General features: G+C 68.2%; 49 protein-coding genes (1 of these 49 running past the window's edge). 17 read left to right on the plus strand and 32 right to left on the minus strand.

Features of this window, described 5'->3' with window-relative positions:
• Together KOF26_RS02775 and KOF26_RS02780 are read left to right on the plus strand one after the other, a co-directional pair.
• Positions 1–2044, plus strand: partial view of an O-linked N-acetylglucosamine transferase, SPINDLY family protein gene (locus tag KOF26_RS02775; RefSeq protein WP_216319558.1) — the 3' portion only. Its footprint begins 290 nt before the window's first position; the window shows 2044 of its 2334 coding nt (coding positions 291–2334); its start codon lies beyond the left edge, outside the window; the stop codon is at positions 2042–2044.
• An 8-nt stretch (positions 2045–2052) separates the two neighbouring features.
• Positions 2053–2634 carry a hypothetical protein gene (locus KOF26_RS02780; RefSeq protein ID WP_216319561.1) on the plus strand — a complete coding sequence of 194 codons (582 nt, stop codon included), beginning with the start codon at positions 2053–2055 and terminating at the stop codon, positions 2632–2634.
• On the opposite strand, the gene KOF26_RS02785 is transcribed toward KOF26_RS02780, so the two are convergent.
• The 8 genes from KOF26_RS02785 to KOF26_RS02820 form a co-directional block, all read right to left on the minus strand.
• Positions 2556–2963, minus strand: a complete 408-nt coding sequence (locus tag KOF26_RS02785) for a ribosomal maturation YjgA family protein (RefSeq protein WP_216319564.1) — start codon at positions 2961–2963, stop codon at positions 2556–2558. The genes KOF26_RS02780 and KOF26_RS02785 overlap by 79 nt on opposite strands.
• Positions 2960–5038: a hypothetical protein gene (locus tag KOF26_RS02790; protein ID WP_216319567.1), complete on the minus strand. Its 2079-nt coding sequence runs from the start codon at positions 5036–5038 to the stop codon at positions 2960–2962. The genes KOF26_RS02785 and KOF26_RS02790 overlap by 4 nt, the downstream gene beginning before the upstream one ends.
• A 109-nt stretch (positions 5039–5147) precedes the next feature.
• Complete coding sequence (locus KOF26_RS02795; protein ID WP_216319570.1) at positions 5148–6272, minus strand: alkaline phosphatase; 1125 nt, start codon at positions 6270–6272, stop codon at positions 5148–5150.
• Positions 6273–6354: 82 nt separating this feature from the next.
• Positions 6355–6777 (minus strand): c-type cytochrome, encoded by a 423-nt coding sequence (locus KOF26_RS02800; RefSeq protein WP_216319573.1) that lies wholly within the window; start codon positions 6775–6777, stop codon positions 6355–6357.
• Positions 6778–6783: 6 nt separating this feature from the next.
• Positions 6784–8385, minus strand: a complete 1602-nt coding sequence (locus KOF26_RS02805; protein WP_216319576.1) for a flavin monoamine oxidase family protein — start codon at positions 8383–8385, stop codon at positions 6784–6786.
• 17 nt (positions 8386–8402) lie between these two features.
• Positions 8403–9419, minus strand: coding sequence for a peptidyl-alpha-hydroxyglycine alpha-amidating lyase family protein (locus tag KOF26_RS02810; RefSeq protein ID WP_216319579.1), 1017 nt, complete (start codon positions 9417–9419; stop codon positions 8403–8405).
• Between the two features lie 20 nt (positions 9420–9439).
• Entirely contained in the window at positions 9440–11497 is a 2058-nt protein-coding gene (locus KOF26_RS02815) for an outer membrane protein assembly factor BamB family protein (protein ID WP_216319582.1), read from the minus strand.
• A gap of 38 nt (positions 11498–11535) precedes the next feature.
• Positions 11536–14217 carry a TonB-dependent receptor plug domain-containing protein gene (locus KOF26_RS02820; protein ID WP_216319584.1) on the minus strand — a complete coding sequence of 894 codons (2682 nt, stop codon included), beginning with the start codon at positions 14215–14217 and terminating at the stop codon, positions 11536–11538.
• A 293-nt stretch (positions 14218–14510) separates the two neighbouring features.
• Here KOF26_RS02820 and KOF26_RS02825 point away from each other — a divergent pair, with 293 nt between their 5' ends.
• A complete protein-coding gene (locus tag KOF26_RS02825; RefSeq protein WP_216319587.1) occupies positions 14511–14912 on the plus strand; it encodes a hypothetical protein in 402 nt (133 codons plus the stop codon).
• On the opposite strand, the gene KOF26_RS02830 is transcribed toward KOF26_RS02825, so the two are convergent.
• From KOF26_RS02830 to KOF26_RS02845, 4 genes are all read right to left on the minus strand, one after another.
• On the minus strand, positions 14913–15341 hold the full coding sequence (locus KOF26_RS02830; protein WP_216319590.1) for a type II toxin-antitoxin system HicB family antitoxin: 429 nt from the start codon (positions 15339–15341) through the stop codon (positions 14913–14915).
• A gap of 150 nt (positions 15342–15491) precedes the next feature.
• On the minus strand, positions 15492–16490 hold the full coding sequence (locus KOF26_RS02835; RefSeq protein WP_216319592.1) for a dihydrodipicolinate synthase family protein: 999 nt from the start codon (positions 16488–16490) through the stop codon (positions 15492–15494).
• 39 nt (positions 16491–16529) lie between these two features.
• Positions 16530–18164, minus strand: coding sequence for a GMC family oxidoreductase (locus tag KOF26_RS02840; protein ID WP_216319595.1), 1635 nt, complete (start codon positions 18162–18164; stop codon positions 16530–16532).
• Between the two features lie 115 nt (positions 18165–18279).
• A complete protein-coding gene (locus KOF26_RS02845; protein ID WP_216319598.1) occupies positions 18280–19800 on the minus strand; it encodes a CoA-acylating methylmalonate-semialdehyde dehydrogenase in 1521 nt (506 codons plus the stop codon).
• Positions 19801–19977: 177 nt separating this feature from the next.
• Here KOF26_RS02845 and KOF26_RS02850 point away from each other — a divergent pair, with 177 nt between their 5' ends.
• Positions 19978–20898: a LysR family transcriptional regulator gene (locus KOF26_RS02850; protein WP_216319612.1), complete on the plus strand. Its 921-nt coding sequence runs from the start codon at positions 19978–19980 to the stop codon at positions 20896–20898.
• A 219-nt stretch (positions 20899–21117) separates the two neighbouring features.
• Here the strand turns inward: KOF26_RS02850 and KOF26_RS02855 are convergent, their stop codons facing one another.
• Together KOF26_RS02855 and KOF26_RS02860 are read right to left on the minus strand one after the other, a co-directional pair.
• Positions 21118–21861 (minus strand): class I SAM-dependent methyltransferase, encoded by a 744-nt coding sequence (locus KOF26_RS02855; RefSeq protein ID WP_216319614.1) that lies wholly within the window; start codon positions 21859–21861, stop codon positions 21118–21120.
• A 60-nt stretch (positions 21862–21921) separates the two neighbouring features.
• Positions 21922–22110: a hypothetical protein gene (locus KOF26_RS02860; protein WP_216319982.1), complete on the minus strand. Its 189-nt coding sequence runs from the start codon at positions 22108–22110 to the stop codon at positions 21922–21924.
• Positions 22111–22150: 40 nt separating this feature from the next.
• Here KOF26_RS02860 and KOF26_RS02865 point away from each other — a divergent pair, with 40 nt between their 5' ends.
• The gene (locus tag KOF26_RS02865) at positions 22151–22747 is read left to right on the plus strand and encodes a PRC-barrel domain containing protein (protein WP_253200968.1); all 597 of its coding nucleotides are present in this window, start codon (positions 22151–22153) and stop codon (positions 22745–22747) included.
• A gap of 18 nt (positions 22748–22765) precedes the next feature.
• Here KOF26_RS02865 and KOF26_RS02870 read toward each other — a convergent pair whose 3' ends face one another.
• Entirely contained in the window at positions 22766–23380 is a 615-nt protein-coding gene (locus KOF26_RS02870) for a cell wall hydrolase (RefSeq protein ID WP_363181663.1), read from the minus strand.
• Positions 23381–23558: 178 nt separating this feature from the next.
• On the opposite strand from KOF26_RS02870, the gene KOF26_RS02875 reads away from it, so the two are divergent.
• Complete coding sequence (locus tag KOF26_RS02875; protein WP_216319621.1) at positions 23559–24287, plus strand: HPP family protein; 729 nt, start codon at positions 23559–23561, stop codon at positions 24285–24287.
• Positions 24288–24535: 248 nt separating this feature from the next.
• Positions 24536–25354 carry a class I SAM-dependent methyltransferase gene (locus KOF26_RS02880; protein WP_216319623.1) on the plus strand — a complete coding sequence of 273 codons (819 nt, stop codon included), beginning with the start codon at positions 24536–24538 and terminating at the stop codon, positions 25352–25354.
• 164 nt (positions 25355–25518) lie between these two features.
• On the opposite strand, the gene KOF26_RS02885 is transcribed toward KOF26_RS02880, so the two are convergent.
• Positions 25519–27261: a DEAD/DEAH box helicase gene (locus KOF26_RS02885; RefSeq protein WP_216319626.1), complete on the minus strand. Its 1743-nt coding sequence runs from the start codon at positions 27259–27261 to the stop codon at positions 25519–25521.
• A 157-nt stretch (positions 27262–27418) separates the two neighbouring features.
• Here KOF26_RS02885 and KOF26_RS02890 point away from each other — a divergent pair, with 157 nt between their 5' ends.
• Positions 27419–28105: a response regulator transcription factor gene (locus KOF26_RS02890; protein ID WP_216319629.1), complete on the plus strand. Its 687-nt coding sequence runs from the start codon at positions 27419–27421 to the stop codon at positions 28103–28105.
• A complete protein-coding gene (locus tag KOF26_RS02895; protein WP_216319635.1) occupies positions 28102–29466 on the plus strand; it encodes a sensor histidine kinase in 1365 nt (454 codons plus the stop codon). The genes KOF26_RS02890 and KOF26_RS02895 overlap by 4 nt, the downstream gene beginning before the upstream one ends.
• Positions 29467–29517: 51 nt before the next feature.
• Here KOF26_RS02895 and KOF26_RS02900 read toward each other — a convergent pair whose 3' ends face one another.
• The 6 genes from KOF26_RS02900 to KOF26_RS02925 all read right to left on the minus strand — a co-directional run bounded on the left by KOF26_RS02900 (position 29518) and on the right by KOF26_RS02925 (position 39971).
• On the minus strand, positions 29518–31911 hold the full coding sequence (locus tag KOF26_RS02900; RefSeq protein ID WP_216319638.1) for a TonB-dependent receptor: 2394 nt from the start codon (positions 31909–31911) through the stop codon (positions 29518–29520).
• A gap of 180 nt (positions 31912–32091) precedes the next feature.
• Entirely contained in the window at positions 32092–33879 is a 1788-nt protein-coding gene (locus tag KOF26_RS02905; protein ID WP_216319641.1) for a chloride channel protein, read from the minus strand.
• A gap of 373 nt (positions 33880–34252) precedes the next feature.
• On the minus strand, positions 34253–35470 hold the full coding sequence (locus tag KOF26_RS02910) for a TolC family protein (RefSeq protein ID WP_216319644.1): 1218 nt from the start codon (positions 35468–35470) through the stop codon (positions 34253–34255).
• Complete coding sequence (locus KOF26_RS02915) at positions 35467–35775, minus strand: DUF3240 family protein (RefSeq protein WP_216319648.1); 309 nt, start codon at positions 35773–35775, stop codon at positions 35467–35469. Before KOF26_RS02915 ends, KOF26_RS02910 begins: the two co-directional genes overlap by 4 nt.
• The gene (locus KOF26_RS02920) at positions 35772–38843 is read right to left on the minus strand and encodes an efflux RND transporter permease subunit (protein WP_216319651.1); all 3072 of its coding nucleotides are present in this window, start codon (positions 38841–38843) and stop codon (positions 35772–35774) included. Before KOF26_RS02920 ends, KOF26_RS02915 begins: the two co-directional genes overlap by 4 nt.
• A gap of 12 nt (positions 38844–38855) precedes the next feature.
• Positions 38856–39971 carry an efflux RND transporter periplasmic adaptor subunit gene (locus tag KOF26_RS02925; protein WP_363181669.1) on the minus strand — a complete coding sequence of 372 codons (1116 nt, stop codon included), beginning with the start codon at positions 39969–39971 and terminating at the stop codon, positions 38856–38858.
• Between the two features lie 88 nt (positions 39972–40059).
• On the opposite strand from KOF26_RS02925, the gene KOF26_RS02930 reads away from it, so the two are divergent.
• Positions 40060–40713 carry a response regulator transcription factor gene (locus KOF26_RS02930; RefSeq protein ID WP_216319654.1) on the plus strand — a complete coding sequence of 218 codons (654 nt, stop codon included), beginning with the start codon at positions 40060–40062 and terminating at the stop codon, positions 40711–40713.
• Positions 40710–42053 carry a sensor histidine kinase gene (locus KOF26_RS02935; RefSeq protein WP_216319659.1) on the plus strand — a complete coding sequence of 448 codons (1344 nt, stop codon included), beginning with the start codon at positions 40710–40712 and terminating at the stop codon, positions 42051–42053. Before KOF26_RS02930 ends, KOF26_RS02935 begins: the two co-directional genes overlap by 4 nt.
• On the opposite strand, the gene KOF26_RS02940 is transcribed toward KOF26_RS02935, so the two are convergent.
• Positions 42050–43885, minus strand: a complete 1836-nt coding sequence (locus KOF26_RS02940; protein ID WP_216319662.1) for a phosphoenolpyruvate carboxykinase (GTP) — start codon at positions 43883–43885, stop codon at positions 42050–42052. The two genes, KOF26_RS02935 and KOF26_RS02940, sit on opposite strands and share 4 nt — an antisense overlap.
• A gap of 110 nt (positions 43886–43995) precedes the next feature.
• Between KOF26_RS02940 and KOF26_RS02945 the strand changes: the two genes are divergently transcribed.
• Together KOF26_RS02945 and KOF26_RS02950 are read left to right on the plus strand one after the other, a co-directional pair.
• On the plus strand, positions 43996–45195 hold the full coding sequence (locus tag KOF26_RS02945) for a LysR family transcriptional regulator (protein ID WP_216319666.1): 1200 nt from the start codon (positions 43996–43998) through the stop codon (positions 45193–45195).
• A 47-nt stretch (positions 45196–45242) separates the two neighbouring features.
• Positions 45243–46403 (plus strand): aminotransferase class I/II-fold pyridoxal phosphate-dependent enzyme, encoded by a 1161-nt coding sequence (locus KOF26_RS02950; protein WP_216319668.1) that lies wholly within the window; start codon positions 45243–45245, stop codon positions 46401–46403.
• Here KOF26_RS02950 and KOF26_RS02955 read toward each other — a convergent pair.
• Both KOF26_RS02955 and KOF26_RS02960 read right to left on the minus strand, forming a co-directional pair.
• The gene (locus KOF26_RS02955) at positions 46345–46788 is read right to left on the minus strand and encodes a YbaN family protein (RefSeq protein WP_216319672.1); all 444 of its coding nucleotides are present in this window, start codon (positions 46786–46788) and stop codon (positions 46345–46347) included. The two genes, KOF26_RS02950 and KOF26_RS02955, sit on opposite strands and share 59 nt — an antisense overlap.
• A 47-nt stretch (positions 46789–46835) precedes the next feature.
• On the minus strand, positions 46836–47303 hold the full coding sequence (locus KOF26_RS02960) for a hypothetical protein (RefSeq protein WP_216319676.1): 468 nt from the start codon (positions 47301–47303) through the stop codon (positions 46836–46838).
• Positions 47304–47431: 128 nt separating this feature from the next.
• Here KOF26_RS02960 and KOF26_RS02965 point away from each other — a divergent pair, with 128 nt between their 5' ends.
• Positions 47432–48100 carry a Crp/Fnr family transcriptional regulator gene (locus KOF26_RS02965; RefSeq protein WP_216319679.1) on the plus strand — a complete coding sequence of 223 codons (669 nt, stop codon included), beginning with the start codon at positions 47432–47434 and terminating at the stop codon, positions 48098–48100.
• Positions 48101–48129: 29 nt separating this feature from the next.
• On the opposite strand, the gene KOF26_RS02970 is transcribed toward KOF26_RS02965, so the two are convergent.
• From KOF26_RS02970 to KOF26_RS02990, 5 genes are all read right to left on the minus strand, one after another.
• Entirely contained in the window at positions 48130–48606 is a 477-nt protein-coding gene (locus tag KOF26_RS02970; RefSeq protein ID WP_216319681.1) for a VOC family protein, read from the minus strand.
• A gap of 61 nt (positions 48607–48667) precedes the next feature.
• Entirely contained in the window at positions 48668–49246 is a 579-nt protein-coding gene (locus tag KOF26_RS02975; protein ID WP_216319684.1) for a GNAT family N-acetyltransferase, read from the minus strand.
• 70 nt (positions 49247–49316) lie between these two features.
• Entirely contained in the window at positions 49317–51443 is a 2127-nt protein-coding gene (locus KOF26_RS02980; protein WP_216319688.1) for a methyl-accepting chemotaxis protein, read from the minus strand.
• 258 nt (positions 51444–51701) lie between these two features.
• The gene (locus KOF26_RS02985) at positions 51702–52307 is read right to left on the minus strand and encodes an alpha-ketoglutarate-dependent dioxygenase AlkB (protein ID WP_216319691.1); all 606 of its coding nucleotides are present in this window, start codon (positions 52305–52307) and stop codon (positions 51702–51704) included.
• Positions 52304–53530: a DUF763 domain-containing protein gene (locus tag KOF26_RS02990; protein ID WP_216319694.1), complete on the minus strand. Its 1227-nt coding sequence runs from the start codon at positions 53528–53530 to the stop codon at positions 52304–52306. The genes KOF26_RS02985 and KOF26_RS02990 overlap by 4 nt, the downstream gene beginning before the upstream one ends.
• A 193-nt stretch (positions 53531–53723) precedes the next feature.
• Here KOF26_RS02990 and KOF26_RS02995 point away from each other — a divergent pair, with 193 nt between their 5' ends.
• From KOF26_RS02995 to KOF26_RS03005, 3 genes are read left to right on the plus strand one after another with little or no spacing between them, the layout of a single operon-like run.
• The gene (locus tag KOF26_RS02995) at positions 53724–54140 is read left to right on the plus strand and encodes a VOC family protein (RefSeq protein ID WP_216319697.1); all 417 of its coding nucleotides are present in this window, start codon (positions 53724–53726) and stop codon (positions 54138–54140) included.
• Between the two features lie 28 nt (positions 54141–54168).
• Positions 54169–54597, plus strand: coding sequence for a VOC family protein (locus KOF26_RS03000; RefSeq protein ID WP_216319700.1), 429 nt, complete (start codon positions 54169–54171; stop codon positions 54595–54597).
• Between the two features lie 27 nt (positions 54598–54624).
• Positions 54625–54957 carry a YciI family protein gene (locus tag KOF26_RS03005; protein WP_216319703.1) on the plus strand — a complete coding sequence of 111 codons (333 nt, stop codon included), beginning with the start codon at positions 54625–54627 and terminating at the stop codon, positions 54955–54957.
• Between the two features lie 39 nt (positions 54958–54996).
• Here the strand turns inward: KOF26_RS03005 and KOF26_RS03010 are convergent, their stop codons facing one another.
• Both KOF26_RS03010 and KOF26_RS03015 read right to left on the minus strand, forming a co-directional pair.
• Positions 54997–56418: a UdgX family uracil-DNA binding protein gene (locus tag KOF26_RS03010; RefSeq protein WP_216319713.1), complete on the minus strand. Its 1422-nt coding sequence runs from the start codon at positions 56416–56418 to the stop codon at positions 54997–54999.
• Positions 56415–57647: a putative DNA modification/repair radical SAM protein gene (locus tag KOF26_RS03015; RefSeq protein WP_216319715.1), complete on the minus strand. Its 1233-nt coding sequence runs from the start codon at positions 57645–57647 to the stop codon at positions 56415–56417. The genes KOF26_RS03010 and KOF26_RS03015 overlap by 4 nt, the downstream gene beginning before the upstream one ends.
• Between the last annotated feature and the right edge of the window lie 24 nt (positions 57648–57671).

Below are 57671 nucleotides of genomic sequence, written 5' to 3' on the forward strand. Positions count from 1 at the left end.
CGGGTTGCGCCACCTGCCCGAGGCGGAGGCATTGTTCCGCCGGGTGACGGCGCTTCGGCCGGACCATGTCCAGTTCCACTATCTGCTCGGCAATGTCTATCGCGAGCAGGGCAAGCTCGATGAAGCCGTCGCCGCGTATCGCCGCGCCATCGCGCTCGCCCCGGAGCTTGCCGAGGCCCATCTCAATCTGGGTGCCACGCTCCGCCGGGCTGGCCGGCTGGACGAGGCGATCGCCGCCTGCCGCCGCGCCATCGCGCTCCGCCCCGACTCCGCCGAGGCCCGGCTCAACCTCGGCACCGCGCTTCAGCAGGCCGGCCAGCTGGACGAGGCGGCCGACGCATATCGCGCCGCGATCGCGATCAAGCCCGGATTGATCATGGCCCACGCCAATCTCGGCGCCGCGCTCAGGGCGCAAGGCCGGCCAGCCGAGGCGATCGCGATCTATCGGCGCGCGTTGGCGCTGAAGCCGGACGCCGAGGACCTGCTGTTCAATCTCGCCAATGCCTATGGCGAGCGCGGGCAGACCGCGAATGCCATCGCCACCCACCAGCACCTTCTCTCCCTGGATCCTGTCCATCACGGCGCGCTCGTCAATCTCGCCAACCTTCTCCTCGGTGCCGGCCAGTACGACCGCGCCGACGAGCTGTTCGGCCGCGCCCTGGCCGTCTGCGCGGACGACGCGGCGGCGATCGTCGGCAGGCTCCATGCCCGCGCTCATATGTGCCGCTGGGACGACGCCGGCCAATCCGCCGCACCCGGTCTGCGCGATCGCGCCTCGCCCTTCTTCATGATCGCCGTCGAGGATGATCCCGCGCACCAGTTGCGGCGCGCGAGGCTGTGGGCCGCGCAGTTTGCCGCCGGCGACGGGCCACCTCCTGCCCCCGCACCGGACCGTCGCATCCGGCTGGGCTATTTCTCTGCCGATTTCCACGAGCACGCCGCGCTCCACCTCATGGCGGGCCTGCTTCGCGAGCATGACCGCGAGCGCTTCGAGATCAGCGCCTACAGCTATGGCCCCGACAGCGACGGCCCGGCCCGCGCAGCGATGCAGCGCCATGTCGATCGCTTCGTCGACATTCGCGACATGGCCGATCAGGCAGTCGTCGACCTCGCCCGCGGCCACGGCCTCGACATCGCCGTCGACCTCAAGGGCTATACCGATCAGGGCCGGTCGCGGCTGTTCGCCTGGCGGCTGGCGCCTGTGCAGGTCAACTATCTCGGCTATCCGGGGTCGATGGGCGCGGAGTTCATGGACTATCTCGTCGCCGATCCCGCCCTCATTCCGGAGGGAGAGCGCAGCCATTACAGCGAGCGGCTGATCCTGCTGCCGCACAGCTACCAGCCGAACGACGATCGCCGCCCGATCGCGCCTCGCGCCCCGCAACGTGCCGAGCTGGGGCTGCCCGAGACCGGCTTCGTATTCTGCAGCTTCAACAACAGCTACAAGATCACGCCGCGCGAATTCGACATCTGGATGCGCCTGCTGGCGAGGGTGCACGGCAGCGTGTTGTGGCTGTTCAGGGCCAATGGATGGGCGGAGGCCAATCTGCGCCGCGAGGCGGCTGCGCGCGGGGTCGATCCCGCCCGGCTGGTCTTCGCCGGACGCCTCGCCCAGCCCGAGCACCTCGCCCGGCAGCATTGCGCGGATCTGTTCCTCGACAGCTTCGCCTGCAACGCCCACACCACGGCGAGCGATGCGCTATGGGGCGGCCTGCCGGTGCTGACCCTCGCCGGCCGCCAGTTCGCGGCGCGGGTCGGGGCGAGCCTGCTCGCCGCCATCGGCCTGCCTGAGCTGGTCACCACCAGCGAGGCCGAATATGAGGCGCTCGCCGTGGCGCTGGCGACCGATCCGTCGCGTCTGGCGGCATTGCGGGCCCGCCTCGGCGAGGCCCGCCCCACCGCTCCCTTGTTCGATTCCCGACGCTATGCCCGCGACCTCGAAGCCGGCTTCGCCATCGCCCACCAGCGCCACCGCGATGGCCAGCCGCCGGCCGATATCCGCATCGGCGATGCCGCGAGACAATCGACGATTTTGGGATCATAGCAGGGGCCATGATCGCATCGGTCCGGCCCGGCGGGGCCTTCGCCACGCTGCTGCGCGGCACCGCCTTTCTCGGCAGGCATCCGGCGGCGATCGGCACGGAAACGCCGGTCGCGGCACGGCGGCTGCGCGCCAAGGTGCTCGGCAATTGCCTTCGTGAGCTGGATCGCTTCCTCAACCTGCTCATCGACGAGGTCGCCGCCGAGGCCTGCCCCGGTCGGATCGAGCCGATCGGCTTCGCCGGCCAGCGCAACACCGCCAACAAGCTGCGCACCCTCTACGCCATACTCGGCGCCGCCAGTCCGGATCATCACCGGCTGCGCGCGCTCGGCCGCTCGCGCGATTGCCTGTTCCACTGCGGCGGCGTCGCGCGGCGCGGGGATCGTCACGGCGGCACGCGCATGACCGCCGGCTGGCCGCCCAGCGCCGGCCTCAGCGACGCGCCGCTGATGTCGGTGGCGCTCGGCGACACGCTGGTCGTCACCCCGGTCGATCTCCGCCGGGTCTGCGATTTCTACGAGGAGATCGCCGCCGGCCTCGTCGCCCTCAACCCGCGATCGGCCGAAGCGCCGGCCGCCATCGCGACGGCATAGGCGACCAGGTCCCACAGCGAGAACACCCGGCCGAGCAGCAGCTTGCCGGCCATGGTCAGCCGGAACCCGTCCAGCCCCGGCGCGTGATGGAGCTTGAACAGCTCGACCGCGAACGCCACCGCGCCGGCGACGATCGCGCTCCGCATCGGCGACCAGCGCGGCCGCACGGTCGACACGATCCAATAGACCATCAGCGCCCACAGCATCGAGCCGCCATATTTGACGATGACGAAGGGCAGGCCGAGCGGCACCAGCCTGATCGCCAGCCCGGCCGCGATCGTCGCCGCGATCAACAGTGCCGAGACCGGAAGCGCCCTCGCGCCGATCACGCCGCCAGCCAGTTGGCCACGTCCGGCGCGTCGAGCAGGCGGATGTAAAGCCGCCCGTCCGCCGGCTGCGGCACGTCGAGCGTCGTGCCCGGATAGCCGAGCGGCACGTCGAGCTTGGTCTCGAAGCCGGGCGTCGTCGACACGCTCTGGATCAGGTAAAGCCCGTCGCCGGTCAGCCGGCAGCCGCTCTGCGGCGGCGTCGCGCACTCGAACCGGCTCAGCGACGGCAGGCGCACCAGCGTGCCGAGCGGCAGCCAGTCGCTGACCGTGTCCGGGCCGACGACCCGCGCGCGCAGGCCGCCAAAGGCCGATCCGCCCGCCCAATTGCCCGGCTGGAGCAGCGCCACCGCGACATGATCGCCGAGGATGGTCAGCCCCTTGCCGGGGGCCAGTGTAACCGGCGCGCCGCCATGCTCGGCGGTCACCTCGACGCGCTCCTTGCCGGTCCAGTTGGCCGTGCCCTCCAGTCGCAGCGAGAAGGTCAGCGTCGCCGAGGTCGGGATCTGGCTGTCATTGGCAAGGCTGATCGCCACGGGCGCGGCCGCCACCGCCTGCACGTGCCGGGCGATGATCGTCGCGCCCAGCCGCGCCGGCGTCCTGCCGCCGAGCGCGATCTGCTGCCGGCTGCCGTCGAGCCCGGCCAGCGTCAGCGTCAGTGGCCGCTCGGCGGGCAGCGGCACCTTCACCGCATCGGCCGCCGTCCGGCTCCATTTCAGCGCGGCGGGCGCGGCGCCGTCGGTCTGTGCCGTCACCGTGCCGAGACACGCCGCATCGCCACCGGTCAGCACCAGCTCCCCACCCGCCGGCTCGCCCGGTGCCGCCTGCCAGCGCCGGCCGGTCCCCGCCTGGAGGGTGACGGAGGGCCCCTCGAACGGCTCGAAGCCCCACTCGCCGTGCAGCTTCGCCTCCACCGAGCCGCTGAACCGTGCCGGGATCGAGGCGGTGTCGATGACCAGCCCGCCCTGCTCGACATCGGGCGTCGCCGGCAGATCGACGGCGCTGCCATCGGGCAGCTGTGCATGCAGGGTCATCCCGTGCGCGAAGCGGGTCGCGTAGATCAGCGGCGCGCCGGCCATCGGCAGTACCGGGCGGCTCGCCCTCGCGCACAGCCCCGGCGTCGCTTCCGGGATCGCCAGCGGCGGCACGTGCGTCGGCGCGATGATCGGCAGGCCGGTGACCAGCACCGACTTGGGATTGTGGAACGAGGGCGCCGCGTTCAGCACCAGGTTCATCTTGTCGCCGTCGAGCGTGGCGAGCGCGGGGATATATTGATATTTGGCGGTGCCGAACGTGCTCAATATGCCAATCACGTCCCGGATCGCGGCGATATAGGGGCTATATTGGCCGAGCCCGCCCTGCGGCGTCGCGCTGAGCTGGAGGGCGAGGTCGGCGCCCGGCCCCGCCACCGCGTCGGTGATCGCATTGCTGTGCCCGTCGTTCAGCACCAGCGATTCCTGGTTCTGCAACAGACATGCCGCCTGCAACGACGGCATCTTCGTCAGGCAATCGCCGTCCACCTTGATCTGCAGGCTGCGCGCGAGCAGCGGCGTGATCCGGGCGAGCCGCTCCGGATCGTCGGGCGCGGTCTTGCGGATGGCGGCAAGATAGGCGTCCAGCCGGCTGCGATCGAGCGACGCCTGCGCCAGTTCCTGGGCCGCACGCACGAAGGCGCCCGGCCGCCCCTGCACGGCGTTGCGCAGCGTCGAAAAGTCGCCGCCCGTTTCCGGTGCGAGGAACAGGATGATCTGTTGCGCCCCCTCCGGCACGGTCAGGTCCAGCCCGTCCCGCCCGCGCTTGGTCCACGGCTCGGACTTGAAGAACCATTTGTCGGGCGGCGGATTGGTCGATCCGCGCAGGAAGCCGGCGACCAGCAGATAATGCTGGGATTGATCGGCCGGCAGGTCGACACGCACCTTGATGCGGTCGCCCGTCGCCATTTGCGGCACCTGCGCGATCGGCAACGTCTTGCCGTCGCGCGTCACCGCGACACGCAGCGTCGGGCCGGTGAGGTCGAACGGGGCCGTCTCCGCCGCGGCGCATGCGGCACCGGACACTCCCGCCAGGACCAGGATCATTCGAACGAGACGCCGCATAATCACCCTTGAAGGAGCCGAACCCATCCCCCTTGTCACGGCCAGTCATGACCCAGGATGAACGGCGCCTGCACGGATTATATCCTCGGCCTCAGCGATCCGCCTTCCAGCCCAGCGCATCCATCATGATCCGGAACAGCCGGGTGTTCGGAAAGAAGCCCCGAACCTGCTCGGCGCCCGGTCCCGATGCGGCGGCGATCACCTCCTCGCCGGTGTGGCTGTCCTCCACCCCGATCACCGCGTTCGTCTCGCGCGTGGCGCCGGGCTGCCTTGCCGCGGCGGCATATTGATCGGCGAGCGGCGTGGCGCGCACGCCACCGTGCAGCCTCAGGCCAAAGCTGTGGTCGGCGACGAACAGGATCAGCGTGTCCTTGCCGGCGATGGCGCTCACCCGGCGGATCATGTCGTCCATCTCGACGACGTGGCGCAGCCCCTTGTCGGGATCATCGGTGTGCATGTCCCACTCGACCATGAGCATATAGCCCTTCCGGTTGCGGCTGAGGCTCGAAATGGCCGCCTCCACGGTCGGCAGCGCGGCGAAATCCTCGTCCCGCAGGATCGCGGCGCGCCTGGTCTCACGGGTCAGCGCCCCCGGATCGTCGCTGAAGCGATAACCGGCGCCGGTGAAGGCCCGCTCGGCGGTAAGGCCCTGCCGGGCGAAGGATTGGTCGGCATCCTTGCGCCCCTTGCCGACGAGGATATCGACGCCCTTGCCGTAGCGCGGGGCCAGCATCTGCCGGAAGATCATGTCCTTGTCGGAGCGCGCCGGGACATGGGCGAAACAGGCCGCCGGCGTCGCATCCCAGATCGGCATGTTGGTGACGACGCCGGTGGAGAGGCCCCTCTCCCCGGCATATTCGAAGATCGTCTTGACCGGCGCCGGAGCGTTGCCGCCAGCCGTCGGCACCACCGAGAGCCACCCGTTATTGGTCTTGTTGCCGGTGACGATCGCCGTCATCCCCGCCGCCGAATCCGTCACCCAGCGATCGAGCGAGGAGGTATCGGACAGGCCGATATTGGGCATGGACTGGATGAACAGCGATTGCGGGCGATTGTGCGCAAGGATGCCGCCGGCGTTCAGGGTCGGCAGGCCGCCGGCATCGCCGAGGAAGATGATGACGTTGCGCGCCTGCCGGGCATCGGCCTGCGCGGTTGCGCCGATCGCCAGCACCAGGGCGGCCACAGCGATGCGCAGCCGAAGAGACACAGATGTCATTCGAAGCGCCTTTTCCGTTCGGGTTCGCGCGGGCCATAATCGCGATGCGCGACAAAGCTGTGGCACTCCGACGCGATGAAGATCAGCCCGGCCGCTGGTCGTTCTTGCCGACCGCCCGCGCGCGCAGCCCCTTCACCTGATCGACGGTGATCTGCCCGGCGAAGCTGTTGCCGAAATGGCTGCGGATATAATTGGCGACGTCGGCCACCTGCTGGTCGGTGAGGTCGGAGAAGGGCGGCATCGCCTTCTGCCCGCGCAGCACGATCAGCACGGGATAGAGCGGCGTCTGGAGTTTGCGGTTGCCGGTCAGCGCCGGATAGGCGCCGGCGCCGGTGGCGCCCCTGGCATCCGGCATGTGGCATCCCTGGCAAAGCCGCTGGTAGGTCTCCTCGCCGCTGCGATAGGGGTAGCCGCGCTCATATTGAGCCGCCGCGGCGCCGGCCAGGGTCACCACGCCGAGCCCCGCGCAGAGCAGCAGGCCGATCTTGTGGGGCGTCATGGTCATGATGGCTCAACCTTGCATGATGCGCTGGTGAAGGCGGGTGATGGCGTTGATCGAGGACAGCACCGCCCCCTCCTGCCATGCCGGGATCATCGAGACATGCTCGCCGGCCATCACGATCCGCCCGTCGATCTGGCAGAGATTGTCGTAATGCTGCGCGCGGCGTTCCTCCGTCCAGCCGCCGAAACAGCCGAGCGTCCATGGCACCCGATGCCAGGCGACGCTGGCGCCGGTATCGAACTCGGTGCGATATTGCGGGTGGATGTTGGCGCCGAGCTCGACCGCTAGCTTGACGCGATCCTCCGGCGCCAGCGCGGTGAACTCCTCGCCGGGCCGCCCGAATGTGTAGGCGCCGAGCAGCACCCCCTTGCCGGAGCTGAAATAATCGGTCGCCGGATAGGCGATCATCGCGTTCGCCTGATCCGTATAGGTGATGCCGCCATAGATATCCTCGTCCTGCTCCCAGAAGCGGCGCTTCATCTGGAGGCCGACCTTGCACGATGCGGCGTAAGGAATGGCGTTGATCGCCGCCTGCATCGGTGCCGAGACGCTGATCGGGATCTGGCTCAGGATCGAGGCCGGAATGGTGCACACGCACCAGTCCGCCTGCGCGGTCTGCGGCGCGCCGCCCTTCTTTGCGTCGACGAAGCTGACGGTGACGCCGCTTTCGTTCTGGTCGATGCGGGTGACCTTGGCGTCGTAGCGGATCACCTCCTTGAGCAGTTCGCCGAACTTGCGCCCGATCATGCCCATGCCACCGACCGGCTGGAACAGGGTCTGCTGCTCCTCATGCTCGTTGGACTGGGCGAGCGCGCGCCACAGCTGGGACTTGAGGATGTCGGACAGGCCGACCGGATCGCTCGGGGTCGGCCGGGCGTCGAGCCCCCCGCCGGGCGGATGGTCGAAGCCGCGCCGGCTGCTCGCTTCGAGGCTTTTGCCGTACCGGAAATTCTCGTCGAGCGCGCCGAAGCCGCGCAGCGATTCCAGCAATATCTCCTGATCTTCCTTGGTCACCGATTGATCGAGGCGGCTCTGCTGCACGGTCTTGGCGAGCAGTTCGGCGACATGGCCCTCATAATCGGCCTTGATCGAACGATAGCGCTGCGGCTTCCCGCCGAAGGCACGGGTGGAATGGAGATAGGCGGCATAGTTGATCTGGATGAACGGCTGCAGCGTCGCGCCGACCAGCGCGGCATAATGGAGGATGCCGCGATGATGATGCGGAATGCGCCACGGCCCGGGATTGAGGTACAGCCCCTTGTCGAAGCCGACATGCTGGGTGAAGCCGCCCAGCTCGGTATAGACGTCGCCGCCATAGAGCGACCAGTTCCGCCCGCCGGAGCGATTGTTATATTCGAGGATCTGTACCTTGTAGCCGGCCTTGCGCAGCTCATAGGCGGCGACCATCCCGGCCAGCCCCGCGCCGAGGATCAGCACCGACGCGCCCCTCGGCGCGCCCTGCAGGCCGAAGCGCGGATCGAACGTCGATTCCGCGGCGAAGGCGAGCGAGCTCATCGCCTGATACATGGCGGCCGTTCCCGCCACCCTGCCGATCAGCGTGAACAGCTCCCGCCGGTTCATCGGCGACGAAGGCTCCGCATCCTGTTCCATTCCACCCCTGACCTTCCCTATCGGGCGTGACGCACCACCCGCTTTTGCCGCACCTCGGCACCGTAGACGACGCCCTCGCGATCCGCCCAGACCCCTTCTGGCCCGCTGGTGTCGCGGGCATCGGGATCAGGCTCGTCGTCGGGGATGAACGCCGTCACCGCGCCGCTGCGCGCGCTGCCGACGCGGATGCCGCGCTTCCAGCCGGGATGATGGCCATAGCCTTGAGGCGTGCGGGATTCGGAATCGGCGACATAGATCATGTCGCGCGCGTCGATATAGACGCCGCTCGGCCGGCTGAACTGCTTCCAGCTGTCGAGCAGCTTGCCGTCCTGGTCGTAGATCTGGATGCGATCATTGTCGCGATCGCCGACGAACAGCCGGCCCTTGCTGTCCAGGGCCAGCGCGTGCGGCATGTTGAGCTGGCCGGGGCCGCGCCCGAGCGCGCCCCATTGCTTGATCAGCTTGCCCGCGGCGTCGAACTTCATCACCCGCGCGGTGGTGTCGGGATCATGGCCGTCGGTGACGAAGACGGTGCCGGCCGGCGTCACCAGCACCGCGGTCGGCTCCAGAAAGGTGTCGGGGCCGACGGCGCTGACCCCGGTCTTGCCGAGCACCAGCAGCACCTCGCCGGCCGGGCTCATCTTGGTGACGGTGCCGCCCTTGCCGTGGCGCACATAGGTGTCGGTCAGCCACAGATTGTCCCGGGCATCGATGAACAGGCCGTGCGGAAAGGCGAAGCGGCCGCCGCCGAACGCCTTGATGAAATTGCCCCGCGCGTCGAACTCCATGATCGGATCGAGCCCGCTCTGGGAACAATCATTGGCGCCACAGCGGTCGGCGATCCAGATATGGCCCTTGCTGTCCACCGCCACCGCGCTGGACGACCCCATCGTCCGCCCCGGCGGCAGCTTGAAGAAACCCGCATCGGCCTTGTACGGATTGGCATAGCCGTTCGGATCGGTGGCCGGCGCCGACGCCGTGTCGAGCGCCGCGAAGGCCGCCAGCGCCAGCCCGATGACTGCGATACGCGCCATGGTGAGCTCCCGTTCGGCCGCTATTTCCGCGACGGCAATGTATAGGCGACATATTCGCCTGAATAGATCCCGCCGGAAATGGCGACGATGATAAATTGCCGGCCGTTGACCATATAGGTCATCGGCGAGCCGGATTGCGGCGCGTTCATGAATACGGCGCCGACCTCCTTGCCGTTGGTCTTGTCATAGGCGCGCAGCATGGCGCCGCGCGGATGCTCGGACGTGCTCGTCACCTGGCCATCGCCGGCGATGACCAGCGACTTCGTCACCAGCGTGCCGATCTGGTACGTCGACTGGCCGGTGCGAGGTATGTTCAAGCCCTTCAGCGCAGAATGATTGCGGATGAAGTCGGGCGTCTCGCCATGCGGAATCCGCCATTTGATCGTGCCGTTGTTGACGTCGATCGCCGAGATCACCGAATAGGGCGGCTTGACCAGCGGCATCCCCTCGACGTCGAGCGATACGAAGCCGTCCGTGTCGCCCGGCTTGGGCGGGGGCGGCGGCGGCACGTCGGCGCCGGCGATCTCGCCCGGGCTCTTGATGATCGTCACGGGACGCCCGGCGACGCCGACCAGATAGTCGAGGTCGGTGACGTCCTTCGGCCCCGGCACCAGCCCGATCGATTCCGTGCAGGACGTGCAGGCGAAGACATAGGCGATGCCCGTCTCGGGATCGAACGAGCCGCCCGGCCAGTTGGTGCCGCCCGACGCCGTCACCATCACCACGCCGAGTTGCTGCGGCGTGCTCACCACCGGCGGGGTGAAGATCGGGCCGAGCTTGTAGTTCTTCGTCAGCTCCAGCGCCTTCTGGCGCAGTTCGGGCGTGAAATCGATGAGGTCGTCCTTCTGCACGCTGTTGCGCGCATAGGCCGGCGGCCTCGACGGGATCGGCTGGGTCGGGGAATACCATTCGCCCGGCACATTGCCCTTCTCGACCTTGGTCTCGTTGATCGGCCAGATCGGCTTGCCGGTCTCGCGGTCGAACACATAGAGGAAATTCTGCTTGCTGGGCAGCGCCACCACCTTGCGCGGCGTGCCATCCACCGTCACGTTCATCAGCAGCGGCGCCGACGAATTGTCGAAATCCCAGATTTCGTGATGGATCAGCTGGTAATGCCATTTGCGCTGGCCGGTATTGAGGTCGACCGCGACAAGGCTATTGCCGAACAGGCCATTGCCCGGCCGATGCCCGCCGTAGAAATCGCTGGTCGCCGATTCCACCGCGAGATAGGCGAGATTGAGCTCCGGGTCGATCGACACCTGTGTCCACAGGCCGGCATTGCCGTTGATCTCGGCCGAGCCTTTCAGCCATGTATCATAGCCGAACTCGCCCTTTTGCGGAATGGTGTGGAAAATCCACATCCGCTTGCCGGTGCGCACGTCGAAGCCGCGCACATAGCCCTTGGTGTTGGCATGGGTCTTGGCGGTATAGCCCTCGCGGAAGGCGGCCCCGATGATGATGGTGTTGCCTGAAATCGCCGGCGCCGAATGCAGGCCGACCTCGCCGGTTTCCAGCCCGCCCTTCAGCTCCTGGTCGAAATCCTCCTTCAGGTCGACGATGCCGTCCTTGCCGAAGCCCGTCACCGGCTGGCCGTTCCGCGCGTCGAGCGCCACCAGCCGATAGCCGGGCGTCACATAGAGGATGCGCTTCTCCTTGCCATCCGTCCAATAGCTCAGCCCGCGCCCGGACAAGGCGCGCGGCGAGGCGGCGCCGCGCGGCCCCTCGCGCTCGCTGTGCATCCACAGCATCTCCCCGGTGACCCCGTCGAGGGCGACGACGCCGCGCCGCGTGCCGGCCGTCATATAGACCACGCCGTCGACGGCGAGCGGGGTCCCCTCCAGCTTGAACTCCGGGCGGGTGCCGATGCGGTCGGTCTTGAACCGCCACGCGACCTCCAGCTCGTTGAAGTTGGCGGCGTTGATCTGGTCGAGGGGGCGATAGCGGCTGCCCGCGAGATCCGCATTATAGGTCGGCCAGTCCATATTCTGGCCCGACGCCGGCGCCTGCGCCGCAGCGACGTGCGCTGCGAGAAGCAGCGTTGCCGTGCCGGACACCAGCCGATGAAATGCGCGAGACATCGCTATCCTCCCCCCTTGCTTTCATTGCATTCGTTCGATCAGAACCGCACGCCGATGCGGGCATAATAATAGCCGCCATTATAGCCATAGGCGGAAGAGGTGTTGACGTTGGTCGCATAGCTCGGCGAACCGGACAGAAGCCTCGGCTGTCGGATTTCCTTGAAGGGGGGCTTGGTCGGATATTTGTTGAACAGATTGTTCGCGCCGATCGAAATCTTGATCGGCTCGGCGATCTGATAGCCGAGTTCAAGATTGGTGATGAACGCCGCCTTCGCCCGGGTCTTCACGTCCTCGCCCTCGATCGGGCTGCCCGAAGGCGCCGTGCCGAGCGTGTAGAGCGAGGAGTAGAAATTCTCCTGAAGGCTGGCGGTGAGCTTGCCGAGCGTGACGAACGCGCTCGCCGTCGCGCGGAAACGGGGCGTGCTGTGCTCCATCTCGGCAACCGAGTAGCGATCCTGGAGCACGGTGAGGTCCGGCGTCGTCGTCGAGGTGTAGAGCTGCGCCGGCAGCGGGTAGATCTTGCGCACCTTGTTGGCGTTGTAATTGCCGGACAGCGACCAGTCGACGCGCGCGCCGCCGAAGTTGCTGGAATAGCTCATTACCGCGTCGACGCCCTGGGTGCGCATCGTCACGCCATTGACGAAGGTCTGCATGAACACCGAGCCTTCGGCGCTGCGGCCCAGCGCCGGATCGCCGTTGACGTAAAGCGTCGCCGGCGGAATCTGCCCGCCGAGCGCGGCGGCCATCGCATCATAGACCGCCTGCTGATTGTGGATCTTGTAGAGATTCTCGTCGAACGTCGCCAGGCAGCTGGACTGGGTCGGATTGGCGCCGCTGGCGTCGTAGAGGCTGCGCGGGCAATAAGGCCCGTCGAAGCCGTTGAAATTGCTCGACATGACGATCCGGTTGCGCAGGTCGATGCGATAGGCGTCGATGGTGATCGTGAGCCGCTCGACCGGATGCAGCACCAGGCCGAGGCTGTAATTGGTCGATTTTTCGGGCTTGAGGTTGCCGAAACCGAGCCCGGCCGCCGCCGCGCTGTTCGGCGCGAACACGCCGCCGACATAATCGGAGCTGACATTGATGCCGTTGTAGAATTCCTCGGCCAGCGTCGGCGCGCGGAACCCGGTCGACACCGTGCCGCGAATGGCGATGGCATCGGAGAAGTCATAGCGGCTGGTCAGCTTGAACACGGTGGTGTTGCCGAAGTCGCTATAATGTTCATGGCGGACAGCACCGTCGATCAGCCACTTGTCGGTCGGCTTGATGGTAACGTCGAGATATTGCGAGAAGTTGTTGCGCGAATTGCGGCTGGCATCGTTCGGACCCCAGCCGAAGAAGGATTGCGCGCCGCTGCCGTAACGCGAGGCCGGATCGCCCTCTCCGAGGCGATAGGTCTCGTGGCGATATTCGAGGCCGGCGGCGACCGTAATCGGCTCGGCGAAACCGACGTCGAACTGGTGCGTCAGGTCGAGCGTGTTGCTCCACTGGCTCGCCGTCAGATTGCCGATATAGAAGGTGTTCGGGCTGAACCCGGTGTCGCTGTACAGCGAGGCGTTGGCCGAATGCTGGACATAGACGTCATAGCGATCGCGCCCATAGGTCGAGGCAAGGTCGAACGTGGTCTCGCCGACATTGCCCTTGAACCCGCCCGTGAACGAATAGTCCGTCTCGGAAAAGCGCTGCTGCGGCTCAAACCCGGACGGATAGAGCAGCTTCAACGTGCCATCGGCGTTGGTCGCGTCATTGGCGCCGACCGTGCAGCCCACCGCCCCGACTTCGCAGGTCACCGCGCTCGGGTTGCGATAAATCTCGTTGGCGGTGGCCTTCTTGTGGCCATAGCTGCCGAAACTGTAGAGCTCGAAATCGCCGAACTCATAGCCGGCATTGTACATGACCGACGTCTGATCAAGTTCAGGATCGCCGGTATAGCGGTTGGTATAGGGATAATAGGGGTTTTTCGGCAGCAACGGGAAGTTGGCGAGGTTACGGATCGCCGTCGGGTTGTTGCCAAATACCGAGGCATCGGCATTGCCGCGGAAGCTGAACCCCTTGTGCGTCTTGCCGGCGGTGATGTTCAGATAGGCGCCCTCGAATGGCGCCAGCCCGATATTGCCGTTGACCGTATAGCTCTTGCCGCCCTGGTCGTAATAGCGGCCGCCCGTCAGATTGATCGTGCCGCCATGATCGGCTTTTTTCTGGATGAAGTTGATCACGCCGGCGATGGCGTCCGTGCCATATTGCGCGGCGGCACCGTCCTGCAGCACTTCGACATGGTCGACCGATTCCGAAAGGATGAAGCTGACGTCAGGCGCGGCGCTGCCGCCGAACGGGCCGCCGGCCACCGAGACATTGGCCGTGCCGTGACGTCGCTTGCCGTTGACCAGGATCAGCGTGTGGTTCGGGCTCAGGCCACGCAGCTTCATCTGCAAATTGACCTGCTGCAGGTCGGTGCCGAAGGCCTGGGCCTGCACGGACGGCAGGTTTTGCGACAGGCTCGATACCAGGTCCGGCTGGCCTGTGCGTTGCAGCATGTCGCTGCCCAGCAGCTGGATCGGCGCCGGGCTGTCTGCCGCCCTCATGCCGGTGGTGCGGGTGCCGGTGACGATGATGTCCGCCTGCGGCTCGGCGTTGGCGACCTGCTGGGCGCCAGCGGCGCCAGCGGCGGTCAGCATGGCGACAGCGATCGCCAGGCGCGAAGAATGCGCGAAAGATGACATGATTATCCTCCCACCAAAAGACGAGGCGTGCCAGGTCGCGCGCTGTCGCGGGTCGCCTGGAATTATTTCCTGTGTATCGCCTGTGACTTTCCCGCCGCATCCGGATCCCCATCCGGCCAGAGACGAGCGACCGCCCCTTCCACCCGGCTCCGCAAAAGCCCAAGTGAAACGAACGTTTCATTATAAATAAATCTAAGAGATTTATTGCAGCATTACACCAGCTGCCGGCGTCCCCCTCCCTTTATATGCCACTGTTGCGGCTATTATCTTGGCGGGATTGTGTTTCGATTCGCGTGGCAGAAGCAATCGGCAATAATGCGCTTTCGTTGTGCAACTATGCACTCATTGCATGCGGCGGATCGGGAGGGCGCCGGGCGCCCTCCTGGCCCGCTTCAGATCATCGCCTTGGCGCGCTCAATGTCCCCCTGATCCTGCTGGTGGCGCTGCTGCTCGCCGGCTGCGCCACGACGCCGCCGGCGGTCGAGATCCGCACCGTTCATGTCGACCGGCCGATCGCGGTGCCGTGCATCGCCGGCCCGCTGCCCGACAAGCCGGCCTCCGGGCTGGACCGCGTGACCGGCCTCCCCACCCATGATCTCGACATCGTTGGCGCCGCCTATCTGCGCATCGATGCCCATGCCGACGAGCTGCGCGCGCTGGCGGCGGCCTGCACGACAACGAAGGCGGCGGATTGATCATGCGGCGACGGCGGCCGTCTCCATCACCACCCGGCGGCCGCACAGGCGCAGCGCCTGGTCGAGCTGGGCGACGGTCGAGGCATGCCGCAGGTCGAGCAGTCGATCGATCTGGCGCGGATTGAGCGCCATCGCGCGGGCGAGATCGGCCTTGCGCCAATCGCGCTCCCTCATCGCCGCATAAACGGCCAGTTTCAGGGTGCTAAGCAGGTCCGGCATGACCGTTGGTCGACCATTCGCCGCACTGGCGGGCGGCAGGGGGCGCCAGTCAGCCATATAGCCCATCAGCGCCGTCTCCAGCGCGTCGACCGCCCGCGCCAGCGCGTCGGCCTCGGTCTCCCCGAACGTCACCGCCTCCGGCACGTCGGGGAAGGTGACCAGATAGGAGCCGTCGTCATCGCGCGCGATTTCCACCGGATATTCGAACATCATCGCGTTCCTTCCGTGCTCGGGTCAGTCGATCCCGAGGTCTTTCTTGATCTTGCGCATCAGCCCCGTGCCGAATTGTTTCGCCCCGCCATGCTGGGGCAGGGGCCGACATCCGGTTGCCCCGGCGGGCGATCACCCTCCCCGCCCCCTTCAGATCATCGCCTTGGCACGCTGATAGGCCGTCTTCAGCGACGCCTTCTTGGCATCGCTGAGCGGCGGATAAGGGAGGCGCGGATACCAGTCGCCGCCGCCCATATCGAGGCTGAGCAGGTATTTCATGTGCGGATAGGAATAGATCGCGTCCCCGCCCTCGGTCTTCATCACCGAACCGATCACCGCGTTCAGCTTCTGCGCGGCGGGCTTCCAGTCGCCCTTGGCGCGATAGGTGTGGAACACGTTGGCGCAGAGCTTGCTGAACGAATTGCCCTCAGCGAGGATCGCGCCCATGCCATTGTCCAGCGCCGTCTCCAGCAGGTCGGCGCCGCCGGTGCGCATGTTGAGGTCCGGGAAATTGCGGATGAACTCGGCATAGCCCGGCGCATTGCCGCTCGAATCCTTGATGCCGGCAAGATGCGGATAATGATGCAACGCCTTCAACAGCTCGATGCTGATCGGCACCTCGCTGGTGCCGGGGATGTGATAGAGGTTGATCGGCGTGCTGACGGCATCGAACAGCATCGAATAATAGTTGGTCAGTCCCGCAACCGGCGGCGCGTTGAAATAGAAGGGCGGGATGACGAGGAACCCGTCGACGCCCAATCCCTCGGCATGCCTGGCAAGGTCGATCGTCTCGGCGATGTTGGACGTGCCGGGGTTGACGATGATGTTCATGCCGTTGCGATGCTTCATCGCCGTCTCGAGGATCGCCTTGCGTTCTGCCACGGAGAAGGACGGAAATTCGCCCGATGTCCCGAGCACGGTCACGCCGTCGGCGCCACACTCCTTGTGCCACTGCATGATCGCGGCCATCGCCCCGGGATCGAATTGCAGGTTGCGGTTGCACGGCGTGATCGTCGCCACCCAGTAAAAGGCCTTGGTCGGGCTACCCAGCCGGCGGCCTTGCGCGAGGGCGGGCGTCGCCCCGCCCAGCATCGCCGCCGCCCCCAATCCGCCCAGCGCCGCGAGCGTCGTCCTGCGATCCAGATCCATATTCACCTCTCCAATCGGGCGAAGCGCCCGGCCCTTGGTTCATGTGCCATTCCTGGCATCTTCTATGACGAAGCCACTTCCTCGTTCCGCGATCATGATCGTCGGCGTGTTGGTGTTACCCGAGGTGATCGTCGGCATCACCGATGCGTCGATCACGCGCAACCTGTCGACGCCGCGCACGCGCAGCCGCTCGTCGACCACCGCGCCCGCATCGCCGGCCCGGCCCATCCTTGCGGTGCCGACAGGATGGAAGATCGTCGTGCCGATATCGCCGGCCGCGCGCACCAGTTCATCCGTGTCGTCCCCTATGCCGGCGCCCGGCACATGTTCCGCAGGCGAATAGCGCGCCAGCGCCGGCTGCTGCATCAGCCGCCGCGTCACCCGGATCGCATCGGCAGCGATACGCCGGTCCTCCTCGGTGGCGAGATAATTGGGCTTGATGGACGGCTTGTCGTGCAGGTCCGCCGAGCGGATGCGGACATGTCCGCGCGAGGTCGGCCGGAGGTTGCAGGCGCTGACGGTGATCGCCGGAAAGCGATGGAGTGGCTCGCCGAAACTGTCGAGCGACAGCGGCTGGACGTGGAATTGCAGGTTCGGCCGCTCCTGCGCTGCATCCGAGCGGGTGAAGATGCCGAGCTGGGACGGCGCCATGGTCAGCGGTCCGCGCCGGAACAGGGCGTAGCCCAGCCCCATCAGCGCCCGGCGGGGCAACGAATGATAGGTCTCGTTGAGCGTCTTCACCCCGCGCACGGTGTAGATCATCCGCTGCTGGAGGTGATCCTGCAGATTCTCGCCGACCCCCGCATGCGCCGCCGCCACCGGGACGCCGAGCGACCTCAGCAGATCGGCCGGCCCGACGCCGGAGCGCTGCAATATCTCGATGGAGCCGATCGCCCCGCTCGACAGGATCACCTCGCCCTCGGCCGTCGCCTCGAACCACCGTCCGCCGCGGCGAAAGCGGACGCCCTTCGCCAGCAGTCCGTCGAACACCAGCCGATCGACCTGGGCCTCGGTGACGAGCCGGAGATTGGGCCGCTTCAGCACCGGCTTCAGGAATCCCCGCGCCGAAGACCAGCGCAGGCCGCGCTTCTGGTTGACATGGAAATAGCCGACGCCCTCATTATTGCCGGTGTTGAAATCCTGCGACGCCGGAATGCCCATCTCGATTGCCGCCGCGCGCACCGTATCCAGCACATCCCAGCGCAGCCGCGGCGCCTCCACCCGCCACTCGCCCCCGCTGCCATGATGCTCGGTGTCGCCAAGGAAATGATCGTCGAGCCGGCGGAACAGCGGGAACACGTCTTCTGCCGACCAGCCCGGCAGGCCGAGCTGGCGCCAATGGTCGTAATCCTCGCGCTGCCCGCGCATCGAGATCATCGCGTTGATCGCCGATGATCCCCCGATCACCTTGCCGCGCGGATAGGCGAGCGAGCGGCCGTTCAACCCCTCCTCCGCCTCGGTCCGGAACATCCAGTCGCTGCGCGGATTGCCGATCGCGAACAGATAGCCGACCGGCACGTGCAGCCAGATCCAGTCGTCCCGCCCCCCGGCCTCGATGATCAGCACCCGCTTCGACGGGTCCGCCGACAGCCGGTTGGCGACGACGCAGCCGGCCGAGCCCGCGCCGACGACGATATAGTCATAACGGCCGTCCAGCCGTTCCGCCCCGGCCATGTCCGCTCAGCGATACCGGACGATGCGCGCCGCCCCGGCCGTCATCCCGGCCACTGCCCGGGCGATATCGTCGTCCACTCCCGCTCCCTTCTTTTCCCTTTCCGACGATCGCCGGTCAGCGATGAGTCGGCATCTGGAACTCGGCACCTTTGGCGATGCTATCAGGCCAGCGCTGCATGATCGACTTCTGCCGCGTGTAAAATCGTACCCCCTCCTCGCCATAGACATGCATGTCGCCGAACAGGCTGCGCTTCCAGCCGCCGAAGCCATGCCAGGACATCGGCACCGGGATCGGCACGTTGATGCCGACCATGCCGGCCTCGACATGGCGCCCGAACTCGCGCGCGACATGGCCGTCGCTGGTAAAGCAACTGACGCCATTGCCGAACTCGTGAGCGTTGATCAGCGCCAGCGCCTCGCTCAGCGTATCCACCCGCACGCAGGCCAGCACCGGGCCGAATATTTCCTCCCGGTAGATCGTCATATCGGGCGTGACCTGATCGAACAGCGTCGCTCCGAGGAAGAAGCCCCGCGCTGCCCCCTTGACGCTATGGCCGCGCCCGTCGACGAGCAGGATAGCGCCCTCCGCGACGCCCTTGTCGATATAGCCGGTGACACGCCCCCTCGCCGCCTCGGTGACGATCGGCCCCATCTCGATCCCGTCGGCCAGCCCGTCGCCGATGCGCAGCTGCCGGGCGCGCTCGACCAGCATCGGCATGATGGCGTCGGCGGCCCTGCCCACCAGGATCGCCACCGAAATCGCCATGCAACGCTCGCCGGCCGAGCCATAGGCGGCGCCGATCAGCGCATCGACCACCTTTTCCGGATCGGCATCCGGCATGGCGACGAGGTGGTTCTTGGCCCCGCCCAGCGCCTGCACCCGCTTGCCTCTGGCGGCGCCGCGCTCGTAGATCGCATTGGCGATCGGCGTCGATCCGACGAAGGAGACCGCCTTGACGTCGGGATGGTCGATCAGCGCGTCGACCGCCTCCTTGTCCCCCTGGATGACGTTGAACACGCCATCGGGGAGCCCGGCCTCGCGGAGCAGCCCGGCCATCATCAGCGACGGTGTCGGGTCGATCGGGCTGGGCTTAAGGATGAAGCAGTTGCCCGCCGCCAGCGCGATCGGGAACATCCATGCCGGCACCATCACCGGGAAATTGAACGGCGTGATGCCGGCGACGACGCCGAGCGGTTGCCGGAACGTCCAGTTATCGATGTTGGTGGAAACCTGATCGGTGAAATCGCCTTTCAGCAGCTGCGGGATTCCGCAGGCGAATTCGACGATGTCGATGCCGCGCTCGACTTCGCCCTGCGCGTCGGAAAAGACCTTGCCATGTTCGGCGGTGATCGCGCGGGCGAGATCGTCCCGGTGCTCGCGCATCAGCGCCAGGAAGCGGTTGAGGATGCGCGCACGACGCAGCGGCGGGGTGTCCGCCCAGGCCGGGAAGGCCTGCTTGGCGACGGCCACCGCCTCCGCGACATCGGTCGCCGACGAGAGCACGACGCGCGCCGCCACCTCGCCGCGCGCCGGGTTGAACACGTCCTGCTCCCGTCCGCTCGCAGAGGCGAGCGTCCTGCCGCCGATGAAATTGCCGATGATGCCGGCTTTCAGGGATGCGCCAAGGTCAGCCATAATACCTTCGATCTGGTTGGAATTGTCTTTGCCGTCCGCGATCGCGCAGGGGAAGCCGTCGGCAGGCGTCGCCGCCCCCGGCTGTTCCCGTCACGAGATTGTTGACGTGTCCATGTTTTCGTGATGCATTTTTGCACAGCTCCCCGGGGTGACAAGCAGCAATAATGCGGCTTCGATGTGCAAAAGGTAGCATCGATGGATTGGGACAAGGTTCGCATCTTCCTCGCCGTCGCCCGCAGCGGGCAGCTTCTCGCCGCGGCCCGCAATCTGGGGCTGAACCATGCCACGGTCGGCCGACAATTGACCGCGCTGGAGGAAGAGCTTCGGGTCAAGCTGATCGAACGCCACGTCAATGGCTGTTCGCTGACCTTGGCGGGCGAGGCGATGCTGGCCACCGCCGAGAAAGTGGAATCCGAATTCCTGCAATTCGAATCCGGCCTGTCCGGGGCAATTCGCGGTGTCGTCCGCATCGGCGCGCCGGATGGCCTCGGCAATTACTTCCTCGCCACGCGCCTCGCCGAACTGTCGATGAAGCACAGCGATCTGCTGATCCAGCTGCTGCCGTTGCCGCGCAGCTTCTCATTGTCGCGGCGCGAGGCCGATCTGGTCATCACCCTGGACAGGCCGGCACAGGGCAATCTGATCATCCAGAAACTCACCGACTATACGCTCAGCCTCTATGCCTCCGAAGAATATCTCGAGCGATCCCCGCCGATTCGCCATGTCGATGATCTCGCCCAACACCTGTTCATCACCTTTGTCGACGACGCGATGTACACGCCGTCACTGGATTATGGGCGCGAACTGGCGTCCGGAATGCCGCACCGGTTCGAATGCGGCAGCGTCGTCGGGCAGATGGAGGCCGTGAAGGCCAGTCGCGGCGTCGCCATCCTCCATGATTATGCCGCCAAGGACGTGCCGTCGCTGCGGCGCGTGCTGCCCGACCTGCGCTTCGTGCGCAGCTATTGGCTGACCTCCCATCCCGACACGCATCGCTCGCACCGGGTCACCGAAGTCCGCCGCCACATCGCCGAGGCGATCGGCCTCGCCCGGGAGAGCTTCTGCCCCTGGGGCATCCCCGACCGGCTCGCCGCCTGACCTTGTACCAGGCCGTGAACCGATAAACGGCCGCGTTGGGCGCCGGCCACGAACGGAAGCTAAGGGGGCCGGACAGAACGAGGTCGATGTCTCGATCGTTGTCGGTGCCAAGCCGGACCATTCCGGCGTCAGCTTCGAGACGCGCTAAGACTGCGAACGAACGGGGAAGACGGCGCGATAGCGGAGGCCGCTTTCTATCAGTCTAGGGCCTCGTCCGCATTACCGAGCCGGGCATGTCAACGTCGCCAGACAGGCTGCGCAGCATCGGCCGCCCAGCCGCGATCGACCCTCCGCCTCAGCCGTCCTTCTTCCGGCCAATGAACAGGCGCCGTGATGGCCGCCATGGTCGAGATGCTGGACGGTGAACCGTTCGATCCCGTTGGTGTATAGCAGCGCCATGACCTGGTTTAGGTCATAATCATACATCATCATCATGCCGGAGCCGGGCGGGGTTTCGATGAGGGTCCGCAGCCCGTCGCCGTCCCACGACACGAAATCCATGCCCACACCACCCATTGTCATGGCACCGCGCGCCTTGAACGCCCCGACATGCAGGGTAAGCGCGCCGCCGGGCGCGAGCGCTTGCAACAGCCTCGCCAGCAAAGGCACCCCGTTGGCCGGGTGGATATGCTGGAAGACGATCAGCGAATTGATCCAGTCCACTTGCACGTCGGGAATTTCCGCGACGATCTCCACATGCGCAGGCACGTTGCGCCGGGCCTCCTCGCGCATCCCGGATGCGACATCGACACCATAGACCCGCTCCGTCGCGATATCCGCAATCGGGCAGGTCAGCCGCCCGACGCCGCACCCGAAATCGATCGCGGTGCGTGGATGGAAAGGCCCGTAATGCCGCCGCAACAGGTCAACCTGCCAGCCGATGTCCGCCCGGCCGCTCGCGAAGAAACGCTCCCGCCTCTCCGGCGTCATCCGCTCCCGGAAATGGTCGGGGTCGATCAGCACGCCATAATAGGGCTCGCCCGAAATGCCCTCCCAGTCGGCATTGGTGTCGCGTACCATTGCTCATCCTGTCTCGTCCGCCGAAAACTCATGGACCACCATCGGGCGCGGCGCCAGCTTTCCGTCCGGATAATCAGCCTGTCCGCCGGTTGCGTTCCCGGATGCGCAGCCGGACAGAACGAGGTCGATGTCTCGATCGTTGTCGGTGCCGAGCCGGACCCGTCGCCATGTCCGGCGCATCACCATGCTCACGCTGCGGCGGCGTGACGACCGGAAAGGACGAGGATCGCTGATGGAGCAGATTGCCGGCTGGGTCGCCCCTATCGCCACGATGCTCGCCGCGATGATGACCGCCGCCAATCTCGGCGCGCGCATCACCGGCTGGGGCTTCGTCGTATTCACCGTGGGCTCGATCGCCTGGTCAGTGGTGGCGATCGTTACCGGGCAGGCCAATCTGCTGTGGACGAACGGCTTCCTCACTTTCGTCAATCTCGTCGGCATCTGGCGCTGGCTCGGCCGGCAGGCCCGCTATGACGATGGCGGCGAGGCCGCCGCCGCCCGCAGCGCCGCTGCGCGCACGCCCAGCCTGTTCCCGATCGGCGCCCTCGCCGGCGCCCGGCTGGTCGGCCGCGACGGCGCGCCGATCGCCACGGTGATCGAAGGGATGATGCGCTGCTCCGATGCCAGCCTCGCCTATCTGGTGGTCAGCGAGGGCGGCGTCGCCGGGGTCGGCGAGCGCCTCCACGCCCTTCCCCTCGACGAGCTGAGCCTCGCCGAAGGCACCATCGCCTGCCGTCTGACTGCGCAGGAGCTGGAGGCGCGCCCCGTCCTCGACACCGAAGCCTGGCCCGCCTCAGCGGGAGAAGTCCGGCAGCACCCGCTCCCCTGACTGCGACTGCCGCCCGTGTCATCCGCGATGCGGGCGGTAGAAGATGTGGCTGCGGATCTGGGCGATCTTGTCCAGCGTCGGCATCCAATAGGGCACCGTCCAGTCGGTGTGATAATGGGTCGCCCGCCCCACCGGCGCGAATACATAGCCGTTGAGCGCGCGCCGCGCCGCCGCGCGGGCCGCCGTCCAGCCCTTGTGTTCCGGCCGGCGGGTCAGCGAGCCATCGCAGGTGAAGGAGAATTGGCAGCCGGTGCTGCGCGACGACCCCTGATAGACCACGCCGCATACCGTCTTGGGATATTGCGGCCGCGCCACCCGGTTCAGCACCACCTGGATCACCGCCTTCTGGCCATCGGCGTCGCTGCCCGCCTCGTAGAGCGCGGCGGTGGCGAGGCATTGCACCGCCTGTTCCCGCGCCGCCGGCGTACCACGGAAATGATAGGGCCGGGCGGCCGCCAGCCCCCCGGCGATGATCGGCACGGAGGCGTTGAGCGCGCGCGCCTGCTCCATGTCGAGATTGACCGGCGGCGGCGCCACCGGGAGGATGCTGCGCCAGCCGCCCCGCGCCGCCAGCCACAGACCGCCCATCGCCAGCAGCAGCAAGGTCGTGGCGGTACGCGACCGCCGGCGCACCGCGCGCCTTGATCGTCTCCTGCGCCGGCGCACGGTGGAAGCCATGGCCGCCGGATAATCGCGGAGCGGCGTCGCTCACAAGGCCCTTCGAGACGAGCCGAGGCGAAAGCCGTGTTTGGCCGGCGCCACCGAAACATTGCTCGCGCAGACCGACCCCGCTCGGCTAGTGGCGCCGCCGATGAGTCGCTCCAATTCCCCCCTCTTCGTGCCGCTGATGGCCGGCGCCAGCCTGCGCGATCGGCTGATCGCCTGCCTCGGCGCGCTGGCCTGCATCGCGGCAACCAGCGCGGCCTTCCTGTTGCTGCCGCCGGCGACGGCCCATCTGCCGCTGCTGGTGGCGCCGCCCGGCGCGTCGGCGGTGCTGCTGTTCGCGGTGCCGACCAGCCCGCTCGCCCAGCCCTGGGCCATCGTCGGCGGCAACACCGTCTCGGCGCTGGTCGGCGTCGTGGCGGCATGGGCGGTGCCCCAGACCTCGCTCGCCGCCGGCCTCGCCGTCAGCGGCGCGATCCTCGCCATGTCGCTGCTTCGCTGCCTGCACCCGCCCGGTGGCGCCGCCGCGCTGACGGCGGTCATCGGCGGGCCGGCGGTGACCGCGGCCGGCTTCGTGTTCCCGTTCATGCCGGTGGCGCTCAACTCGCTGCTGCTGGTGGCGCTCGGCTGGTGTTTCCATCGTTTCTCGGGCCACAGCTATCCGCATCGCGCCGCTACGCCGCCGGCTGCCGTGCCATTGGCGATCGAGCCGGGCGACATCGATCGCGCACTCGAGGAGGCGGGCGAGCCGTTCGACGTCGCCCGCGAGGATCTCCAGCTCCTCTTCCGCCGCGCCGAGGCTCACGCCCAGGCGCGTCGCGAAGCGGCCCGCATCATCGCCTCCAGCCGCGGCCGCCAGCGCCTCCGCCAACGATAGCTCGACCGGACGCGCGCCCGTTGCGCCGGCGAGCGGATCGAGCCTGACGGTGCGACAAAGCGCCGACATCCGCGGCCGGCAAGCCGAGCATGACGGGCGAGAGGACGACAATCGAGTTCCGGTCACCCCCGAACCGTTTCAGGCCCCCGTCGCGCCAGCCCCCCGCCCTGATGCCCTCCGTCGCCCGGCTGGCGCTCCCCCGGTTATACTGGCACATTGCCCGGCAGCACTGGGGGAGGCGCCGCATCATGATCCACCCGCGCGCGCCCGGGACCAGCGTCGCCGTCGCCGATCATTATGACGAGCTCGACCCGATCTACCGCTCGCTGTGGGGCGAGCATGTCCATCACGGCCTCTGGCGCTCCGGCGGCGAGACGCCCGCCGAGGCGGTGATCGCGCTCAGCGACATGGTCGGCGAGCGGCTCGGCTTCCGGGCCGGCGACCGGCTGGTCGATATCGGCTGCGGCTATGGCGCCACCGCCCGCCGCTTCGCCGCGCGCGGCGCGGTCGTCAGCGGCTTCACCCTGTCGCAGGCGCAGGTCGACGCCGCCCCGCCCGCCGCCAACGTCTCGCTCGCCTGCCGGGACTGGCTCGACAATCGCCTGCCCGATGCGGGCTTCGACGGCGCCTATGCCATCGAGAGTTCGGAACATATGGTCGACAAGCCCCGCTTCTTCGCCGAGGCCCGCCGCGTGCTCCGCCCGGGCGCGCCGCTGGTGGTGTGCGCGTGGCTCGCCTGCGACCGGCCGACGCGCTGGCAGGTCGATCATCTGCTCGAACCGATCTGCTACGAAGGCGGGCTGCCCTCGATGGGCAACGCCGCCGAGTATCGCGCCATGGCCGAGGCGGCCGGCTTCGCGACGATCAGCCATGTGGATGTCAGCGCCGCGGTGGCGCGCACCTGGACGATCTGCGCCGCCCGCTTCGTCCGCGCGATGCTCGCCGATCGGGCGACCCGCGCCACCGTGCTGCGCGCCCGCAACCGCCGCTTCGCGCTCAGCCTGCCGCGCCTCATCTGGGCCTATCGCACCGGCGCGATGCGCTACGGCGTATTCACTTTCCGCTAGCTTTGCAGGATCGGCCGGGTGACGTCCCGGCGATGGCGCGCGCGAACAGGGCCGTGTTGCGCGATCAAACAATCCATCTCGCGCCAAAACCGCCGCGCACGATCGTCCGCTTCGTCAGCTTCAGAGCCAGTTCTTCCTCGAACACGCCCGGCGAGAATGCGGAGCTAGCGCTGCGGCGGAGGCCGCCGTCCGCGATGGCCGCCCGCCGGTGGGCCGCCCGGTCGGCCGCCGCCACGATAAGGCCGCGGCTGGTGCTGCGGCCCATCCCCGCGCGGCGCCCCGCGCGGTGCCGGCCGCTCGGGCGGCGCGGACGGCTCGATGCGCACATCGGCGCCGTCTCCATCGCCGCCGGCGGTGCGGGCGAGCGCGGCGGTGAACTTCGCCGCCGCCCCGCTCGACACCTGGAACCAGGTTTCGTTGGTGGCGATGCGGATCGCGCCGATCTCGTTCTTGGTGATATGCCCACGCCGGCACAGCAGGGGCAGGATCCAGCGCGGATCGGCATTATGGCGGCGGCCGACGTCCATGCGGAACCAGGCCACGTCCTCGAAGCCGGGGCGGTGCCGTTCGCGCTGCGCCTCGCGTCGCGCCTCGGGCGTGTTCTCGATAAGCTCCTCGGGCTCGGGCAGCGCCCGGCGGTGCGCCCGCACCAGCGCCGCGGCGATGTCCTCGGCCGAACGCTCGGTCATCAGCCGCGCGGCGAGCGCGCGGTCCTCCTCGTCATATTCGGCCGGCTCGAGCAAGGTGGCGAGCAGCCGCTCGCGATCCTTCGCGCGGATCAGCTGCGGCGTCGGCGCGTCGATCCACTCCGCCTGAATGCGAGCGCCGCGCAGCATCGATTCCACCCGGCGGCGCTGCGGATAGGGGACGATCAGCACCGCCGTGCCCTTGCGTCCGGCGCGGCCGGTGCGGCCGGATCGGTGTTGCAGCGTCTCGGCGTCGCGAGGGATCTCGACATGGACGACGAGGCTCAGCGTCGGCAGGTCGATGCCGCGAGCGGCGACATCGGTCGCCACGCACACCCGCGCGCGCCGGTCGCGCAGCGCTTGCAGCGCGTGGTTGCGCTCCGACTGGCTATGCTCGCCGGACAGCGCCACGGCGGCGAAGCCGCGCTCCTGCAACAGCGCGTGCAGCCGGCGGACATTGTCGCGCGTCGCGCAGAACAGCATCGCCGTCTCCGCCTCGTGGAAGCGGAGCAGGTTGACGACGGCATGCTCGATCTCGGCCGGCGCCACCGTCACCGCCTGATAGGCGATATCGCCATGGCCGGCGGCCTCGCTCACCGTGGAGATGCGCAGCGCGTCCCGCTGGTAGCGTTTGGCCAGGGCCACGATCGGGCGCGGCATCGTCGCCGAGAACAGCAATGTGCGACGATTCTCGGGCGTCGCGTCGAGGATTTCTTCCAGATCCTCGCGGAAGCCCATGTCGAGCATCTCGTCGGCCTCGTCGAGCACGGCGGCCCGCAGGCCCGAAAGGTCGAGCGCGCCGCGTTCGAGATGGTCGCGCAGGCGGCCGGGGGTGCCGACGACGATCTGCGCGCCGGCCCGCAGTGCGCGGCGTTCCTTGGCGGCGTCCATGCCGCCGACGCAGGTGGCAATGCGCCCGCCGGCCGGCCCGTAGAGCCAGATCAGCTCGCGGCTGACCTGCAACGCCAGCTCGCGGGTCGGGGCGATGATCAGGGCAAGGGGCGCCGCCACCTGCGGCACCTGGCCGTTCTCGCCGATCAGCTCGCCGGCCATCGCCAGCCCGAAGGCGACGGTCTTGCCGGAGCCGGTTTGCGCCGAAACGATCAGGTCGCGGCCTTCGGCCTGCGCTTCGAGCACGGCGGCCTGCACGGGCGTCGGCTCGGCATAGCCGCGCCCCGCGAGCGCCTCGCGCAGATGGGTCGGCAGATTGGAAAAACTCATGTCACTCACAAATCATTGGAAAGAGCAAAAGCGGCGACAAATCGCCGGCCATCGGCGCCCGTTAGCACGGACCGGCGCGGGAGGGTGAGAAAACTCTGTGCCCTTTCGCGCCAAAGCCCGAAGATGCTAGGGGGATTTGGGCAGCGGGACGCGCGACATGAACTTGAATCTCCTGATGGTCGAGGATGATGCCCCGCTGGCGGCGATGCTCTCGGACGAGCTGCAACGTTATGATCACCAGGTCACGGTCGTCGGCGACGGCGGCGACGCGTTGCTGGAGCTGGCCCGCCACCGTTATGACGCGGTGATCCTCGATCGCATGCTGCCGAAGATGGACGGCATCTCCGTGCTGGAACGGCTGCGGCGCGAACAGGCGACGGTGCCGATCATCATGCTGAGCGCGCTGGCGCGCGCGCCGGAGAAGGTCGAGGGGCTGGAGGCCGGCGCCGACGACTATATCGTCAAGCCGGTGACCGTGGAGGAGCTTAATGCCCGGCTCCACGCCGTGCTGCGCGGCCGCCGGTGGAACAATGCAGGCGCGCCCTCCGACACGATCGAGGTCGCCGGGCTGGTGATCAGCCCCGCCCGCTTCCGCGTCTGGCGCGACGGCAAGCCGATCCTGTTGCCCAAGGTCGAGTTCAAGCTGCTCGCCGAGCTTGCCCGCAATGCCGAGACGGTGCTGACGCGCGCGATGCTGCTCGAGCGCGTCTGGGGCTATGATTTCATTCCGACCACCAACATCGTCGATGTCTATATCCGCCGGCTGCGCATCAAGCTGACCGAGGACGGCAGCGAGGATCCGGTCGTGACGGTGCGCGGGGTCGGCTACATGCTGTCGGCATGAGGCTGCCGGCGCCGCGTTCGCTGAAGGCGCTGACCCTCCTCTTCCTCTGCTTCTTCATGTTCGCGACGATCGCCACCGGCCTGACGGGCTATATCGCCACCCGCGCCAGCATCGCCCAGCTCGTCGACAAGCGCATCACCGGCGAGAGCGACGAGCTTGCCGGCCGCGACGGCGACGCGCCGATCCCGGTGATCGCCGCGCGCATCGCCAGCGAGGCGCGGGCGCGCGATTCCGCCGATCTCGGCATGGTCCTCACCGACGGCGCCGGCCGGGTGGTGGCCGGCAACATCACGCTGCGCCGCGCGCTGCCGCTCGGCTATTCGTCGGTCGCCGATGCCGACGGGATCATCGGCCTCACCCATGGCCGCGCGCTGGTCCGCACGGTGGGCGGCGGCGGCCACCGCCTCACCGTCATCGGCGAGACGGAGCCGATCGACAATTACAACGCGGCGCGCGCCAGGCTTTACCTGCTCGGCTTCGGCTCGATAGTGCTGATCGTGATGGGCGGGCTGATCGGCTTCATGGTCATCGTCAGCCGTCGCGCGGCCGATATCCGGCGCACCGTCGACGCCATCGTCGCCGGGGACATGGCCCGCCGCGTGCCGACCGACGGATCGGGCAGCGAGTTCGACCAGCAGGCGCTCGCCTTCAACCGCATGCTCGACCGCATCGCCGAGCTGATGGCCGGGCTGCGCAACGTCTCCAACGACATCGCCCATGACCTGCGCACGCCGCTGGCGCGCCTGCGCGGCCAGCTCGTCGCGCTGGCGCGAGCGGCGGAGGGAAAGGAGCCGGCGCTCAGCGATGCCGCCGGGCAGGCGGTGGCCCAGGCGGACGAGATTTTGGCGATGTTCGCCGCGATGCTCCGCATCGCCGAGGTGCAGGGCGGCGATCGGCGAGCCGGGTTTGGCCGCCTCGACCTCGCCGAGCTCGCCCGCGATGTCGGCGCGACGATGGCGGCGGTGGCGGCCGATGACGGCGACGTGCTCACCACTGCCGACCGCCCGCCAATGTGGATCGAGGGCGACCGACAGCTGCTCAGCCAGGCGCTGATCAACCTCATCGAGAACGCGCTGCGCCATACGCCGCCCGGCGCGCATATCCATGTCGATGTCGCCGCCGCCGGCGAGGGACGAGTCGCGCTCAGCGTCACCGACAACGGTCCGGGCATTCCCGCCGATCAGCACGAACTGGCGCTGCGCCGGTTCGGCCGGCTGGCCAAGGATCGCGGCAGCAGCGGCCATGGCCTTGGCCTGCCGCTGGTCGCCGCGGTCACCCGGCTGCATGCCGGCACGCTTGTGCTGGAGGACGCGGCGCCCGGCCTGCGCGCGTTACTCGTCCTGCCGGTATGCGGCGCATGAAAAAGGCCGGGGCGACAAAGCCGCCCCGGCCCCTTTCGCGCTCCATAGCGATCAGAAGTTGATGCCGAGCGTACCGCCGAACGTCCGCGGCGGATTGAAGTTGGCATAGTCGCCGAGCACCGCGGCGTTGGCGGCGGAGCGACGATAGATATGCTCCTCGTTGAACAGGTTGCGCGTCCAGATCGACAGCGTCGCCTGCGTGGTGCCGGCAAGCCGCAGGCCCGCCAGCGCCAGGCTGGCATTGGCGACGAAGCTCGGGTCCGTCTTCACGCTCTCCGCCTGGAAGCTGTACTGCGCGTCGGCATAGCTGCCGTCGATGTGGAAGCGGATCTTCGCATCGCTGCCGGTGAGCGGGATTTCATAGTCGATATAGCCGGTGGCCGCGTTCTTCGGCGTGAACACCGTATAGACCCGCGTCAGCACACCGAAGGTCGGGCCCGGGTTCGGGTTCGCCGTCGGCGGGACATGGGTATAGGTGTAGGCGTAGGACGCGCCGAGCGTCAGATTCTGCAGCGGCCGCGCGGTCAGCTCGACTTCGACGCCGCGGATTTTCGAGGTGCCCGGCGCGTTGGCGGTATTCTCGGTGTGCAGGTTGAAGGTCGGGTTCGGGATGGTCGTGCCCGGCAGGAACTGGGTGGTATCGACATTGTCGAAGTCGATCTGCGTGTTCGTGCGATCCATGATATAGCCCGCAACGTTCAGGCGGACCCGGTGCTCGAGAAGATCCATCTTGGCGCCGATTTCATACGCCTTCACCGATTCCGGGCCGAAGGCCTGGAAGTTGGACGAACGATCATTGGCGCCGCCGGCGCGATAGCCGGTGGAATATTTGGCGTAGAGATTGATGTTGTCGCTCGCCTCGAAAGCGAGCGTGACCATCGGGTCGAACCTGTTCTTGCGATAGTCGAGCGTCCAGTCGGTGGCGACGCCCGACACCAGGTAGAGCGTGCCCCGACGCTTGTCCCGGGTGTAGCGGCCGCCCACGGTCAGGTGCAGCGTGTCGGCGAACAGCGGCGTGTAGGTCGCCTGGCCGAACACGGCATAGCTGTGCGCCTTGGCGTAGCTGCCGCGCTGCAGGAAGCGGGAATTATAATCCCAGCCCTGGTTGGACGAGCTGATCGGGCCGAACACCTGCGACGGCAGGATCGTATAGGCGGTGCCGTCGGCGTTCCACCGGTTGCTCGACGGGGTTGCAGCGGATTCCCGCGCCTGCTCGGTGAAGTAATAGAGGCCAACGACATAATCGAGCTGCGGCAGGCTGCCGACCGCCTGAAGTTCCTGGCTGAACTGGCTCTGGTGCAGATCGGACAGGCTGTAGCGGCTGAATGAGCCGTTGGGCGCGAACGGGACGCGCTCCGGGCCGCCGGAATTGTCCCACTGGTTGGTCGACACCTTGCGCCACGCGCTGATCGAGCGCAGCTCGACCCACGGCGCGGCTTCATATTTCAGCGTCGCCTGCTCGCCGCTGGTGCGATCGACGCTCCATTGCTGCGGCACGCCGACATCGGCCACGTCCTGCCGTTCCGGGTGCACGCCGACCAGCGGCGGCAACGGGGCGATCATGCCCTTCGGCACGGCGTTGTTGTTCGCAAGCATCTGGGCGACCGTGGCCACCGGCAGATTGTTCGGATTGTAGTTGACCAGCTGGCTGAAGAAGGGCGTGTTCTCGTCCTTGGCCTTGTCGAAAGAGAAATCGGCGGTGAAGCCGTCGAACGGCTGCCAGCGCGCCGAGACGCGGCCGCCGACCCGGTTATAGGCGTTCCAGCCGATCTGGCCGGCCAGCGGGTTCTTCGTCGTCGGATCCTGATGCTGGAGCACCCCGTCGACCTTGAAGGAGAAGCCGGCGATGGTCGGGAAGTTGGCATGCAGCTGTCCGTCATAGCTGCCATAATTGCCGAACCCGGCGCTGGCGCTGCCGCCCCATTCGCCGGTCGGCGCCTTGGTGACGATGCTGACGGCGCCGCCCTCGGTGTTGCGGCCGAACAGCGTGCCCTGCGGGCCTTTCAGCACCTCGATCCGCTCGACGTCATAGAGCGCGGCGTTGAGGCCCTGGGTGCGGCCCAGATAGACGCCGTCGATATAGACGCCGACGCCCGGCTCGCGCGCGGTCTGGTTCTGGTCGAACGGCACGATGCCGCGAATGCCGACGGTCAGCGCCGACTGGCGCGCCTCGAACGTCGCCACGCGCAGCGACGGGATGGAACCGTCCGACAGATTGAGCAGGCTCTGCACATGGCGATCGGCGAGCGCCTCGCTGCCGAGCACCGAGATGGAGATTGGCGTCTTCTGCAGGTTGGTCTCGCGCTTGGTCGCGGTGACGACGATATCGGCGAGATTCTGGCCGTCGTCTGCGACAGGCGCCTCGGCCAGCAGCGGCGACGCCACTGCGCTCAGGGCGATGCCGCCCAGCAGAAGCTGGAGCGTGCGGCGAACTCGGTATTGCATCTGAGGATTCCCCTTTTGGCGGTCCGTATTTTGGGACGCCTGTAGGGACGGTCGGGGAAAGAAATGTTACATAGATCGTCACATATGAGTATGCGATCTTTCATTTTCCTTTCATGTTGTAGTGTCGAGGTGGGGAGAGGGAAATAGCCGCATCCCCGCTGACAACAGATAGCTTTCGCATTAGGTTCTGCGCGCTCGATCTTTCCAGAAATACACCTGCCTTTCGGCCTCTAGTCTTGTCACCGTCGCCCGCACCTGGAGAAGATCCTTGCGGGTCACCAGACCGACCAGCCTGCCGTGCATCGGATCGGTGACGGGAATGCGCCCCTGGCCGGTGTCGAGCATCAGATCGAGCGCGCGCGACACCACCTCGTCGGGATGGATCACGGCGAGCGAGGCGTCTGAGACCCGATCGGCCACCGTCTCGTCCCCGGATATGCCCTCGACCTTCCACTGAAGGGCATCGGCACGCGAGACCAGCCCGACCGGTCGCCCGGCCGCATCGATCACCGGATAGATGCGGTGGCGGCCGCCCTCCAGCACCGCCACCGCCTCCGGGATCGGCAGATCGTGCGGCAGCGTCTCGACCGACGCCACCATCACATCGCGGACGCGGGCCAGTTCATAGGGGTCGACACCATATTCGCGGGTAATGTGCTGGCCGCGGCGCGCGATTTTCTCGGTGAGCATCGAACGGCGAAGCAGCAACACCGTCACCGCATAGGCTGCGGCGGTGGCGGCGAGCAGTGCCGGCAGGCGATGCATGTCGCCGGTCAGCTCGACCGCGAAGATCGCGCCGGTCAACGGGGCGCGCATCGTGCCGCCGAGCATCGCCGCCATGCCGAGCAGAGCCCAGACGCCCGGCGGCCCCGGCAGCATCAGGCCCATCAGCCACCCCGCCGCGCCGCCGAGGATGAGCAGCGGCGCCAGCACGCCGCCCGAAGTGCCCGAGGACAGGGCGACCAGCCAGATCGCCGCCTTGACGAGCAGGATCACCGCCACCGCCCCGGCCAGCAGGTGGCCGCCCAGCAGATCGCCGATCACGTCATAGCCGACGCCGAGCGCGCGCGGCTCTGCCAGCCCGCCGAGGCCGACAGCGACCCCGCCCAGCGCCGGCCACCACATCCAGTGGACCGGCAGCCGCTCGAACAGATCCTCCAGCCCATAGAGCAGCTTGGTGAGGAGCGTGGACAGCAGCCCGGCCATGATGCCGATCATCGCCCCGCCCACGAGGCTCCATGGCGCCGTCGGCCCCGCATCGGCGAACGGGAAGAGCGGGCCGGCGTCGAACAGCAGCGGGCGCCAGCCGTACGCCACGATCGCCGCCGTCACCACCGGCACGAAGCTGCGCGGCCGCCATTCGAACAGCAGCAGCTCGACGGCGAGCAGCACGGCGGCGACGGGGGTGCCGAAAATGCCGGTCATGCCGGCCGCCGCGCCGGCGACCAGCAGGGTCTTGCGCTCCGCAGCGGTCAGGTGGAAGAATTGCGCGAACAGTGAGCCGATGGCGCCCCCGGTCATAATGATCGGCCCTTCCGCACCGAACGGCCCGCCGGTGCCGATCGAGATCGCCGAGGAGATCGGCTTGAGCAGGGCGACCTTGGCGGACATGCGGCTGCCGCCGATCAGGATCGCCTCGATCGCCTCCGGGATGCCGTGCCCGCGAATCTTCTCCGAGCCGAAGCGCGCCATCAGCCCGATCGCCAGCCCGCCGAGCACCGGGGCCGCCACCGTCCACGGCCCGGGTGTGATCGTCGCCATCGAGCGCGAGACGGTGTCGAACGCGCCGAACCAGACGAGGTTGGTGACGAGCAGGATCAGCCGGACCAGCACGAATGCCGCCAGCGCCCCGCCTGTTCCGACGACCATCGCCATGCCGGCGAGCAGCACCAGCCGCGGGTCGGCCCGGAAATCCGCCAACCGCGCGCCGGAGGACGGGCGGATGCCAATAATATCCTCGTCACGCATGACGGCCGGCTTCTCCTGACAAGGTTAAATATATCGTAGTCCGATATATTGGATCGGCCGGTGGTGGAAGGGTGGATATGGGCGTCACCCCTCGTCCGGGTGAACCCGAAGCGGGATGGGAAATGCAGCGGGCAATCGGGTAGCGGCCGACGCGCAACCGTCATGCTGAACTTGATTCATCATCCACCCGGCCACAGGCACCGGAATTCGCGACGGGGTAGACCCTGAATCAAGTTCAGGGTGACGGCCTCGCAGCGCGGACGGGTGCCGTCGACCCGCAGCCGCCACGCGGGACTGGTACCGCATCAACCGGTCACCAGCGCCCGCGCTGGCTATACGGGCGCCGGATCGTGCCGGGGCGCGCAGGCGTCCCTCAGTGGATCCACAAACTGTGCGCGTCGATCCGCAGCTTCAGGATGGCGAGGTCGGCGTTGACGCGAGCTTCGATTTCCAGCCGACGCGCGTCATTGGCCTGCCGTTCGGCATAGAGACGATCGGCGAGGTCGATCTCGCCGAGATCCTGGCCGCGGGCGCTGAGCCGCGCGCTTGCCTCGGCGCGGGCAACCGCTTCGCGGCTCGCCGCCCAGGCGGACAGCCGGGCGCGGGTCTCCGCGAGGTCGGCCGCGGCCTCGGCCTCCACCTTGCGGCGGGTGAGGCTGCTCTGCGCGGTCGCGGCACTGGCCTGGGCGGAGGCCTGATCGGCAAGCGCGCGGCGGTGCCCGCCACCGAACGGGATCGAAGCGTAGAGGCCGGCGCCCTGCTCCTCGCCGCCGCGCTCGCTGAACACGCGCACGCCGACGCTCGGATCGGCGATGCGGTCCAGCCGGGCGCGGCTGGCCAACACTGCCTTCTGGTCGGCGGTGCGAGCCGCGGCGGTGATGTCGTGGCTGCGCTCGACGGCCCAGTCGCGGAGCTGGTCGAGCCCCTCGGCCGGCTCCGCGGGGGTGGCCGGGCGTGGCGGCTCGGCGGGCAAGGCCAGTTCGGCAAAGGTGCCGGCGAGCAGCGCGCGGGCGCGCTCGCGCTCGGCCAGGGCATCCGCAACCTGCACCCGCGCCGCCGCCACCGCCGACAGCGCCTGTTCGAGATCGAGCGGGGCGGCATCGCGCAACGCCACGCGCCGCCGCACCGCCGCCGCCGCCGCGTCCTGATTGGCGACCAGCGCCTCGGCGTTGCGATGCTGTTCGCCCGCCCGCACCCAGTCATACCAGAGCTGCGCGAGCGTCAGCGCCGCCTGATGCCGGGCGTCCTCGGCGAGATTCTGGGCGATCTCGACCCCCAGCGCGCCGGCCTGCCGATCGAGCCGCGCCTTGCCGGGCAGGCGGAAGGCACGGCTGAGCGTGCCGTCATACTCGGCGAAGCGGCGGTCATTCTCGACCGAGCGGCGCGACACCGTGCCGGTCAGCGTCACCTCATGCGCGCCAGTAGCGAGGGCACGGCCCTCGGCGCGAGCAGCGGCGACATCCGCGTCGGCGGCGAGCGTGCCGGGGTAAAGCTCCAGCACCTGCTCGACCAGCGGCTCCGGCGGCAGGTCGCTCTGGGCGAGGACGGGCGCGGCCGTGGCCAGCAGCGCAGCAAGGGCGAGCCGCCTCACGCCACGCGCCCCGAGGCCAGCACCGGCGTCACCCGCCAGCGCATTGGCAAGCGCCGCCGCGACGCGCCCGCCGCCTCGACCAGCGCCGTTACCGCGTCCGCCGGCACGACCAGCTCGATCGCCAGCCGGTCGAGCGCGCCGGTCACCCGCTCGGCAGTGCCGGCATCGGAGAAATCGAGGCCGTGCACCGCCTCGGCGCGCAGGTGGATCGGGCAGCGCACCCGCGCGCGCAGCGCCTCGACGATCGCATCCCGATCGCCGCTCGCGCAGGCGATGCTGAGCAGCACAGTCCCCTCCCCGCTCATGCCGTCGCCTCCGCCCGGCTCTCGCCGAAGCGCTCATAAAGGATCGGCAGCAGGATCAGCGTCAGCAACGTCGAGGTGACGAGCCCGCCGATCACCACGATCGCCAGCGGCTTCTGGATTTCGGAACCGGGGCCGGTGGCGAACAGCAGGGGCACCAGCCCGAAGGCGGTGATGCTCGCCGTCATCATCACCGGCCGCAACCGCCGCTCCGCACCGACGCGCACCGCCTCGGCAAGCGGCCGCCCCTCGCCACGCAGCTGGCGGAAATAGGAGACCAGCACCAGCCCGTTCAGCACCGCGATGCCAAGCAGGGCGATGAACCCGACGGAGGCCGGCACCGACAGATAATCGCCCGAAATCCACAGCGAGACGATCCCGCCGACCGCCGCGAACGGGATGTTGGCGAGGATCAGCAGCGACCCGCGCAGCGAGCCGAGCGTCGCGTAGAGCACGAAGAAGATCAGCAGCAGCGCCACCGGGATGACCAGCATCAGCCGCGCCGCTGCGCGCTGCTGGTTCTCGAACTGGCCACCCCAGACGAGGCTGTAGCCCTGTGGCAGTGGCACCTCGGCTGACACCCGGCCGCGGGCATCGTCGACATAGCCGACGAGATCGCGGCCCGACACGAACGCCTGCACCAGCGCGTAGCGGCTGCCATTTTCGTGATCGAGACGCACCGGCCCCTCCGTCCGCTCGAGCCGGGCGAGGTCGCTGGCGCGGACGATCTGGCCGGCCGGCGTCATCAGCTGCAGGTCGGCGAATCGCTGCGCGTCGTTGCGTACGTCTGCTTCGCCGCGGATCAGGATCGGCACGCGCCGCTGCCCCTCGGCGACGATGCCGGCCGGCAGCCCCTCGACCTGGGCGCGCAGCGCATCCTCGAAGGTGTCGACCGGCATGCCGAAACGGCCGGCGGCAGCGCGATCCACGTCGAGCTGAAGATAATCGACCCGGTCATTGGCGACGGTCGTCACTTCGGCGGCACCCGGCGTCGCCTGCAGCACCGCCTGCACGCGGCGGGCGAGATCGGCGAGGGTGGCGAGATCCGGGCCGAAGATCTTGACGGCGAGGTCGCCTCGCGCGCCGGTCAGCATCTCGGACACGCGCATCTCGATCGGCTGGGTAAAGGTGGGGACGATGCCGGGCAAGCCGTCGATCGCCTTGCGGATCGCCTCGACGACGAAGTCGCGGTCGCCGCGCCATTCGCCCTGCGGCTTCAGGGTGATGAACATGTCGGTCTCGTTGAGGCCCATCGGATCGAGGCCGATCTCGTCGGTGCCGGTGCGCGCGATGACGTTGGTGACCTCGGGAACGGCCTTGATGATGGCGCGCTGCACCGCCTCGTCGACGGCGAGGGAGCGATCGAGGCCGAGGGTCGGCAGCTTCGTCACCTGCACCACCACCGAGCCTTCATCCATCGTCGGCATGAACGTCTTGCCGACGGCGCCATAGGCGAGCCCGGCAACGACCAGCGCGGCGGCGGCGCACCCATAGACCAGCCGGCTGCGCGCGAAGGCGCCGGCGAGCAGCGCGTGATAGCGCGGCGACAATTTGCGCATTATCCACGGCTCGCCATGATCGCCGCTCCGGAGACCATAGGAGGCGAGCACCGGCACCAGAGTCAGCGCCAGCAGCAGCGATCCGGCGAGCGCGAACATTATCGTCAGCGCGACAGGCGCGAACAGCTTGCCCTCCAGCCCCTCCAGCGACAGCAGGGGCAGGAACACCAGCGCGATGATGATCAACCCGGCCGTCACCGGCACGATCACCTCGCTGGTGGCGCGGAAGACGAGGTTGAGGCGAGGCGCGTCCTCGCCATGGGCGCGGCCCAGCCGCTCCACGACATTCTCGACGACCACCACCGCCCCGTCGACCAGCATGCCGATGGCGATAGCGAGCCCGCCCAGGCTCATCAGATTGGCGGACAATCCCATGCCGCGCATGAACAGGAAGGTGAGCAGCGCCGCCATCGGCAGCGTTGCCGCGACGATTGCCGCCGCCCGCCAGTCACCGAGGAACAGGATGAGCAGAACGACGACGAGGATCGTAGCCTCGAGCAGCGCCTCCTCCACCGTGCCGACGGCGCGTTCGATGAGATCGGAGCGATCGTAGAAGATGTGGAGCGTCGTGCCCTTCGGCATGTCACGCTCCAGCTCGCCGAGCCGCTGGCGTACGCCATCGACGATGGCGCGGGCATCGGCGCCGCGCAGGCCGATGACGAGCCCCTCCACCGCCTCGCCGGCACCGTTCTTGGTGACGCCGCCATAGCGGGTGAGGCTGCCGATGCCGACCTCGGCGACATCGCCGATGCGCACGATCCGGCCGTCACGCGCCGTCACCACCATCTGGCGAAGATCGTCCGCGTCGCGCACCGCGCCGACTGCGCGGACGATCAGCACCTCGTCGCCGGCGCCAAGCCGGCCGGCGCCGTCATTGCGATTGCCGCGCTCGATCGCGTCGCGCAGATCGCCGACGGAAAGCTTTGCCGCCGCCAGGGCGACGGGATCGGGCCGCACCTCGAAGCTGCGGACATGGCCGCCGAGCGCGTTGACGTCGGCGACCCCCGGCACGGTGCGCAGCGCCGGGCGGATCGTCCAGTCGAGCAGGGTGCGCTTCTCGGCGAGGCTGAGCGGCCCTTCGATGGTGAACATGAACATTTCGGACAGGGGCGTCGAGATCGGCGCCAGGCCGCCGGATACCGACGCCGGCATGTCCGCCATCACCCCCGCCAGCCGCTCGCCGACCTGCTGGCGCGCCCAGTAGATGTCGGTGCCGTCGGTGAAATCGATGGTGATGTCGGCGATGGCATATTTGGCGGTGGAGCGCAGGATCGCCTGCCGCGGCAGGCCCAGCATCTCCATCTCGATCGGCGCGATGACGCGCGTCTCGACCTCCTCGGGGGTCATGCCCGGGGCCTTGAGGATGATCTTGACCTGTGTCTGGGCGATGTCGGGATAGGCATCGACCGGCAGCTTGATAAACGCCCACGCGCCGAGACCGGCCATCACCAGCATCAGCGCCAGCACGAGCAGGCGGTAGGTGAGCGACCAGGCGACGAGCGAACGCAGCATCGATCGATCCGGCTATCGCGCCGCGGCGAGCGACTTGAGCTCGCTCGCGCCGGACACCGCCACCGGCTCGCCGGCCTTGAGCCCGGACAGCAGCACCGTGCGCCCGCCGGCCGCGCCGCCGCTCGTCACCTTGCGTGGGACGACGCCGCCATCGGCGCGCACGAACACCGTGTCGGCGCCGTCGATGGCGAGCACGGCGCTGGTCGGCACGCTCACCGCGCCGGCCGGGGCGGGTCCGAACAGAGTGGCGGAAGTCACGCGGCCGGAAACGACCCCCGGCGTCGCCGGAAGGCGCGCGCGCAGCATCGCCGAGCGCGTGGCGGGGTCAACGACGGAGGCGACGCTGGTCACGGTGCCGCGCACGTCCCCGCCGATCGACACCCCCATGCCGGGGCGGACCTGCCCGATCATGTGCGCGGGCAATTGCGCGGTCAGCTCATAACGGTCGGCTGCATCAATGACATAGGCGGCGGTGGCGCCGTCGACCGGGCTGCCGGTCTGGATGGTGGCGCTGGTCACCTTGCCGGCGATCGGCGCGCTGAGCGTATAGCTGCCGCTGCGGGGCCGGCCGTTGATCAGCGCCAGCACCCGGCGCTGCTCGCCGAGCCCGGCTTCCGCCTCGCGCAGCGCGGCGCGGGCCTCGTCCGCCCGGGCGCCGGCGATGACGCCTTCGCGGGCAAGCTGACCAAGGCGCGCGTCATTGGCGCGGGCGACGGCGACCCGGGCCGAGGCACTCTCCAGCGCCGCGCCCATCGCGTAAAGCTCGCGGCTGGCGATGACGGCGAGCGGCTGGCCGGCGCGCACGGACTCCCCTTCGACGACGAGGGTGCGCGTAACGACGCCGGGAATGATCGCGGCGACCGCCACCCGCGCATTGGGCGGGGGCGCCACCGTCGCCGGCACGGTGCCGAGCGCGACCTCGGTCGCGGCCTCGGCGGGGGCGAAGCGGATGCCGATGCGCTGCATCCGCCCGGCGTCGAGGGCGATGGCGTCGCCTTTCTGCGGCGCGGCGACGGGGTCTTCCGTTCCGGTCGGCGCAGGCGCCTTGCCCGAGCAGGCGGCAAGCAGCAGCAGGGCCGGCAGGAATGCGGCGCGCCACGAGGCGATCTGCACGATCCCGTCCGACACGCTCTTGCCCCCTTCACCTCAATGTCTTGGCGGCATTGGCCTTATCGGCCAAATCTGCCAAAAACCTGTCAAACACGGGGGGAAAATATTGCGCATCCTGCTGGTCGAGGACGAGGCGGAGCTGGCGCGGCGGATGGTCGCCAACCTCGCCGCCCACGGCATGACCTGCGAATGGATGACCACCGCGGAGGACGCCGCCGATTTCGTGTCCGATGGATTCAGCGCGCTGATCGTCGATCTCGGCCTGCCCGGCATGGGCGGAGTCGAGCTGGTTCGGCTGCTGCGCCGGCGTGGGCTGACCGTGCCGATCCTGATCTTCACCGCGCGCGGGCGCTGGCAGGAGAAAGTGGAGGGGCTGAACGCCGGCGCGGACGATTTCCTCGTCAAGCCGGTGCGCATCGAGGAGCTGGTGGCGCGCCTCCACGCGCTCGCGCGGCGCGTGGCCGGCTTCGCCGCCACCCGGCTGACCAGCGGCGCGCTGGCGCTCGATCCCGCCACCGGCGAGGCGTGGCTGGACGCCGAGCCGCTGACGCTCACCGCCAATGAATTCCGGCTGCTGCAACTGTTCCTCTACAATGCCGGCCGGGTGCTGACGCGCGAGGCGATCCTGGACGGGCTCTATCGCGTTGAGGAGGAGCGCGATCTCAACACCGTCGAGGTGCTGGTCGGCCGGCTGCGCCGCAAGATCGGGCGCGAACGCATCGCGACGGTGTGGGGCATGGGCTACCGGCTGGCGACATGACTGGCATTGACACGCAAAGCCTGCGCTTCCGCTTCATCGCCGCCTCGCTGCTCTGGCTGGGGCTGGCGACGTTGCTGGCCGGCGTGTTCATTGCCTCGCTCTACCGCAGCCATACCACGCAGCGCTTCACATCGGAGCTCGGCCATCATCAGGACGAGCTGATCGGCATTACCCGCATTGATCCAGCGGGGCGGCCATCCGTGCGCCAGCCACTCGCCGATCCGCTCTTCCTGCTGCGTGGCTCGGGCTATTATTGGCAGGTCGAGCAGCCGGGCGGCGTGACGGTCACTTCCCCGTCGCTCGGCGGCAAGCGCCTCGACAGCGGCGCAACTCCGGATGACCGGGGCTTTCAAAAGGTCCCGGGTCCGTTCGGCAGCGTGATGCAGCACAGCCAGCGCGCGACCCCGCCCGGAGGCGGGCCACCGCTCATCTTCACTATTGCCGGTGCCAGCGACCTTCTCGACAATGAGGTCGCGCGCCTCCACCGCGATCTCGCATTTTCGCTGATCGTGTTCGCGGCTTTGATGGCGGCCGGCATCATGCTGCAGATCCGCTTCGGCCTGCGCCCGGTGCGGCGGCTGGGCGACTGGATCGAGGCGCTCCGGCGCGGGCAGATATCGCGCCTCCCCGAGAGCGACGTCCCGAGCGAGTTCCTCGCCATCGTCACCCGGCTCAACCAGTTGCTCGACGCGCAGGCGACGCTGGTCAGCCGGGCGCGGGTGGAAACAGGCAATCTCGCCCATAATCTGCGCACGCCGCTGGCACTGATCGGCGACGAGGCGGAACAACTGGCGCGGGCCGGGCGCGGGCCGGCCGCCGCCTTCATCCTCGACCAGTGCGCGCTCATCCAGCGCCAGATCGATTATCACATGATGCGCGCCGCCGCCGCCGGCACACGCGGCACCAGCGCGGTGACGGCGGTAGCGCCGCTGATCGAGCGGATCGTCGAGGCGATGCGCCGCCTGCATGCCGAGCGCGGCCTGCGCTTCGATGTCCAGATCGAGGCCGGGCTCGATGCGCGCTGCGATCCGGGCGACTTGTCGGAGATCGTCTCCAACCTCATCGACAATGGCTGCAAATGGGCGGCGTCGCGCGTCTCGGTGTCGGCGCGAGCGGCAGGCCAGACGGTGCGCATCGCGGTTGCCGACGACGGCCCCGGCATTCCGCACGACAAACGTTCGGAGGTGCTGGACGTCGGCGTTCGCCTTGACCCGAGCACGCCGGGCACGGGCCTCGGCCTTGCCATCTCGCGCGACATGGCGATGCTCTATGGCGGCGAGATTACGCTTGAGGCGCGCGACGGCGGCGGGCTCGTCGCCGCCGTCGAGCTACCGGCCTAGCCCAGCCGCCTCTCCAGCGCGTCCTGCTGGCGGATCAGCGCCGGCGGGCAGCGATCGCCGAAGCTTTCGAGATAGGCGCGGCTCAACCCTGCCTCCTCCGCCCACACCGCCTTGTCGACGGAAAGCAGCGCCGTCAGCCGCTCCGCGCTCAGCGACAGGCCACCGAGATCGAGCGCCGTCTCGGTCGGCAGCAGGCCAATCGGCGTGGACTGGGCCTCGGCGCGTCCCTCGACGCGCTCGACGATCCACTTCAGCACGCGGGCATTGTCGCCGAAACCCGGCCACATGAACTTGCCCTGCGCGTCCTTGCGGAACCAGTTGACCAGGAACAGCCGCGGCAGCACCGACGGATCGGACTGGGCGGAGGCGCCGACACGCAGCCAATGGGTGAAATAATCGCCGATATGATATCCGCAGAAGGGCAGCATCGCGAACGGATCGCGGCGCAGTTCGCCGACCTTGTTCTCGGCTGCGGCGGTGCCCTCCGAAGCGATGTTGGCGGCGAGATACACGCCATGATCCCAATCGAACGCTTCCGTGACCAGCGGCACGGCGCTGGCGCGGCGGCCGCCGAACAGGATCGCGGAAATCGGCACGCCGTCCGGGGAATCCCATTCGTCGGCGATCACCGGGCATTGATCGGCGGGTGCGGTGAAGCGCGCATTGGGATGCGCGGCGGGCTTGCCGCTCGCCGGATCATAGGGCTGCCCGGTCCAGTCCGTGAGCCCCTCGGGCGGGGTGTCGGTCAGCCCTTCCCACCACACATCGCCGTCGGCGGTGAGCGCGGTGTTCGTGAAGATGCAATTGCCGGTCAGCGTCGCGATGGCGTTGCGATTGGTGGCAAGGCCGGTGCCCGGCGCCACGCCGAAGAAGCCAGCCTCCGGATTGATCGCGTAAAGTCGCCCGTCCCTGCCGAAGCGCATCCAGGCGATGTCGTCGCCGACCGTCTCGGCCTTCCAGCCGGGAATGGAGGGCTCCAGCATGGCAAGGTTGGTCTTGCCGCAGGCGCTGGGGAAGGCGGCGGCGACAAAATGGCTGCGCCCTTCCGGCCCGGTCAGCTTGAGGATCAGCATATGCTCGGCCAGCCAGCCCTCGTCGCGGGCCATGACGCTGGCGATGCGCAGCGCGAAGCATTTCTTCCCGAGCAGCGCGTTGCCGCCATAGCCCGAGCCGTAGGACCAGATTTCGCGCGTCTCCGGGAAGTGGACGATCCACTTTTCCTCATTGCACGGCCACGGCACGTCGGCCTGCCCTGGCGCCAGCGGCATGCCCACCGAATGCACGCAACACACGAAGAAGCCGTCGTTGCCCAGCGCATCGAGCACCTGCCGGCCCATGCGGGTCATAATCCGCATGGAAAGGACGACATAGGGGCTGTCCGTGATCTCGACGCCGATCAGGCTCTTGTCCGAGCCGAGCGGCCCCATGCAGAAGGGCACCACGTAGAGCGTGCGCCCGCGCATCACGCCGTCGAACAGGCGCCCGAGGCGATCGCGCATCTCGCCGGGCTCGGCCCAGTTGTTGGTCGGACCAGCATCGCTCTCCTGCTCGGAGCAGATGAAGGTGCGGCTTTCGACCCGCGCCACGTCGCGAGGATCGGAGCGGGCGTAGAAGGAATTGGGACGCAGCGCCGGATTAAGCGGAATCAGGGTGCCTGCGCCGACCAGCTCGGCCGACAGGCGATGCCATTCGGCCTCAGACCCGTCGCACCACACCACCTTGTCGGGCTGCGCGCGCGCGGCGACATCGGCCACCCATTCGAGCAAGGCGCGGTGGCGCGTGGGCGCCTCGTCACGCACGTCGAGCTGTTTGCTCGCCGGTTCCAGCAGCATGTCGTGTTCCTCTCCACCCGACTTTTCTCGCAGCATGGAAGCTATTCGGCATGGCACCCGGCCGCCAATTCCTTTATTGGAAAGCCATAAGCTCAGGCTAAACATGCACCATGACCGCTGTATACAGCCTCAATCTTCGTCATTTGCGCATGTTGCGCATCATCGCCGACAGCCGCAGCCTCAGCACGGCGGCGCGCGCGGTGGCGATTTCCCAGCCGGCGCTCACCCAGGCGCTGGCGAAGATGGAGACGGCATTCGGCACCGCCGTCTTCCACCGCACGGCGCAGGGCGTGGCGCCGACCAGCGGCGGCCGGCGTCTCATCCAGCGCGTGTCCCGCTCGCTCGATGCGTTCGGCGTGGCCTGCAGGCGCGCGGCCAAGCCGGTGAACAGCCAGAAGCTCGAAGCCTGGCTGACCATGTCCCATGTGCGCGGGCTGATCGCGCTGGCCGAAGCGGGCAGCTTCCTCAAGGCCGCCGAGGAGGCGGGCGTCTCCGTCCCCTCGCTGCACCGCGCCGTGCGTGACCTGGAGGCGCTGGCCGGCGTGCGGCTGGTCGAGCGGCGCGGGCGTGGCATGGGCCTGTCCCGCACCGGCGCCAGGCTCGCCCGCGGCTTCATGATCGCCACCGCCGAGCTTGCCGCCGCGCTGGAGGAGACGGCGTCGGGCGGCCAGCGCCTGTCGATCGGAGCGATGGCGCTGTCGCGCTCGCTGCTGCTGCCGGCCAGCCTCGCCGATCTGCTGCAACGGCGGCCCGATATCCACGTCGACGTCATCGAGGGCTCGTTTCTCGAACTGGTCGAATTGCTGCGCAACGGACGCATCGACGTATTGATCGGCGCGCTGCGCGAACATCCGCCGCGCGATCTGGTGCAGGAAGCGCTGTTCACCGACGCGCTCACCATCATCGGCCGCGCCGAGCATCCGCTCGCCGGGCGCGTCGCCGACTTCACCGAACTGGCCGCCTATCCGTGGATCGTGGCGCGGCGGGCATCGGGGCTGCTCGATCAGTGGCAGCAGATGTTCGATCGTTCCGGCGCGACCCGCCCGACCGCGCCGATCCAGTGCGGATCGGTGGCGCTGATCCGCGGCATCCTGGTACGGTCCGACTTCCTGACCCTGCTTTCCACGGATCAGGTCCGCGCCGAGATCGAATCGGGCACGCTGGTGACGATCGCGTCATGCGTGCCCGATACCCAGCGCACGATCGGGGTGATCACCCGGCGCGACTGGTTCCCGACGCGGTTGCAGGAGGAGTTCATGGCGACGTTGAAGCTCACCGGCTCCGAGTCGACATCGGCGAAGATGAGCTGACCGGCATGCGTCTTGCGCCGCCCGGCCTGCGCGCATAGCGGGAAGTCATGTCCGCCGAGATCGACCCGTTTCACGCCATCGCCATCAGCCGCCTCGCCCACCGTCTGCGCGTCGAGGGGCGATCGGTGATCCATATGGAATTCGGCCAGCCCTCCACCGGCGCGCCCACCGCCGCCATCGCCGAGGCGCATCGCATCCTCGACACCGACGGCATGGGCTATTGGGAGAGCCCGCCGCTCAAGGCGCGGATCGCCGCCCATTATCAGGAGGCCTATGGCTTGGCGGTCGATCCCGAGCGGGTGATCCTGACCTGCGGCGCGTCGCCGGCGTTCGTCATGGCGCTGTCCTGCCTGTTCGCCCCGGGCGCGCGGGTGGCGCTCGCCCGGCCGGGCTATGTCGCCTATCGCAACACGCTGAAGGCGCTGCATCTCGTGCCGGTGGAGCTGGCCTGCGGCGAGGCGGAACGTTTCCAGGTCACCGCCGAGGCGATCGAACGGCTGGAGCCGGCGCCGGACGGGCTGATCGTCGCCAGCCCCGCCAATCCGACCGGCACGATCATCCCGCCCGAGGAGCTGAAGGCCATCGCCGCGGTGTGCCGCCGGCGCAATATCGCGCTCATCTCCGACGAGATCTATCACGGGCTGAGCTACACGCTGCCTGCCGATTCGATGCTCCAGCACGCGCCCGAGGCGCTGATCATCAACAGCTTTTCCAAATATTTCAGCATGGCCGGCTGGCGCCTGGGCTGGCTGGTGGTGCCCGAGGCGCTGATCCCGGCCGCGCGGGCGCGGATGGGAGCGCTGTTCCTGACGCCCCCGTCCCTGGCCCAGCATGCCGGGCTGGTGGCATTTGACTGCCGCGACGAACTGGACGGCCATGTCGAGAGCTATCGGCGCAACCGCGCCTTGTTGCTGGACGCGCTGCCGGCGCTCGGCCTGCGCCGGATCGCGCCGCCGGACGGGGCCTTCTACATCTACGCCGATGTCAGCCATCTGACGCAGGACAGCCTCGGCTTTTGCGAGCAGCTGCTGGTGGAGACCGGCGTCGCCACTGCGCCAGGGATCGACTTCGATCCGGTTGCCGGCCACGGCTTCATGCGGTTCAGCTTCGCCGTATCCACCGACCGCGTGGAGGACGCGATCACCCGGATCAGGCCGTGGTTCCTGGATCGCGCGCAGCGCGTTCGTGGAGAGGCGCCGGGCGGCTGAGTACGAACGCCGCGCACGCGGCCATGCCGGCACCGACGCCGAGGCCAAGCGCCCATCCCGGCCGCGCCCCGATCCAGAACAGCCCATAGCCGAGCGTAATGCCGCTCACCGCCGCGATCTTTGCCTTGCGGCCGATCGCGCCCTCGGCCCGCCACGCGCGAAGCGTCTGCCCGAAGCGGGGATGATCGAGCAGCCACCCCTCCAGCCGGGGCGAGGAACGCGCGAAGCAGCCGGCGGCGAGGATCAGGAAGATCGTTGTCGGCATCAGCGGCAACAGCGCGCCGATGAAAGCCAGGGCGACATTGACGAAGCCCAGTGCCAGCCAGAAGCCGCGCGTCAGCATGCCGCCGGCGCGGGCGCCCTCCACTTCCGGTCTATCGCTCATCCACCTCGGCCCCTTCGCGCCGATGATGACCGCATTTGCGTAGCTTGTCATATATTCTCGCGGGCGGGAGCGGACGACGCGCTCTCATCGGCACAGCAGCAGGTCCCGGACTGGGGCTCGGCGAGTTCATGTTGCAGGGCGGCGACCAGCGCCTGGCCCATTTCCAGCCAGGCGTTGCGGATCATCGGCTTCTCCATGGCGCACGGGCCGCTGGTGAGCGCCGCGGCCAGCGCCTCGAGCAGGGTTTCGCCCTCGCCGGCGCGGACGAAGCGGGAAATCTCCGGTCCGGCCTGATTGATCCGCCACGGCATCACCCGCGCCGTCCACAGGATCATGAGATCGATCAGCTCGCCGCCGATCAGCATCGCCTCGGTCAGCGACAGACGAAGCTCCTCTGTGCGGCCGGGTACGAGGGCGAGGGCAAGGGCGACGGGCAACCGGGCGTGGCGGCTTCGCAGTTCGGCGAGGGTCGCCTGGGCAATTTGCAGCGATTCGGCATGCGGATAGAAAACCAAGACACTTCCCCTGTCCGGCGGATGGCTCCGCAAACAAGGGCAAGACAGGCATGTTGGTCCTTGTCGGGTGGCAAGTTTGCGCCGAAAACAGGCAGATCGCGGTCGGGGTGTGGCCTTGGGGGGCTCGCATGCCGAACATACCGTGGGATCTGGTGCCGCTCGATCTGCCTGGGGAGGTCACGCGTCGTGCGATCCCGCGTCGCTTCGCGCCGCAGCAGGATCTGTTCCTGCAGGGCGAGCTGCCGGTGGAGATTTTCGTGCTGATCTCGGGCCGCACCAAGGTGTGGCGGCTGAACGAGCATGGCGTCGCCGCGACTTTGCTTATGCTCGGCGGCGGCGAGGTGGTCGGCACGCTGGGGATGATCAACGGCACCACCAATCCGGTCTCGGTCTCCGCGATCGACGCGGTCACCGCCGTTTCCTGGCCGGTGTCGTTGTTGCGCGAGGCGATGGCGGGCAGCGCCAAGCTGGCCAACGGGCTGCTGCGGATCGTCACCCGCCGCGCCGCCCAGCTTGTCGACCGTTTCGACGATGTCGCCAACCGGCCGGTGGAGGAGCGGCTGGCGCGCCTGCTGCTGCGCCTCGCCGGGGAGCTGCCGCTGGACGACGAGGCGCTGACCATCGTCCTTGAGCTGCGCCAGCAGGAAGTGGCCGATATGTGCTTTTCCACCGTGCCGACGATCAGCCGCACGCTCGCCGCGTGGGAGCGAAGCGACGTCGTGGAGGTGTCGCGCGGCCGCATCCGTATCAACCATGTGTCGCAGCTGGCGATGATCGCCGGCATACCCGTCGACTGACCCGGATTCCCCCGTCGAGGGGAGAGTCGTCAGCCGGCGGCGGCGCGCTCCAGCGCGGCGACGTCCAGCTTGATCATTGCCTGCATCGCGGCAAATGTCCGCGCCGCCACCGCAGGATCGGGATCGGCGAGCAGGCGCGGCAGCATCGCCGGATAGACCTGCCACGGCACGCCCCAGCGATCGCGCAGCCAGCCGCAGGCGATCTCCGCCCCGCCATCGGCGGTCAGCGCTGCCCATAGCCGGTCTATCTCCGCCTGGTCGGCGCAGGAGACCGCGATCGAGGCGGCGGTGCCATAATCGGCCGGCGCGCCGCCGTTGAGCGCCTGGTAGCTCTGCCCGGCGAGCGTGAAGTCGACGAGGATGACATCGCCCGTCCCGCCGCCGGGCCATGGCCCGGGCGAGCGCAATATCTGGCCGATCTCCGAGTCGGGCAGCAGCGACACATAGAAGCGGACGGCCTCTTCGAGGTCCTTGCCGAACCAGAGGCAGGTGCTGACATGCGGCATGCGATCACCCCTTGCTTGCCTGTCGTGGGAAGCGGGATGATGCCCGACCCGGCCCGCCTCCTCAAGCGGCGCCGGCGGCCGGCCCGGTGGCTGCGGGCCGGCCATGCGGGCGTTCGATCAGATAGACGATCATCGCACCCGCGGGATCATCCGGCCCATAATCCGCGTGGCGGAAATCCATGTCGGCGCGCCGCTTCATGCCAAGCCGCTCCATCAATCCCCAGGAGCGTTTGTTGCCGATCGTCGTCCACGCCCCGATCACCGGCGCATCGAGATTGGCCCAACCCCAGTCGATGCTGGCCATCGCCGCCTCGCGGGCGAGGCCCCTGCCCCAATAGCGCTCGGCGACCCGCCAGCCGATCTCGGCAAGGCCGGCGACCGGCGCATAGCCGTAATTGCCGGCGATACGGATACCACAGCTGCCGACCAGCTTGCCGGTGCCGCGCAACTCCATCGCCCAGTAGCAGTGGCCGAAACGTGCCTGATCCTCCAGTCGCCGCGCGAACATCGCGTCGATCTGCGCGCGGTTGCGCAGCCCGCCGACCCTGGCCGTCATGCCGGGCGTGCTGGCCAGCGCCTCGAACGCCGGCCGATCCTCTTCACGCCACGGGCGGAGCAGCAGGCGCTCGGTGTCGATCATGCCGACGCGATGGGCCAGCGGCCGGGCAATGGCAATGGACGCGCGCCGCGAGGGCGCGCGCCTGCTGCCGTCAGCTCGCCAGCCGCATCGCCGGGCGCCGGCCCGACCGCGCCGGAGCGGCGATCGGCGCGTCGCTGGTCCGGAACTGGGCGACGAGCTCGGCAAGGCTGCTCGCCTGACCGGCAAGGTTGCGGGCGGCGGCGGTGCTTTCCTCGACCATCGCCGCATTCTGCTGGGTGAAGTCGTTCATCTGGCCGACCGCGCCATTGACCTCGGTCAGGCTGGTCGACTGCTGCTCGGCGGAGGTGGCGATTTCGTTGGCGAGGCCGCTAATCTCCTCGATACGGCCGACGATGCGATCCAGCGCGAGGTTCATCTCGCCGACCAGCTCGACACCGGAGCGCACCTGCGAGGAGCTGGCGTTGATCTTGGCCTTGATGTCACGCGCCGCGTCCGACGATCGCTGGGCGAGCGCGCGCACTTCGGATGCGACCACGGCGAAGCCCTTGCCCGCCTCGCCGGCTCGCGCCGCCTCGACGCCGGCATTGAGGGCGAGGAGGTTGGTCTGAAAGGCGATGCCGTCGATCACCGAGATGATGTCCGAAATCTCCCGCGAGGCCGTCTCGATGCCGCTCATCGCGTCGATGGCGCGGCGGATGACGACGCCCCCCTCCTCGATGTCGCGCTTCGAATCGCCGACCACTTCGCTCGCCTTGGCGGCGGCCCCGGCGGTGCGGCGCACGCCGGAGGTGATCTCGGTCATCGCCGCCGCCATCTCCTCGAGGCCGGCGGCCTGCTGTTCGGTGCGCTGGGCGAGATCGTCGGAGGCGGTGTTGATCTCCTCCGAGCCGTAGCGCACGTCGCGGACGCTGCCGGAGACGGCGGACAGGGCATTTTCGAGCCGCGTCATCGCCGCGTTGAAATCCGTCTTGATCTGCTCGTAGCTGCCGCTGAACGTGGCATCGATGCGCGTCGACAGGTCGCCCTCTGCCAGCCGCTGGAGATTGCCGGCGAGCGCGGCGACGACGCGCTGCTGCTCCTCGTCGGCGCGGCGCTTCTCGCGGGCATTCTCGCGGAACACGTTCACCGCCTCACGGATCTGGTCGATCTCGATCGCCTGCGTGACCTCGCGCTGCGGATCGGAAAGGTCGCCGGACGCGAGGCTCTTCATCTCGTCGGCAAGGGCATGCATCGGCTGGCCGACGACGCGCGTCGCGGTCATGCGGATGACGAGGACGAGGCCGCCGATCATCAGCAATGCGGTCAGCAACAGCACCAGCTCCGCTTCCCGGGCGTCGGCGAGCACGGCCGAGACCGGCAGGTCGATACGCACCGTCCACGGCGTTTCGAAACCGTTGAGGACTACCGGGCGATCGACGCGGATCACCTTGCCGAGCACCGGATCGGAGACGGTCGTGCCCTCTTCCTGCGGCGCCTCGCCCTTCTTGCCGAGCAAGGCCTTGTCGGCATTGTAGACATAGGAATTGCCGCCCGACAGCAGCTTCACGTCGCCGCCGAACGGCAGCTTGAGGGCGCCGATGCGCTTCTGCAGGTCGCTCAGCGCCATGTCGGCGCCGACCACTGCGATGGCGCGGCCGTTTTCGATCACCGGCAGCGCGATCGAGGTCATCAGCACGGTCTTGCCGTCGACCGCATAATCATAAGGCTCGACCATCACGGGTTTGCCCGAACGCTGGGCCAGCAGATAATAGTCGCCCGCGCCGGGCTTGTCGTAATCCTCGAGCGGGGCGAGCGCGATCCCCGTGCCGGCGCGATGCCAATAAGGGACGAAGCGGCCGGTGCGATCATGGCCGGGGGTGTTGATGAAGCCGCCGTCGCGCCCGTCGAACGCGTTGGGCTCCCACGCCGTCCAGGTGGCGAGCAGCTCCGGCGTCTCGTTCAGCGTCGTGCGCATGATCATATTGTGGGTCTGGCGGTCGACGACATGCTGGCGGCGCGAGGCGACGATCGCGTCGCGCATGCCGGAAACCGTGCCGATCGGCCGCTCGAACTCGCCGCGAATATCGGCAGCGACACGATCCGCGACGATGGCGCCGGTCTCGCGCGCGCGGCTCTTCGCCGACAATTCGAGCATCACGCCGGTCGCGCCCGAGCCGATGGTGACGAAGCAGGCGACCGCGATCGCGCCGCGCGTGCCCAGCAGGGCCGCAAGTGACTTCAGGCTTGTTTTTTCCATCTTGGTGCCTCCCCCAGCGTGCGATGCACCTAAAGCGGGAAGCGCTAACGAATCGTAACTGCGCGAGCGCAGATCATGGCAATTTGCCTAATTGATGTTGCTGATCATTTATTCGAATGTGACGAACTATTACGGATAAATCATGCCAAGTATACATATCTATAGATAGACTGCCCCATGCAAATGCCAAGAAGTCTCGAGACTGGAGCATAATGGCCGAAATTCGCCGGATACTAAGTCGCGCAAGCCACCCCGGCGTTAGATCATATTCCCATCAGGCGCATCCGCGTTCGCCGGCCGTCCGATCGGCGAGGCGAGGCTGCGGAAGGTGATCGACCAGCGCGTCTCGGCCATCGCCGCGATGCTATGTTCCCAGCCATGGCGGGCCTCGCCGGTGAGGTGATAGGCGCCGCGCGGCGGCAGCGGCACGGCGACGCGCTCGAACTTCGCGGCCATTCGGCGGCGGAAGCGCATCACCGCCGGCGCGCCGAGCGACAGGCCAAGGACGTGCTCGAACGCCGGCCGATCGCGGTGCCAGCCGATGCCGGCGCCGGGATCGTAGCGGATCAGCAGCGCCTGCACGAAATCCGCCGCCGGCAGCCCGGCAAAGCCCGCCATCCGCTCGCGATATGGCAGCAGCCAGTCGGGCATCGGATCGCCGACCTCGAGCCGGCCGCGATCGAAATCATAGCTGTGGCCGAACGATCTGGTCAGGCGCTTGCCCTCCCAGCCCTGGAAGCGGAAGGGCGCAAGCTCGGTCGCGTCGATCGCCGCGATCAGCAGGCGCTCCTCCGCCGCGCTGACCAGCGCCTCGCACGAAGACAGGCCGGGCAGCGGGGGCAGGCCGAACAGGTCGCCGGTCATGCCGGCGGCTCCCAGCCGAACACGCTGCGGCCGCCATAATCGTGTGAGCGCGCCCGCTCATCGGCGAGCAACGCATCGACCCCCGGCCCCACGGCGATGGCCTCCAGCCGGCGGGCCTGCGCATCGAGGCGGCGGATCGCGGCCAGTTCCTCAGCCTGGCCGAGCCCGGCCTTCTGGACGGCCGACTTCATGACCGCGATGGTGCGATCATAGACGCGGGTCGGCACCGGATAGGGATGGCGATCCTTGCCGCCGTGAGCGAGCGAGAAGCGCGCCGGGTCGGTGAAGCGGCACGGCGTGCCGTGCACCACCTCCGCCACCAGCGCCAACGCCCGCACCGTCCGCGCACCGATGCCGGGGACCAGCAGCAGTTCCGCGAAATCGGCCGGTCCGCGATCGGCCGCGGCCGCGAGCGCGCCATGCAGGCGGCGGGTGACGATATTCTCGGGCCGCACCTCATGGTGATCGGGCATGACGAGATGGGGCAGCATTGCTTGCTCGGCCTGGAACGGCGGAGCCTCCAGCGCGTCAAGCGCGCGGGCGATGCCATCCGGCCCGAGCGAGCCGAGCAGGTCGAGCTGGCCGGCCCGCGAGGCGGCGGCCCGACGATCGGCGAGGTTGACGATCATGCCCTGCCCCCGCCCCTCGATCGCGGCGTGCGGCGCGTCGATGAAGCTCTCCAGCCCCTCGGAATGCCAGTGGTAGCGCCGGGCCTGCTTGCGGGCGCCGTTCATCCCTTGCTGCACGACAACCCACCGCCCGTCATCGGCGACGATGAACCCGTGGAGGTAGAGATCGAATCCGTCCTGCACGGCGGCACTATCGACCTTGGCGACCAGCCGGCTGGAGCGCGCCAGCGCCGACCCGTCGAGCCCGACCCGCTCGCCGACCGCGATCAGCTCCTGCGGCGTCGCCCGGCTATGCTTGCCCCGCCCGCCGCAGACGTGGAGGCCGAGTTCGCCCGACAGCGGCGCGAGCCCGCGCTTGAGCGCGCCGAGCACGCTGGTGGTGATGCCGGAAGAATGCCAGTCCATCCCCATCACCGCCCCGAATGACTGAAACCAGAAGGGGTGGGCGAGCCGCCGCAACATCTCGTCACGGCCATATTCGAGGATGATCGCCTGAGTGATCACCGCGCCCAGCCGCGCCATGCGCTGGCCGAGCCACGCCGGCACCCGGCCATTGTGCAGCGGCAGATCCGCCCTGCCTGCCCGCGCCGCCATCAGCGGACCTCGCGAAACATCGTCATGGAGCCGCCATAGCATATCCTGAACAGACAGGGAACATCCGGGCTCCTTGAGCCGATTTCACCGGCCCACGCGAATTTTTTTCCGGGCCGCTGTCGAAATGGCGCATGGCCGTTCGTCAGGGGAATGTCGGGCGCTGGTGGTAGCGCCGGTGGTTGGAGAAAGTGACATGGCCAAGCTGATCTTCGTGAACCTGCCCGTGACCGACCTCAAGCGATCCATGGCCTTTTACGAGGCCGTCGGCGCCCCCAACAACCCGCAGTTCACCGACGATAGCGCCGCCTGCATGGTCTTCTCCGAGACGATCCACGCCATGCTGCTGACCCATGGCAAATGGCGCCAGTTCACCGACCGCCCGATCGTCGACGCCCATCAGGGCGCGCAGGTGCTGCTGTGCCTGTCGGAAGACAGCAAGGAGGGCGTCTCGGCGATCGTTGAGAAGGCGGTCGCCGCGGGCGGCAAGGCCGATCCGACGCCGGAACAGGATTACGGCTTCATGTACGGCCGCAGCTTCGAGGATCCCGACGGCCATATCTGGGAAGTGATGTGGATGGATCCCAACGCCGCCCCGCCGCACGGCGAATAAGCACACCCAGCCAGGAAAGGATCGTCCGATGCCCCAGCCAATTCCCTATCTTTCGTTCGACGGCGATTGCGCCGAGGCGATGCGCTTCTACGCAGCTGTGCTCGGCGGCACGCTCGGCATGATGAACGTCGGCCAGTCGCCGATGTCCGATCAATGCCCGTCCGAGGAGCGCGAGCGGATCATGCACGCCCGCCTCGCGCTGGCGGACGGCTCGTCCCTCTATGGCGGCGATTGCATGGGCGGCATGGCCTATCAGGGGCAGCATGGCGTTTCGCTGACCCTGAATTTTGACAGCGTGGCCGAGGCCGAGCGGGTGTTCAACGCCCTCGGTGAAGGCGGCGAGGTCACGATGCCTTTCGCCGACACGTTCTGGGCGAAGAAGTTCGGCATGGTCAAGGATCGCTTCGGCACCCATTGGATCGTCAATGGCGAGCTTCTAGAGCTGTCGCTGAGCTGAGTGCGTCACGCGTGGAGGGGTGAGAGGATGAAGTATCTCTGTCTGGTCTATCTCGATGCGGAGAATTGGAGCGCCTGCCCGGACCGGCAATGCTTTGATTTCGCCGCGGGGCTGGCCGCCGACGGGCGCCTCATCGCCGCCGAACCCCTCCACCCGATCGACAAGGCCGCCACCGTGCGCGTGCGCGGCGGCCAGACCAGCATCTCCGACGGCCCGTTCGCGGAGACGCGCGAACTGCTCGCCGGCTTCTACCTCATCGACGCGGCCGATCGCGAGGAGGCGCTCGCCCTCGCCGCGAGGATTCCACCGGCTCGATATGGCAGCATCGAGGTCCGCCCGGTGCGCGAGCTGGCGCCCTGACCCCTTTCTCCGCGCTGGTCTCGGGAAGGGAGAGAAAAGTCAGATCGCCGCCACTGCCCGCCGCAGCTCGCGCACGAAGCGGCCGCGCTCGATGGCGCGCCCCTGTTCGTCGGGCAGGCGGAGCAGGAAGCTCGGGTGGACCGTCGGCAGCAACAGCCGCCCGCCCCACGGCAGAGCGGCGCCGCGTACCGGCCCGAGCGCCTGCTTGCGACCGGACAGTGCGTGGAGCGCCGTCGCGCCGAGCGCGACCACAATTTTCGGCGCGACCAGCCTGACCTCCTCCGCCAGCCACCAGCGATAATGGGAGATGTCGCCGGTGGTCGGCGTCTGGTGGATGCGGCGGCGGCCACGCTCGGTGAATTTGAAGCGCTTGACGGCATTGGTGAGGAAAATGCCATCCCGCGCCAGCCCGGCCTCCGCGAGACATTGATCGAGCAATTGCCCCGCCGGCCCGACGAAGGGGCGCCCGGCCTCGTCCTCCTGATCGCCGGGCTGTTCGCCGACCAGCATCAGCGGCGCGCTGGACGGCCCCTCCCCGAACACGACCCGTCGGGAGAAGCCCGGCGACGGCGGCGCGTCTTCGGCATCGAGCGCGGCATAAAGCCGATCGAGGTTGTCGAAGCGACGCTCGGCGACCGGGATCTCGGCCAACCGCTCCTCGCTCCGCGTCCCGCCCTCCACCATCGCGCCGACGCGCCGGCCCGCATCGCCGATCAGCCCGGCGATGAGCGGCGCTTCAGGCAGGTTGCGCCAGTAGCGGACCGGCATTTCACGCTTCATCATGTTGATCTTGAGGCGGGCGGGATTGAAGATGCTGGCATAATAAGCCTGCCATTCCGCCTCCACCGCATCCTCGGCGGGTACGTCGTCGCGCGAACCGCCGGGCCCCTCGCGGAGCGCGACACCGTCCCAGGCGATGCTCGCCTCCGGGGTGACGATCAGCCAGTCCATGCCGGCGAAGCGATCGCGAAAGAAGCCCGCCGTCGCCCGCGCGATATGATGATCCGGCTCGAACCAGGCGGCGAACTGCTCCCGCCCGTCCACGACGCCGATTTTTCGGAAACGCACGAAGGCGTGCATCTTGTGGATGTCGCGCCGCACCGCCTTGGCCAGGCCGTGGAGCGCGATCATGTCCGGATCGGACGGGTCGCGATGGAGATGCGGCGCGGCGCGCAGCCGCCACAGCAACCGATAGGCGAGCGCGAAGCGGTGCGGCGCGCTGTGCATCAGCGCATCGCGCAGCAGCCCGAGCAGGTCGCGCGGCACGCGTATCGCCTCCCCATCCGCCGGGGCGGTCGGCCCCGCCATAGCTCCGATGCCGAACAGATCGGGCGCGTCGCCCCCGGCGACGTCCCACACGACCCCTTCCGGCGCGATGCCGGCGGCGAGGAAGGCGCGGGCGTGATCGCGCCAGCCGGCGAAATCGTCCGCCGCCGCCAGCGTCGCGCGCGCCGCGGTCACGCGAACAGCGGCAGCTGCGCCGGCGCCAGCCGCGTCCCGAGATCGGCGCGATCGATCAGCCGGGTCGGCCGCCAGTCGGCGGCGACGATGAACGGGCGCACCTTGCGCAGCACGCGGCACAGCCGGCCGACATCCTCCAGCCGTAGTCGGCGATGGCGGCGGGCGAGGATCAGCCTATCGACGACCTTGGCGCCGAGCCCCGGCACGCGCAGCAGCATCTCGCGCGGCGCGCGATTGACGTCGACCGGGAACATGTCCCGCCTCTCCACCGCCCAGGCGAGCTTGGGATCCATGTCCAGCGACAACCGGCCGCCCTGCATCGTGCCGGTGATTTCATCGACCGAGAAGCCGTAATTCCGGAGCAGCCAGTCCGCCTGATAAAGCCGATGCTCGCGCATCAGCGGCGGCGGCTGGGCCGGCAGCGTGCGGCTGGCGTCGGGGATCGGCGAGAAGGCGGAATAATAAACCCGCTTGAGGCCGTAATCGCGATAGAAAGCGGCGCTGGTGCGGAGCATGTGATCGTCGCCGGAATTGTCGGCGCCGACGATCATCTGGGTGCTCTGGCCGGCCGGCGCAAACGCCGGCGCCTTGCGCGATTCCTGCCGCTCGGCCCTGGCCTCGCCGATGCGCTTGCCGAGATCGGCCATGGTGCGGCGGATACAGGCGCCATCCTTCTCCGGCGCGAGCGCGGCGATCGCCTCGTCCTGCGGCAGCTCGATGTTGATCGACAGCCGGTCGGCATAGCGGCCGGCGCGCGCGATCAGTTCGGGGTCGCCCTCGGGAATGGTCTTGAGGTGGATATAGCCACGAAAGCCGTGATCCTCGCGCAGCGATCGCGCCACCTCGACGATCTGCTCCATCGTATAATCCGGGCTGCGCACGATGCCGGACGAGAGAAACAGGCCCTCGATATAGTTGCGCTTATAGAAATCGAGGGTCAGATCGACGATCTCGGCCACCGTGAACGCCGCCCGGCGCACATTCGAGGACGAGCGATTGATGCAATAGGTGCAGTCGAACATGCACATGTTCGTCATCAACACCTTGAGCAGCGAGATGCATCGCCCGTCCGGCGCATAGCTGTGGCAGATGCCCATGCCGGTCGTCGAGCCGATGCCGCCCGTCTCGCGCGAATCCCGCCTGGCGCCGCCGCTCGATGCGCAGGAGGCATCATATTTCGCGGCGTCGGCGAGGATCGACAGCTTTTCCAGGCGGGTCAGCTTGGTCATCGTTCTCTATTTGTTCGCTATCGG

Origin of the sequence: Sphingomonas quercus, from assembly GCF_018863195.1 — a bacterium.
Classification (GTDB): Bacteria; Pseudomonadota; Alphaproteobacteria; order Sphingomonadales; family Sphingomonadaceae; genus Solisphingomonas; species Solisphingomonas quercus.

Excerpts from the sequence above, each read along its gene's own strand:
- KOF26_RS02815 (WP_216319582.1), bottom strand. The coding sequence starts at position 11,497 with ATGTCTCGCGCATTTCATCGGCTGGTGTCCGGCACGGCAACGCTGCTT.
- KOF26_RS02805 (WP_216319576.1), bottom strand. The coding sequence starts at position 8,385 with ATGGAACAGGATGCGGAGCCTTCGTCGCCGATGAACCGGCGGGAGCTG.
- KOF26_RS02820 (WP_216319584.1), bottom strand. The coding sequence starts at position 14,217 with ATGTCATCTTTCGCGCATTCTTCGCGCCTGGCGATCGCTGTCGCCATG.
- KOF26_RS02875 (WP_216319621.1), top strand. The coding sequence starts at position 23,559 with ATGAGTCGCTCCAATTCCCCCCTCTTCGTGCCGCTGATGGCCGGCGCC.
- KOF26_RS02935 (WP_216319659.1), top strand. The coding sequence starts at position 40,710 with ATGACTGGCATTGACACGCAAAGCCTGCGCTTCCGCTTCATCGCCGCC.
- KOF26_RS02950 (WP_216319668.1), top strand. The coding sequence starts at position 45,243 with ATGTCCGCCGAGATCGACCCGTTTCACGCCATCGCCATCAGCCGCCTC.
- KOF26_RS02800 (WP_216319573.1), bottom strand. The coding sequence starts at position 6,777 with ATGACCATGACGCCCCACAAGATCGGCCTGCTGCTCTGCGCGGGGCTC.
- KOF26_RS02940 (WP_216319662.1), bottom strand. The coding sequence starts at position 43,885 with ATGCTGCTGGAACCGGCGAGCAAACAGCTCGACGTGCGTGACGAGGCG.
- KOF26_RS02890 (WP_216319629.1), top strand. The coding sequence starts at position 27,419 with ATGAACTTGAATCTCCTGATGGTCGAGGATGATGCCCCGCTGGCGGCG.
- KOF26_RS02845 (WP_216319598.1), bottom strand. The coding sequence starts at position 19,800 with ATGGCTGACCTTGGCGCATCCCTGAAAGCCGGCATCATCGGCAATTTC.
- KOF26_RS02795 (WP_216319570.1), bottom strand. The coding sequence starts at position 6,272 with ATGACATCTGTGTCTCTTCGGCTGCGCATCGCTGTGGCCGCCCTGGTG.
- KOF26_RS02895 (WP_216319635.1), top strand. The coding sequence starts at position 28,102 with ATGAGGCTGCCGGCGCCGCGTTCGCTGAAGGCGCTGACCCTCCTCTTC.
- KOF26_RS02955 (WP_216319672.1), bottom strand. The coding sequence starts at position 46,788 with ATGAGCGATAGACCGGAAGTGGAGGGCGCCCGCGCCGGCGGCATGCTG.
- KOF26_RS02920 (WP_216319651.1), bottom strand. The coding sequence starts at position 38,843 with ATGCTGCGTTCGCTCGTCGCCTGGTCGCTCACCTACCGCCTGCTCGTG.
- KOF26_RS02985 (WP_216319691.1), bottom strand. The coding sequence starts at position 52,307 with ATGACCGGCGACCTGTTCGGCCTGCCCCCGCTGCCCGGCCTGTCTTCG.
- KOF26_RS02965 (WP_216319679.1), top strand. The coding sequence starts at position 47,432 with ATGCCGAACATACCGTGGGATCTGGTGCCGCTCGATCTGCCTGGGGAG.
- KOF26_RS03000 (WP_216319700.1), top strand. The coding sequence starts at position 54,169 with ATGCCCCAGCCAATTCCCTATCTTTCGTTCGACGGCGATTGCGCCGAG.
- KOF26_RS02975 (WP_216319684.1), bottom strand. The coding sequence starts at position 49,246 with ATGATCGACACCGAGCGCCTGCTGCTCCGCCCGTGGCGTGAAGAGGAT.
- KOF26_RS02900 (WP_216319638.1), bottom strand. The coding sequence starts at position 31,911 with ATGCAATACCGAGTTCGCCGCACGCTCCAGCTTCTGCTGGGCGGCATC.
- KOF26_RS02865 (WP_253200968.1), top strand. The coding sequence starts at position 22,151 with ATGGAGCAGATTGCCGGCTGGGTCGCCCCTATCGCCACGATGCTCGCC.
- KOF26_RS02810 (WP_216319579.1), bottom strand. The coding sequence starts at position 9,419 with ATGGCGCGTATCGCAGTCATCGGGCTGGCGCTGGCGGCCTTCGCGGCG.
- KOF26_RS02970 (WP_216319681.1), bottom strand. The coding sequence starts at position 48,606 with ATGCCGCATGTCAGCACCTGCCTCTGGTTCGGCAAGGACCTCGAAGAG.
- KOF26_RS02830 (WP_216319590.1), bottom strand. The coding sequence starts at position 15,341 with ATGTTCGAATATCCGGTGGAAATCGCGCGCGATGACGACGGCTCCTAT.
- KOF26_RS02790 (WP_216319567.1), bottom strand. The coding sequence starts at position 5,038 with ATGATCCTGGTCCTGGCGGGAGTGTCCGGTGCCGCATGCGCCGCGGCG.
- KOF26_RS03005 (WP_216319703.1), top strand. The coding sequence starts at position 54,625 with ATGAAGTATCTCTGTCTGGTCTATCTCGATGCGGAGAATTGGAGCGCC.
- KOF26_RS02995 (WP_216319697.1), top strand. The coding sequence starts at position 53,724 with ATGGCCAAGCTGATCTTCGTGAACCTGCCCGTGACCGACCTCAAGCGA.
- KOF26_RS02915 (WP_216319648.1), bottom strand. The coding sequence starts at position 35,775 with ATGAGCGGGGAGGGGACTGTGCTGCTCAGCATCGCCTGCGCGAGCGGC.
- KOF26_RS02780 (WP_216319561.1), top strand. The coding sequence starts at position 2,053 with ATGATCGCATCGGTCCGGCCCGGCGGGGCCTTCGCCACGCTGCTGCGC.
- KOF26_RS02980 (WP_216319688.1), bottom strand. The coding sequence starts at position 51,443 with ATGGAAAAAACAAGCCTGAAGTCACTTGCGGCCCTGCTGGGCACGCGC.
- KOF26_RS03015 (WP_216319715.1), bottom strand. The coding sequence starts at position 57,647 with ATGACCAAGCTGACCCGCCTGGAAAAGCTGTCGATCCTCGCCGACGCC.
- KOF26_RS02880 (WP_216319623.1), top strand. The coding sequence starts at position 24,536 with ATGATCCACCCGCGCGCGCCCGGGACCAGCGTCGCCGTCGCCGATCAT.
- KOF26_RS02835 (WP_216319592.1), bottom strand. The coding sequence starts at position 16,490 with ATGGATCTGGATCGCAGGACGACGCTCGCGGCGCTGGGCGGATTGGGG.
- KOF26_RS02840 (WP_216319595.1), bottom strand. The coding sequence starts at position 18,164 with ATGGCCGGGGCGGAACGGCTGGACGGCCGTTATGACTATATCGTCGTC.
- KOF26_RS02945 (WP_216319666.1), top strand. The coding sequence starts at position 43,996 with ATGACCGCTGTATACAGCCTCAATCTTCGTCATTTGCGCATGTTGCGC.
- KOF26_RS02905 (WP_216319641.1), bottom strand. The coding sequence starts at position 33,879 with ATGCGTGACGAGGATATTATTGGCATCCGCCCGTCCTCCGGCGCGCGG.
- KOF26_RS02990 (WP_216319694.1), bottom strand. The coding sequence starts at position 53,530 with ATGGCGGCGCGGGCAGGCAGGGCGGATCTGCCGCTGCACAATGGCCGG.
- KOF26_RS02885 (WP_216319626.1), bottom strand. The coding sequence starts at position 27,261 with ATGAGTTTTTCCAATCTGCCGACCCATCTGCGCGAGGCGCTCGCGGGG.